This is a genomic window from Mesorhizobium sp. M1348 (assembly GCF_040317925.1).
Classification (GTDB): domain Bacteria; phylum Pseudomonadota; class Alphaproteobacteria; order Rhizobiales; family Rhizobiaceae; genus Mesorhizobium.
In genome coordinates, this window is the sequence record NZ_JAMYLH010000004.1 from 281,763 (window position 1) to 339,216 (window position 57,454).

51 protein-coding genes and 1 pseudogene (2 of these 52 only partly in view) are annotated in these 57,454 nt (G+C 63.1%); 14 read left to right on the top strand and 38 right to left on the bottom strand.

The genetic code is table 11. The annotated features are described in order from the left end of the window. The 5 genes from NKH13_RS10285 to bglB all read right to left on the bottom strand — a co-directional run. Positions 1-963, bottom strand: partial view of a carbohydrate ABC transporter permease gene (locus NKH13_RS10285; protein ID WP_352716504.1) — the 5' portion only. 60 nt of this gene lie to the left of the window's left edge; 963 of the gene's 1,023 nt are visible here — the first part of the coding sequence; the start codon lies at positions 961-963; the stop codon falls past the left edge of the window. Continuing rightward, entirely contained in the window at positions 960-2,228 is a 1,269-nt protein-coding gene (locus NKH13_RS10290) for an ABC transporter substrate-binding protein (protein WP_352912443.1), read from the bottom strand. The genes NKH13_RS10285 and NKH13_RS10290 overlap by 4 nt, the downstream gene beginning before the upstream one ends. A gap of 88 nt (positions 2,229-2,316) precedes the next feature. Further along, positions 2,317-4,836, bottom strand: a complete 2,520-nt coding sequence (locus tag NKH13_RS10295; protein ID WP_502908381.1) for a hypothetical protein — start codon at positions 4,834-4,836, stop codon at positions 2,317-2,319. Then, entirely contained in the window at positions 4,833-5,666 is an 834-nt protein-coding gene (gene kduI / locus NKH13_RS10300; protein WP_352716500.1) for a 5-dehydro-4-deoxy-D-glucuronate isomerase, read from the bottom strand. The genes NKH13_RS10295 and kduI overlap by 4 nt, the downstream gene beginning before the upstream one ends. Then, positions 5,663-6,763 (bottom strand): beta-galactosidase BglB, encoded by a 1,101-nt coding sequence (gene bglB, locus NKH13_RS10305; RefSeq protein WP_352716498.1) that lies wholly within the window; start codon positions 6,761-6,763, stop codon positions 5,663-5,665. Before bglB ends, kduI begins: the two co-directional genes overlap by 4 nt. Positions 6,764-6,874: 111 nt before the next feature. On the opposite strand from bglB, the gene NKH13_RS10310 reads away from it, so the two are divergent. After that, complete coding sequence (locus tag NKH13_RS10310) at positions 6,875-7,942, top strand: LacI family DNA-binding transcriptional regulator (protein WP_352516539.1); 1,068 nt, start codon at positions 6,875-6,877, stop codon at positions 7,940-7,942. Here the strand turns inward: NKH13_RS10310 and NKH13_RS10315 are convergent. Beyond that, positions 7,927-8,397, bottom strand: coding sequence for a flavin reductase family protein (locus NKH13_RS10315; RefSeq protein ID WP_352716497.1), 471 nt, complete (start codon positions 8,395-8,397; stop codon positions 7,927-7,929). The two genes, NKH13_RS10310 and NKH13_RS10315, sit on opposite strands and share 16 nt — an antisense overlap. Before the next feature lie 11 nt (positions 8,398-8,408). Continuing rightward, on the bottom strand, positions 8,409-9,566 hold the full coding sequence (locus NKH13_RS10320; protein ID WP_352716495.1) for an LLM class flavin-dependent oxidoreductase: 1,158 nt from the start codon (positions 9,564-9,566) through the stop codon (positions 8,409-8,411). Positions 9,567-9,796: 230 nt separating this feature from the next. Between NKH13_RS10320 and NKH13_RS10325 the strand changes: the two genes are divergently transcribed. Both NKH13_RS10325 and NKH13_RS10330 read left to right on the top strand, forming a co-directional pair. After that, positions 9,797-10,453 (top strand): GntR family transcriptional regulator, encoded by a 657-nt coding sequence (locus NKH13_RS10325; RefSeq protein ID WP_352716494.1) that lies wholly within the window; start codon positions 9,797-9,799, stop codon positions 10,451-10,453. Between the two features lie 60 nt (positions 10,454-10,513). Continuing rightward, complete coding sequence (locus tag NKH13_RS10330) at positions 10,514-11,587, top strand: Gfo/Idh/MocA family protein (protein ID WP_502908387.1); 1,074 nt, start codon at positions 10,514-10,516, stop codon at positions 11,585-11,587. A 29-nt stretch (positions 11,588-11,616) separates the two neighbouring features. Here NKH13_RS10330 and NKH13_RS10335 read toward each other — a convergent pair whose 3' ends face one another. From NKH13_RS10335 to NKH13_RS10395, 13 genes and pseudogenes are all read right to left on the bottom strand, one after another. Continuing rightward, on the bottom strand, positions 11,617-12,675 hold the full coding sequence (locus NKH13_RS10335) for an ABC transporter ATP-binding protein (RefSeq protein ID WP_352716491.1): 1,059 nt from the start codon (positions 12,673-12,675) through the stop codon (positions 11,617-11,619). A gap of 40 nt (positions 12,676-12,715) precedes the next feature. Next, on the bottom strand, positions 12,716-13,537 hold the full coding sequence (locus NKH13_RS10340; protein ID WP_023674179.1) for a carbohydrate ABC transporter permease: 822 nt from the start codon (positions 13,535-13,537) through the stop codon (positions 12,716-12,718). Continuing rightward, positions 13,538-14,440, bottom strand: coding sequence for a carbohydrate ABC transporter permease (locus NKH13_RS10345; RefSeq protein ID WP_352912467.1), 903 nt, complete (start codon positions 14,438-14,440; stop codon positions 13,538-13,540). It abuts the gene before it with no gap. A 35-nt stretch (positions 14,441-14,475) separates the two neighbouring features. Beyond that, entirely contained in the window at positions 14,476-15,813 is a 1,338-nt protein-coding gene (locus tag NKH13_RS10350) for an extracellular solute-binding protein (protein WP_352912444.1), read from the bottom strand. Between the two features lie 61 nt (positions 15,814-15,874). Then, on the bottom strand, positions 15,875-16,534 hold the full coding sequence (locus tag NKH13_RS10355; protein WP_023674176.1) for a GntR family transcriptional regulator: 660 nt from the start codon (positions 16,532-16,534) through the stop codon (positions 15,875-15,877). 39 nt (positions 16,535-16,573) lie between these two features. Continuing rightward, entirely contained in the window at positions 16,574-17,458 is an 885-nt protein-coding gene (locus NKH13_RS10360) for a dihydrodipicolinate synthase family protein (RefSeq protein ID WP_352716487.1), read from the bottom strand. Positions 17,459-17,652: 194 nt separating this feature from the next. After that, the gene (locus NKH13_RS10365; RefSeq protein WP_352716485.1) at positions 17,653-19,458 is read right to left on the bottom strand and encodes an ABC transporter ATP-binding protein; all 1,806 of its coding nucleotides are present in this window, start codon (positions 19,456-19,458) and stop codon (positions 17,653-17,655) included. Further along, the gene (locus NKH13_RS10370; RefSeq protein WP_352716483.1) at positions 19,455-20,399 is read right to left on the bottom strand and encodes an acetamidase/formamidase family protein; all 945 of its coding nucleotides are present in this window, start codon (positions 20,397-20,399) and stop codon (positions 19,455-19,457) included. The genes NKH13_RS10365 and NKH13_RS10370 overlap by 4 nt, the downstream gene beginning before the upstream one ends. Further along, positions 20,389-22,030: pseudogene (locus NKH13_RS10375) on the bottom strand (ABC transporter substrate-binding protein). The gene NKH13_RS10370 and the pseudogene NKH13_RS10375 overlap by 11 nt, the downstream one beginning before the upstream one ends. Before the next feature lie 32 nt (positions 22,031-22,062). Continuing rightward, on the bottom strand, positions 22,063-22,983 hold the full coding sequence (locus NKH13_RS10380) for an ABC transporter permease (protein WP_352716479.1): 921 nt from the start codon (positions 22,981-22,983) through the stop codon (positions 22,063-22,065). Next, the gene (locus NKH13_RS10385) at positions 22,980-23,846 is read right to left on the bottom strand and encodes an ABC transporter permease (RefSeq protein WP_352716749.1); all 867 of its coding nucleotides are present in this window, start codon (positions 23,844-23,846) and stop codon (positions 22,980-22,982) included. Before NKH13_RS10385 ends, NKH13_RS10380 begins: the two co-directional genes overlap by 4 nt. A 19-nt stretch (positions 23,847-23,865) precedes the next feature. Continuing rightward, positions 23,866-24,468 carry an ANTAR domain-containing response regulator gene (locus tag NKH13_RS10390; protein ID WP_352716477.1) on the bottom strand — a complete coding sequence of 201 codons (603 nt, stop codon included), beginning with the start codon at positions 24,466-24,468 and terminating at the stop codon, positions 23,866-23,868. Next, complete coding sequence (locus NKH13_RS10395; protein WP_352912445.1) at positions 24,465-25,592, bottom strand: transporter substrate-binding protein; 1,128 nt, start codon at positions 25,590-25,592, stop codon at positions 24,465-24,467. The genes NKH13_RS10390 and NKH13_RS10395 overlap by 4 nt, the downstream gene beginning before the upstream one ends. Positions 25,593-26,110: 518 nt before the next feature. On the opposite strand from NKH13_RS10395, the gene NKH13_RS10400 reads away from it, so the two are divergent. Next, a complete protein-coding gene (locus NKH13_RS10400; RefSeq protein WP_352716473.1) occupies positions 26,111-27,226 on the top strand; it encodes a hypothetical protein in 1,116 nt (371 codons plus the stop codon). A 48-nt stretch (positions 27,227-27,274) separates the two neighbouring features. Here NKH13_RS10400 and nadE read toward each other — a convergent pair whose 3' ends face one another. The 8 genes from nadE to NKH13_RS10440 form a co-directional block, all read right to left on the bottom strand. Then, the gene (gene nadE, locus NKH13_RS10405) at positions 27,275-28,282 is read right to left on the bottom strand and encodes an NAD(+) synthase (protein WP_352463914.1); all 1,008 of its coding nucleotides are present in this window, start codon (positions 28,280-28,282) and stop codon (positions 27,275-27,277) included. Further along, a complete protein-coding gene (locus NKH13_RS10410) occupies positions 28,279-29,841 on the bottom strand; it encodes a class I adenylate-forming enzyme family protein (RefSeq protein ID WP_352716471.1) in 1,563 nt (520 codons plus the stop codon). The genes nadE and NKH13_RS10410 overlap by 4 nt, the downstream gene beginning before the upstream one ends. A 22-nt stretch (positions 29,842-29,863) precedes the next feature. Continuing rightward, a complete protein-coding gene (locus tag NKH13_RS10415) occupies positions 29,864-30,127 on the bottom strand; it encodes an acyl carrier protein (RefSeq protein WP_352716748.1) in 264 nt (87 codons plus the stop codon). 19 nt (positions 30,128-30,146) lie between these two features. After that, the gene (gene asnB, locus NKH13_RS10420) at positions 30,147-32,084 is read right to left on the bottom strand and encodes an asparagine synthase (glutamine-hydrolyzing) (RefSeq protein WP_352716469.1); all 1,938 of its coding nucleotides are present in this window, start codon (positions 32,082-32,084) and stop codon (positions 30,147-30,149) included. Positions 32,085-32,380: 296 nt separating this feature from the next. Further along, positions 32,381-33,352, bottom strand: a complete 972-nt coding sequence (locus NKH13_RS10425; RefSeq protein ID WP_352716467.1) for an NAD-dependent epimerase/dehydratase family protein — start codon at positions 33,350-33,352, stop codon at positions 32,381-32,383. 108 nt (positions 33,353-33,460) lie between these two features. Next, positions 33,461-36,919, bottom strand: a complete 3,459-nt coding sequence (gene smc, locus NKH13_RS10430) for a chromosome segregation protein SMC (RefSeq protein ID WP_352716466.1) — start codon at positions 36,917-36,919, stop codon at positions 33,461-33,463. Between the two features lie 117 nt (positions 36,920-37,036). Further along, the gene (locus NKH13_RS10435; protein WP_352716464.1) at positions 37,037-37,765 is read right to left on the bottom strand and encodes a DsbA family protein; all 729 of its coding nucleotides are present in this window, start codon (positions 37,763-37,765) and stop codon (positions 37,037-37,039) included. A gap of 129 nt (positions 37,766-37,894) precedes the next feature. Continuing rightward, positions 37,895-38,395 (bottom strand): DUF721 domain-containing protein, encoded by a 501-nt coding sequence (locus NKH13_RS10440; RefSeq protein ID WP_023674157.1) that lies wholly within the window; start codon positions 38,393-38,395, stop codon positions 37,895-37,897. Positions 38,396-38,451: 56 nt separating this feature from the next. On the opposite strand from NKH13_RS10440, the gene mutY reads away from it, so the two are divergent. Then, positions 38,452-39,564: an A/G-specific adenine glycosylase gene (gene mutY, locus NKH13_RS10445; protein ID WP_352716462.1), complete on the top strand. Its 1,113-nt coding sequence runs from the start codon at positions 38,452-38,454 to the stop codon at positions 39,562-39,564. A gap of 11 nt (positions 39,565-39,575) precedes the next feature. Then, positions 39,576-40,187, top strand: coding sequence for an HAD family hydrolase (locus tag NKH13_RS10450; RefSeq protein ID WP_352716460.1), 612 nt, complete (start codon positions 39,576-39,578; stop codon positions 40,185-40,187). A 65-nt stretch (positions 40,188-40,252) separates the two neighbouring features. On the opposite strand, the gene NKH13_RS10455 is transcribed toward NKH13_RS10450, so the two are convergent. Then, positions 40,253-41,386 (bottom strand): site-specific DNA-methyltransferase, encoded by a 1,134-nt coding sequence (locus tag NKH13_RS10455; protein WP_352716458.1) that lies wholly within the window; start codon positions 41,384-41,386, stop codon positions 40,253-40,255. Between the two features lie 180 nt (positions 41,387-41,566). On the opposite strand from NKH13_RS10455, the gene NKH13_RS10460 reads away from it, so the two are divergent. Next, entirely contained in the window at positions 41,567-42,256 is a 690-nt protein-coding gene (locus NKH13_RS10460) for an HAD family hydrolase (protein WP_352716457.1), read from the top strand. Positions 42,257-42,294: 38 nt separating this feature from the next. Here NKH13_RS10460 and NKH13_RS10465 read toward each other — a convergent pair whose 3' ends face one another. After that, positions 42,295-42,993 (bottom strand): hypothetical protein, encoded by a 699-nt coding sequence (locus tag NKH13_RS10465; protein WP_352716455.1) that lies wholly within the window; start codon positions 42,991-42,993, stop codon positions 42,295-42,297. 128 nt (positions 42,994-43,121) lie between these two features. Here NKH13_RS10465 and thrC point away from each other — a divergent pair, with 128 nt between their 5' ends. From thrC to NKH13_RS10485, 4 genes are read left to right on the top strand one after another with little or no spacing between them, the layout of a single operon-like run. Further along, the gene (gene thrC, locus NKH13_RS10470) at positions 43,122-44,519 is read left to right on the top strand and encodes a threonine synthase (protein ID WP_352716453.1); all 1,398 of its coding nucleotides are present in this window, start codon (positions 43,122-43,124) and stop codon (positions 44,517-44,519) included. A gap of 14 nt (positions 44,520-44,533) precedes the next feature. Further along, entirely contained in the window at positions 44,534-45,826 is a 1,293-nt protein-coding gene (locus NKH13_RS10475; protein ID WP_352716451.1) for a M16 family metallopeptidase, read from the top strand. Between the two features lie 15 nt (positions 45,827-45,841). After that, a complete protein-coding gene (locus NKH13_RS10480; RefSeq protein ID WP_352716449.1) occupies positions 45,842-46,438 on the top strand; it encodes a GNAT family N-acetyltransferase in 597 nt (198 codons plus the stop codon). 3 nt (positions 46,439-46,441) lie between these two features. After that, entirely contained in the window at positions 46,442-49,330 is a 2,889-nt protein-coding gene (locus tag NKH13_RS10485) for an EAL domain-containing protein (RefSeq protein ID WP_292657502.1), read from the top strand. A 23-nt stretch (positions 49,331-49,353) separates the two neighbouring features. Here NKH13_RS10485 and NKH13_RS10490 read toward each other — a convergent pair whose 3' ends face one another. Beyond that, the gene (locus tag NKH13_RS10490; protein WP_292657500.1) at positions 49,354-49,962 is read right to left on the bottom strand and encodes a YqgE/AlgH family protein; all 609 of its coding nucleotides are present in this window, start codon (positions 49,960-49,962) and stop codon (positions 49,354-49,356) included. Positions 49,963-50,109: 147 nt separating this feature from the next. Here NKH13_RS10490 and NKH13_RS10495 point away from each other — a divergent pair, with 147 nt between their 5' ends. The 3 genes from NKH13_RS10495 (at position 50,110) to NKH13_RS10505 (ending at position 52,128) form a co-directional block, all read left to right on the top strand. After that, on the top strand, positions 50,110-50,916 hold the full coding sequence (locus NKH13_RS10495; RefSeq protein ID WP_352716447.1) for a protein-disulfide reductase DsbD domain-containing protein: 807 nt from the start codon (positions 50,110-50,112) through the stop codon (positions 50,914-50,916). A gap of 83 nt (positions 50,917-50,999) precedes the next feature. After that, positions 51,000-51,500 (top strand): peroxiredoxin, encoded by a 501-nt coding sequence (locus tag NKH13_RS10500; RefSeq protein ID WP_292657494.1) that lies wholly within the window; start codon positions 51,000-51,002, stop codon positions 51,498-51,500. Between the two features lie 148 nt (positions 51,501-51,648). Next, on the top strand, positions 51,649-52,128 hold the full coding sequence (locus NKH13_RS10505; RefSeq protein WP_352716445.1) for a DUF2938 domain-containing protein: 480 nt from the start codon (positions 51,649-51,651) through the stop codon (positions 52,126-52,128). An 18-nt stretch (positions 52,129-52,146) separates the two neighbouring features. On the opposite strand, the gene rnhA is transcribed toward NKH13_RS10505, so the two are convergent. The 7 genes from rnhA to NKH13_RS10540 all read right to left on the bottom strand — a co-directional run. Next, positions 52,147-52,686, bottom strand: a complete 540-nt coding sequence (rnhA, locus tag NKH13_RS10510) for a ribonuclease HI (RefSeq protein WP_352912446.1) — start codon at positions 52,684-52,686, stop codon at positions 52,147-52,149. Then, positions 52,683-53,645 carry a homoserine kinase gene (locus NKH13_RS10515; RefSeq protein ID WP_292657487.1) on the bottom strand — a complete coding sequence of 321 codons (963 nt, stop codon included), beginning with the start codon at positions 53,643-53,645 and terminating at the stop codon, positions 52,683-52,685. Before NKH13_RS10515 ends, rnhA begins: the two co-directional genes overlap by 4 nt. A 5-nt stretch (positions 53,646-53,650) precedes the next feature. Beyond that, on the bottom strand, positions 53,651-54,655 hold the full coding sequence (ispH, locus tag NKH13_RS10520) for a 4-hydroxy-3-methylbut-2-enyl diphosphate reductase (protein WP_292657484.1): 1,005 nt from the start codon (positions 54,653-54,655) through the stop codon (positions 53,651-53,653). Between the two features lie 107 nt (positions 54,656-54,762). Next, complete coding sequence (locus NKH13_RS10525) at positions 54,763-55,518, bottom strand: SURF1 family protein (RefSeq protein ID WP_352912447.1); 756 nt, start codon at positions 55,516-55,518, stop codon at positions 54,763-54,765. Next, a complete protein-coding gene (locus NKH13_RS10530; protein ID WP_352463894.1) occupies positions 55,515-55,901 on the bottom strand; it encodes a DUF983 domain-containing protein in 387 nt (128 codons plus the stop codon). Before NKH13_RS10530 ends, NKH13_RS10525 begins: the two co-directional genes overlap by 4 nt. An 82-nt stretch (positions 55,902-55,983) precedes the next feature. Beyond that, complete coding sequence (locus tag NKH13_RS10535) at positions 55,984-56,865, bottom strand: cytochrome c oxidase subunit 3 (RefSeq protein WP_292657474.1); 882 nt, start codon at positions 56,863-56,865, stop codon at positions 55,984-55,986. A gap of 1 nt (position 56,866) precedes the next feature. Next, on the bottom strand, positions 56,867-57,454 hold the 3' portion of the coding sequence (locus tag NKH13_RS10540) for a cytochrome c oxidase assembly protein (RefSeq protein ID WP_352489616.1). 45 nt of this gene lie beyond the right edge of the window; 588 of the gene's 633 nt are visible here — the last part of the coding sequence; its start codon lies beyond the right edge, outside the window — the gene reads right to left on this strand; its stop codon occupies positions 56,867-56,869.

Below are 57,454 nucleotides of genomic sequence, written 5' to 3' on the forward strand. Positions count from 1 at the left end.
CACGACCAGCACCAACCCCATCAGAATCGAAGCCGCCGAAGCCAGCCCCGGATTGCGCAGCAGGGAGGCGAAGCCGATCTCATAGATGTACTGCGTGATATAGAGGGTCGAGGTTCCCGGCCCTCCACCCGTCAGCACATAGACTTCGTCGAAGATCTGCACGGCGCGGATCAGCGTCAGTACGATGACGACAAGCAGATTCGGCATCAGCAGCGGCAGCGTGATGCGCCAGAACACCCGCGCCGGCTTCGTGCCGTCCATCTCGGCCGCTTCGTAAAGGTCGCGCGGGATCGCCTGCAATCCGGCAAGCAGGATCAGCGTATAGAAGCCCATATGTGCCCAGACCGAAACGCTGACGGCGGCGGTGAAAGCCCAGAAACGGTCGGTCAGCCAGTTGTGCGGCTCGCCGCCCATATCATGGACGATCAGGTTGAGCAGGCCCTGGCGCTGCAGGATCCAACGCCAGATCAGGCCGGTGACGACGGGCGACAGCAGCACCGGAAAGAAGAACACCGCGCGCCAGAAGCTGCGCCCGACGATCTCGCGGTTGAGGATCAGCGCTGTCGCCATCGACACGACCGTCATCAGCGCCACCTGCACGACGACGAACAGACCGGTATTGTGCACGGCCTTCCAGAAGAGATCCTCGTGGCAAGTGGCAGTGTCCAGATAGTTGCCGCAATCGAGCAGGCGCTGGTATTGCTCGAGCCCCACATAGGTTCGGTCCTGCAGGAAGTAGGCCGTTCCCGACGTGGCCGAATAGAAGAAGTTGATGATCATCGGCACCAGGACGAAAATGCCGAAGATCGCCATGTTTGGGGCGAGGAAGAACGCGGCCATGCCGCCGGTGCCCGTCGCGCGCTGCCAGAACTTCAGCGGCACGTTGACGATCGATGCCAGCCACACGACCGGCGCCGCGAGGGCGGCGCCAATCCATGTCTTCAGTGTCGCGGCGGCGGTCACTTCGCCTCGGCAACCTTGTCGGCGATATCCTGGTCGATCCTGCCCCAGGCATCGTCGAGGCTGAGCTCGCCGGCCATCACCTGGCTGACGCGCGTCACCAGCGCGGCAAAGTAAGCGTTGGCCCACTTCCACGGCGGCATTGCATCGGCCGCCGGCAGGGTTTCGCCCGCCGCCTTGACGAACTTGTCGAGCGCGGGACCGACGTTCTTGTCGGCCGAGACCCATTTCAGCCCGCCCTTGTCTACGACGCCCTTGTGCGCGGGCAGAAACAGCGTGCGCTCGCTGAACTCTTTCACCACGTCTTCACGGGCCAGATAATCCATGACCTTGGCGACGTCCTTGGGATTCTTCGTATATTTGATGGCGACCAGCGCCGCGCCGCCCTTCACGCCCGAACAGCCTGCGGTACCGCAGGGCGAGCCGGTCGCCACCCAGTCGAAACTGTCGCCGATCTTGGTCGACAGATTGGCGACCTGCCAGCTGCCCGAATAGTAGAACGGGATCTGGGCGTTGATGAAGTCGTCGGCGGCCGCGCGATAGGTCGAGCCTGCCGCCGACACCCAGGTATCCTTCAGCATCAGGCCCTTGGCGGTCCAGTCGACGAGCTTGCCGACGAACGCCTTGGTGCCGTCGTCCACTTTCGCCGGCATACCATCGGGGCCGATATAGTTCGCTCCAAAGGAGACATTCGGACCCGAAATGCGGTGACCGGAACGGTCGATGGCGAAGGCAGCCGGAAGCTGCTGGCTCTTCGCCACTTCGGCGGCGGCGTTGATCCAGTCGTCCCAGGTCGCCTTGTCGCCGGGCAGCGGCACGCCGGCCTGTTCGAACAGCGTCTTGTTGGCGAAGCCGCCGGTGAGTGTGAGCTGGGTCATGAAACCCGGGATGGCGTTGGAGCCGTCGGGGCGCATCCAGTCCAGCGTGTCAGCGAAATTGTCCTCCCAATATTTCGGGTCAGCCACCAGTGGCCTGAGATCGAGCCAGTGCTGGGCAAGCTCCTTGATGTTGGTGACGCGGGCGATGTCCGGGCCCTGGCCGGCTTCGAGCTGGATGGGCAGCTGCTCCTGGATCACCTTGTAGGCGACGTTGTCGAGCGTGACGTGGATGTCGGGATTGTCCTTCATGAAGCGGTTCAGAATGTCCTGGATGACATCGCCTTCGACACCGTCCGAATACCACATGATGCGCATGTCGCCGGCAAACGCGCTGGTCGATGCGAGCAGACTGACCGATAGCGCGGCCAGCAAAGTGCGGGACTTATTCATGCTTTCGTCTCCTCCTTTAGCGGGGCGGCGCCCCGATAGTTCAAGCCGCTACGCCCTCTCCTCTTGAGCGTCGCAGCCGATTTCCTCCCTACTCTGTGTGCTTCATGCGCATCGCCTCACCGCGCACGGTCCAGTTGGTCGGATCGAGTGTACGTCCCTCAGCCACGATCCTTGCGTCGGCGAGGAAATGCACCGTGCCGTACTCCGGATCCTCGACGATCAACTCGCCGTCGGGACCCGACCGCACCGACAGGCCGGCAAAGGCGTCCGCCCAGGCGTCGAGCGCCGGCAGATTGGCATTCCGGTCACCGAGGCGAATGATCCACGTCGTCCTGCGTCCCGCCGCCCGCAGCTCGTTGCCGGCGGTCGGGCCGGCCACGACCTGCGTGAGAGGCACATCCGTCTTCAGCATGACGAAGGCGTCGCCGGATTGCGCGAACGCCCGATCGCCACCCACTTGCACGGCATCGAAGGCACGTGCGGGGAACCAGGCGTGCGTGAAGTCGGGCTGTTCATCCGAGCAGGAGAAGCTGACGATGGCGAGGTCGCGATATTGGTGAAGCCGGGGCAAAGTGCCTGAGCCGCCCCAATATGATGGTCTGCCATATCCCGACTGCAGCACTTCGCCGGGGTGGTTGATCCAGATCTGCGCATCCGGATTCTTGCCCAGCCGGGCGTGAATGACGGTCTCCTGATAACCCCATTGATTCCAGCGATAGCCAGCGGCGCTGCCCATCGCATGGTTGCGCGTCTTGTAGTGGTAGAGCCGCGCGAAGCGGTCTTGTCCCTGCGCGAAAGTCCATTCCCACGCCGTATCGTCGGTGAGGGAAGCAATTGGTGCCAACCCGTCCGGAACGCTCAAATCGTGATCCCGCAGGCACAGTGCCAGCTGTGGCAGCGCATGAAAGCGCATGCCGTAATTGCCCTTGCCCCAAAGCATGCGGCAGATGCCGGATAATTCCAGCGAACGCGCGGCGCGCAGCGTGTGCTCGTAGGAGCGGCCCTGCGCCCCGGTGAGGATGCCGCGATGCGCCGAGCGGGCGACGATTTCAAGCAGGCGTATGATTGCCTTGCCGGCACGTTCGGCGATGTCCTTGTCCGGGGCCAGCGCGTAGAGCGCGCACAGGCCCTTGAGGTCGATGGGAAAATAAGGCGCCGAGTTGAACTCGGCCATCTCCCATGCCTCGAAATGGTCGAGCCAGGCCCGCACCCGCGCGGCTCCCACCGCGGACTGTTCGCGGCCAAGGCGGCCCGACCGCACGAACCGCACATCAGGCAACAGGCCCCCAGCAATATAAGCGGCGGTGTGGAAGAGCAACGCGTGGTTCTCGGAGAAGTACCACTGCACATCATTGCCGGGCTCGTCCATCCAGTAGCGATAGCCGAGGATGGCGTTGTCGACGCGCGCGCGCAGGCTCACTTCCAGCCGATCGCCATAGGCCTTGCGGCACCACAGCAGCGGCACCAGGATGAAGTCGGCGCAATCGTGACAATCCTCGATCGCCGGCAGCGTACCGGAGATCATGGCGTCGGTCTCGGCGCCCTGCTGGCCGATCGCCAGGCGCGCCAGTGCGCGCACGGTGTCGGCCTCGGCGTGACCGGCGACCTCACGCAAGGCCTCATTAATACGCGCGGTAAGCGTTTCCGGCGCATCGCCCTGACGGCGCGCGTGGCATATCTCGACGCCGAAGACACGCGATACGGCATGGTCTGCGACCGTCAGCGCCACCTTGAAATGGCGAAAGTCGGCCGGCAGCTGCTCGGTATCGGCGATCGGCAGCCGCGTCTGGCCCGCCGGCAGATCGAAGGCGAAGCGCACCGGCGTCTCGATCGACATGAAATCGCCCTCGATCTCGACCTCGACTTGCGCGTCGCGCGGCAGGGCCACGCCGGTGACAAGCGCCACCTCGCCGCCGTCATAGGCGGGACGCTCGAAATGCATGTCGTCGAGGGCTGCTTCCATCGCATCGGCAACGCCGCTCTCGACTTCGATCGGCAGTGCGACCGAAGCAGCCGGACCGGATAGATAGTCGAGCTGGAAATAGTAGCGGGCGTCGCGCTCTGCGAGATCGTCGAACCATATGCGAATGTCGTTGCGGCCGGCCCTCAGCGCGATCTTGAAGTGCTCGGCACTTTCCAGATTGCGGCCGTAGGGCGCCATCCAGCCGGCTTCCTCACCATTGGCAAAGAGTATGGCGCCGCCGCATGTGCGCAGCCGCACCATCACCTCGCCAGTCGAGGCCGCCTCGATGGTGGTCTCGGCCCAGGTTCCAAGCACCGTCGGCCGGAACCAGAAGCCCGATAGGTCGATGCGCGGCGAGGCGAAGGGCAGCCAAATGCGCTCGGCGCCGAATTCGGCGCTGACCTGTGGTCGCTTGCCGCGTCGTTCCGCTGCGAACTGCGTGCGGCACGGATATTCATGGGGAATGAAATTCTTGTGCTTGGTCAGGAAGAAGAAGGGATCCATCTCGCCTTGCATGGGCTGGTCGGCCACATCGTAGCGTTGCTCGGCGATAGACCCGAGCCGCCAATAGACGATTGGCTGCCCCGCCATGAGCGGCCGGCGCAGCGTAAAGTCCGTCCGAACGCTTTGCGCGGCCTCGCTCATCGCAAATCCTTCACGGCAACTGGATCGACATCGGTGTAGGCCTGGTTCTCGCCGGTCATGCCCCAGACGAAAGCATAGGGGCCGGTGCCGGCACCCATATGGATAGACCAGGCGGGCGACAGGACAACGTCACCGTCGGCGACCATCAGGTGGCGCGTCTTGTCTGGCCGGCCCATCAGATGGATTACACGGTCGGCCTCGGCGAGGTCGAAGTAGCAATAAGCTTCCATGCGCCGCTCGTGCAGATGCGGCGGCATGGTGTTCCACACACTGCCCGGCGCGAGGTCGGTGATCCCCATCAGCAAGAGGCAGGACGGGGCCACTTCGGGATGGATGTACATGCGCAGCGTGCGCCTGTTCGCGCGGGCCTCCTCGCCGAGCACAAGCGGCTTGGCTTCGCTGTTGACGATGAGACGGTGCGCAATATCGGCGCCGGCCGGCACCGAGTTCATGTAGAAGCGTGCCGGCCTCTCCGGATCGTCGCTCTCCAGCGTCACCTCACGCGCTCCGCGTCCGACATAGACGATGTCGCGGTTAGCCGCGGGAAAGCGCCGGCCGTCCACCGCGACCGCACCATTGCCGCCGAGATTGGCGATGCCCATCTCGCGCGCGTCAAAGAAGAGCGGCGTGCCGACTTCGGCCCCGTTGCCGAATGCCAGCGGGTTGGCCAGCGGCACCGCGCCACCGACGATCATGCGGTCGACATGGGTGTAGACGAATTCGATCGCGCCAGGCCGGAACAAGCCGTCGACCAAGAACTCGGCCCTCAGCCGGTCCGTGTCCATACCGGCAATATCGCCCGGCGACGCGCCATAGAGCGTCCGCATCATGCCGCCTCCACCTTCGACTGCAGATGCCGCGCCCCTTCGGTCAGGCACAGAATGGCCAGCGCCTGCCCGTAGCCCGTCGGATGGATCGGTATATCGCGATAGAACTGCAGGTCGGCGCCCATGCGTGTGCCATAGGACACGTTCGCCACCACGCCTTTGTCATCGATGTTCGCCACCACGGCTGCCAACGCGCGGAGGCCGGCGGCACGGCACTCTGTCGAGCCGATTCCGAGCCGCACGGCCTTCATCAACCCGTAGCCGAAGCCGGCCGTGGCGGAAATCTCCTCGTAAGACGTCGGGTCGTCGAGCAGAGTGTGCCATGCGCCCGAACCTGCCTGCACCTCGAGCAGGGCGTTGATCTGCGTCTCCAGCACGCCGAGCAGATAGGCCCGGACCGAGGGGGCAATTTCGGCGAACTCCACCAGTTCGAGGATACCGACGGTAATCCAGGCATTGCCTCTCGCCCAACGCGCACGGGCGAAATTGTGCCGTCCCGCGAAGGTCCAGCCGTGAAACCACAGCCCTGATGCCGGGTCGGCGAGATAACGGGCGTGGACCAGGAATTGCCTTTCTGCTTCTTCGACGAAGCGACGCTGACCGGCAGCCTGGCCGTAGGATGCGAGGAACAGCGCCACCATGAACAGCGTGTCGTCCCACAATTCGTCGTCGTTGACCCGATCCGAAACATCGTGCTGGAAACCGCCCTCCGGCGTCCGCGGCAAGGCGGTGACTACCTGCTCGGCCCATTCGCGCAGGACCGGCTCGAAGCGCGGCTGGCGCCGGCGCCGCCACAATTCACTTAGCGCCAACAGAGGCGCGGTGGTGTTGACGTTCATCGCCGGAAGACCGGCAGCGATGCGTCGGTCGTACCAAGCCTCGATCGTCTGCAGCAGCCGATCGTCACCGGTCTGCGCCCACAGCCGAACCAGCCCGTAGAGCCCGACGCCCTGCGGCCATTCCCAGCTGTCGAAGCTGACATAGTCGCCCGGCGTGCCGTCGAGATTCGGCTCATGGAACCGCCCGTCATGACGCAAGCCGGTCATGCCGGCCACGAGGCTGGCAAGCGCGGAATTCAGGCGTTCGGCCGATAGCGGCATAACTCCTCCCGTTTCTCCCGCTTCATCAGAACTGTTTCACAGCCATTTTTCTTGCGCAATCTGAAAATTTTTTGCATTAATCGGATGACTTTGGCGGAGGTGACGGAGCGCATGAGTATCCAGGGCAAGCGCGGCCGCCCCAGCCGCCGCATTCGACTTGAGGAGATCGCGGCGCGTTGCGGCGTGTCGGTCAGCACCGCCTCTCGTGCGCTGAGCGGAGTCGGCGGCGTGAGGAACGAGCTTCGCACCAGGATCATCGAAACGGCGAAGTCGATGAACTATGCCATTCCCGCCTCGGTTGCCGGCCGCAAGGTCATCCTGGCCGCAAGCAGCGTGGCAATGGTGGACAGTGCCCGCAATCAGTTCACCTACCATGTCCTTGATGGGCTCAACGAGCGCGCCCGGTTGCTGGGCGTCGAACTCGTGACCCGGCCGGTTTCGGCGCCCGAGGACGAAATCGCGCTGCTGCGTGAATCCGAGCGCGATGACAGCGTCGCCGGCTGTCTGTTTCTGACGCTGGACGATGACGATGTGCTGACGCTGACAGCCGGATTCGCCAAGCCGATCGTGCTCGTCAACGGCGACGATCCCTCGATGCGCCATTCGAGCGTGACGCCCTGCAATCGCTCTGCCGCCATGCTTGCCGCGCAGCATCTGATCGGCCTCGGCCACCGCCGCATCCTGTTCCTGATGCGGCGTGGCCGGCGCACGATCGAGCGGCGCTACGAAGGTTGGCGCGACGCGCTGATCACGGCCGGCATTGCCGGCTTCGACGACTTCGTGGTCGAGGTGCAGGACTGGTTGCCGGAACTTGCAAGCAGGGCCGTGACCGAGCGCATCGCGGCCCGCGGCCTCGATTTCACCGCCGTGCTGACGGCTGGCGACAGCTTGGCGTTTGGTGCCATCGCCGGCGTCCAGGAGGCCGGATATTCGGTGCCTGGCGATGTGTCCGTGGTCGGTATGGACGACTTGCCGCTCGCTGCCTTCTGCAACCCGCCGCTGACGGCGATGCACATTCCTATGCGCGAGATCGGATCGGCTGCGCTTAGCCTGCTGCTCGACGACATGGCCCATTCGGGGTCGCCGCCACGTCGCGTCGAACTTGCCTGCAATCTCGTGGTGCGCCAATCGACGGCACCAGCCCGGAGCGGCGCCGGCGGTCATCAACTGGCCTCTTGAGCGCGCGACTTGCCGCCAGCAAAGAGCAGCGGCAAACCCTCTTGCGTCTGCAGTTCAAGGACACGTCCAAGCAGGATCATATGGTCGCCAGCCGGGAAGCGGTCGGCGACGCTGCATTCGAACCGCGCCAATGCGCGCGGCAGCAATGGCACGCCGTGCTCGCTCCACGACAGGTCAAGATCGGCAAAGTCCGTCCCCGACTTCGAAAAACGCCAGCACAGATCGATTTGATCTTCCGCCAGCACGTGAATGGCGTAGTGCGCGGAATTGGCGAAGGCTTCGAACCGGCGCGAGTGGCGGCCGATAGACCACAGCACCAGCGGCGGATTGAGCGACACGGATGAGAAGCTGTTGGCAGTGATTGCGACCGGGCCGTCGGCCGTGCCGGTGGTGACGACCGTGACGCCGGTGGCGAAACGCCCAAAGGCGTTGCGCAAAAGGCGGGGATCACACACAACATGCTCCATCAGCGGCGCTCTCCCGTTCCCAGTGGTGTCGCCGGGATCCGTTCCGGCACACGGCCATAGGCGTGCGGGAGCGAGCATGTCTTGAGCTGAGGCAACACCTTGGTGCCGAAATGACGCGCCTCGTCGAGATGCGGGTAGCCGGAAAAGATGAAGGCGCGGATCCCCATCTTCATATACGCCTCGATTTCCGACAGAACCTGATCGGTCGAGCCCACCAGCGCCGCGCCACAGCCAGAGCGCGCCCGCCCGACGCCCGTCCACAGATGCGGCTCGACATAACCTTCGGCATCGGCGATCTGGCGGTTCCTGGCCTGGTGCGATACGCCGAGCGATCGGGCGTCGAGCGCGCGCTCGCGGATCGCCCTGCCCTGCTCGTCGTCCAGCCTCGAAACCAGCTCCCGGGCATATTCCTTTGCCTCGGCCTCGGTATCGCGCACGATCATGTGGACGCGCAGGCCGTAATCGAGCGTCCGCCCATGACGCTCGGCGCGCTGGTGGACGGCTCTCATGCGGCCGGCGAGCTCCTCCCTGGTTTCCGGCCACATCAGGTAGACGTCGCACTGTTCGGCGCAAAGCTCGAGCGCGTCGGGCGAATAACCGCCGAAATAGAGCAGCGGGCCGCCATTCTGCTGATAAGGCTTCGCCGGCGCCGTCGAGAGCCCTTTATAGCGATAGACCTCGCCCTCGAAATCGATGCTGTCGCTGGTCCAGGCCTGGCGCAGTATCTGCACCACCTCGCGCGAACGCTGATAGCGGTAGGCGCTGTCGGCTGTCTCGCCCGGAAAGTCCGACGAAATAATGTTCACCGTCAGCCGGCCTTCCAGCATGTGGTCCAGCGTGGCAATCGTGCGCGCCAGCATGATCGGCTGCATCTCGCCGCAGCGCACAGCGGCAAGCAGATTGATCTTCGACGTGATCGGCGCGCAGCCGGCAACGAAGCTCAGCGTGTCCTGGCCGACCTGATAGGACGACGGACACAAGATGTTGCGGAAACCGAGTTCCTCGGACGTTTTCACGATCTCGGAGCAATGCGCCCAGCTTGAGCGCAGCGCGCCGTGCGGCACGCCGAGATACCGATAGTCATCCGAGCAGAGTGCGGCGAACCACGAGACTTCGGCTGCGTCGAGGTCCGGCGAAGTGATTGGGACGATGCTCATTGCCACTCTTCAGAAAAGACGTCCGGGCCACTCTTCAATGACGTCCGGAGCTGCGAATAGGGCTTGCGTAGCATTCGTTTTTGTGTAGATCAATACTGTATCAATTTTTTGCGGCCAAACCCGAAACCGGGATGCGATTGGAGCACCGGATGCATTTGACAAGGGCGGACCCCGGCCACCGGTCCAGCCAGATGCGCGGCCCCTTGCCTGTGCACCTGCAGACCAGCGAAATGCTGATCCGCGAAATCGCGGCCGGACGGCTGGCCGACGGGGCGCGGCTGCCGCCCGAGCGAGAGATGGCCGCGAGCCTGGGGATTGCCGTCGGCACGCTCAGGCGCGCGCTTGCCGATTTGACGGAAAAGGGGCTTCTCGATCGCATCCAGGGCTCGGGCAATTATGTGCGGGCGCGCGGCGAGTTGCTCGGGATCTATGCCTTCTTTCGCCTGGAGCGCATCGGCGGTGGCGGCCTGCCGAGCGCCGACGTGCTATCCATCGAGCGGCTGCCCAAGCCCGCCGACCTGCCGCAATTCGGCAGCGCCGGCGAAGCCCACCGTATACGCCGGCTGCGGCGGCTCGACGGCGAGCCGGCCGCGGTCGAAGAGATCTGGCTCGACGCCAGCCGCGCCGAGCGGCTCAAGCGCGAGGACTTGTCGGAATCCCTCTATCTCCACTACCGGCTCGCGCTCGGCTTTTCGATCGTTCGCGCCGAAGACCATGTCGCCGTCGCGCCCGCGCCGGACTGGGCCCCCCTCGAGTTCAGGCCACCGCCGGGGACGGTTGTGGGTTTCATTGAACGTATCGCCTGGGCTGGCGACGGCGCCAGCGCGGAATATTCCCGCAGCTGGTTCGATCCGGGCGCGGCGCGGTACGTCACGCGTTTCAGATAGGCCGGAGGAAGTCGCAGCGTGACCAGATCATCGATCGGCTACGGCATCATCGGCTGCGGCATGATGGGCCGCGAGCACATCCGCAACATCGCCCTGTTGCCCGACGCGCATGTGGCAGCGATCTTCGAGCCGGACCCCGGCATGTTGGCAGCATCGCTGGCGACGGCGTCGGGCGCGCGATCGGCGGCGTCGATCGCCGAACTGCTGGCCATGGACGAGGTGGACTGCGTCTTGATTGCCAGCCCCAACCACCATCACCTCAGTCAGATGGAGGAGATCGCCGCACTTCGACCGCTGCCGGTGCTGGTGGAAAAACCGCCCTTCACCGAGGCCGCCGACGAGGGGCGGATCGCGGCGTTGAAAGCTCGGCTTCCGCTCGTCTGGGTGGCCATGGAATATCGCTATATGCCTCCCGTCGCCGCATTCGTCGAGCAGGCCCGCCACGCCACCGGCGGCATCCGCATGCTGACGGTCCGCGAGCACCGCTTCCCGTTTCTGACGAAGGTCGGCGACTGGAACCGGTTCAACCGCAACACCGGCGGCACGTTCGTCGAGAAGTGCTGCCACTTCTTCGATCTGATGCGGTTGATACTCGGATCCGACCCCGTCCGCGTGATGGCGAGCGCTGGACAGGCCGTAAACCATCTCGACGAACGCTATGGCGGTGAGAGGCCGGATATCGTTGACCATGGCTATGTGCTGGCTGATTTCGCGAGCGGCGCGCGCGCCATGCTGGAACTGTGCATGTTTGCCCAGGGCAGCCGCTACCAGGAGGAACTCTGCGCTGTCGGCGGCGACGGAAAGATCGAATGTCTGGTGCCCGGACCAGGCCGTTTCTGGCCGACCCACCTTGGCCCTGCGCCAGTGCCCCAGTTGATCGTCAGCCCGCGCAATCCGCCTGGACCACGCCTGCTGGAGATTCCCGTCGACCCCCGGCTGCTCGAGGCAGGCGACCATAATGGTTCGACCTATTTCGAGCACGCCCGCTTCACCGCTGCGGTGCGCGGGCAAGGCAAAGTGGAAGTGACCTTGCAAGACGGCTGGTGGGCCGTCGTCATGGGCCTCGCCGCCGAGAGATCGGCCCGCGAAGGCCGCGCCATCGAACTCGCCGGTGAATTCGCTTTGCCGACCTAGGCCGACCACGCATTCACCGGACCACCGAGTCAGATGCGCCGACCAGTTTCGGCGTCGAACAGATGCGCACATGCGCGGTCGATCTCGATCCGCACCCCTTCGCCTTGCTTCAGCGCAAGCCTTTCTCGGAAAAGGCAGGAGATTTCTTCACCGGAGCAGTCGACCCTGGCGAAGATTTCCGAGCCTGTCGCCTCGAGAAGCGTGACCGTGCCCGGCATACCTTGTCCCGTCGCCCGGATATGTTCCGGGCGAATGCCGTAGACGAGTTCGCGTCCTGCGGCATCCGCCGGCTGGGCGCCTTCCGGCAACGGCAGGACCAACCCGCCGGCGCTGCGAAACACGCCCTCCTCGATGCGGCCGGCAATGAAGTTCATGGCGGGCGAGCCGATAAACCCGGCAACGAAGAGATTGGCCGGATGGTCATAGAGGTCCAGCGGCGCGCCGATCTGCTCGACCAGGCCGTCATGCAGCACGACGATCTTGTCGGCCATCGTCATCGCCTCGATCTGGTCGTGCGTGACATAGATCGTCGTGGTACCCAGCCGCTGGTGCAGGGCCTTGATCTCACCGCGCATCTGGACGCGCAACTTGGCGTCGAGGTTGGAGAGCGGCTCGTCGAACAGGAAAACCTGCGGGTCGCGTACGATCGCGCGACCCATGGCGACGCGCTGGCGCTGGCCGCCCGAAAGCTGGCGCGGATAGCGGTCAAGCAGCTTTTCCAGGCCGAGGATGCCGGCTGCCTTCCTGACCCGGCCAGCGGTATCGGTCGGGTCGGCTTTCTTGATCTTCAGGGCAAAGCCCATATTGTCGGCCACAGTCATGTGCGGATAGAGCGCATAATTCTGGAACACCATGGCGATGTTCCGGTCCCGTGCCCGCAGATTGTTGACCATACGCTCGCCGATGGCGATCTTCCCGCCGGAGATCGTCTCAAGGCCTGCGATCATGCGCAGCAGCGTCGATTTTCCGCATCCCGACGGACCGACCAGGATGACGAACTCGCCGTCGGCGATATCGACGCTGACGTCGTGAATGATCTTGGTGGCCCCGAAGGCCTTCTGCACGTTGTTGATCGTTACCGATGCCATTGGATCTTTCCTGGAAAAGAGTGATGTCAGGGCGCGCCCCTCAGCCGCCCTTGACGGCGCCGGCGGTCAGCCCCGCGACGATCTGCCTTTGCGCGAACATGGTCAGGATCAGCACCGGCAGGGTCACCACCAGCGCCGCCGCGGCGAGCGGCCCCCAGCTCACCTGCTCGTAGGACAGCATGTTGTAGACGGCGACCGGCAGGGTGCGCGTCTCACGGCTGGCGAGCACCACGCCGAAGACGAAATTGTTCCACGAGAAGATCACGGACAGGATGAACGCGACGACGATGCCCGGCTTGGCGATGGGCAGGGCAACCAGCCGGAAAACCTGCCAGGAGCTGGCGCCGTCGATGTTGGCCGCCTCTTCCAGTTCCATCGGCGTGGTCTCGAAATAGCCGATCATCACCCACACCACGATCGGCACCGTCACCACCAGATGGATGATGATCTGCGGCCACAGCGTGCCGAGTATCCCGATCCATTGGAACAGCAGAAACAGCGGGATGAGATAGGATAGCCCAGGCGTCATGCGGGCGATCATGATGACGACCGCCGATCGTTCAGCCTTGAGCCGTGCGATGCCATAGCCGGCCGGTACGCCGATCAGCAGCGCCAGCAAGGTCGCCGTGCCGGTCACCAGAACCGAATTCCAGAGATAGAGCAGGAAATTGTTCTCCTCGAACACCTTTACATAGTTCGACCAGGCGAAACGTTCCGGGATCAGGATCGGCGGATAGGCACCGTTGTCGATCTCGAATTTCAGCGACAGCGAGATCATCCAGAGGAAGAACAGGATCGCCGGCGAGACGAAAACCAGGGCAGCGAAAAACAGACCGATCTGGTTGAGTAGCCGTGAACTCATCTATTTGCCCTCCGTATCGATCCACTGCGAGCGTTGGCGCAGCATCAGCAGCACGAAGGACAGGGCCACGATGACAATGAAGAACACCACGGCCATGGCCGAGCCGTAGCCGATATCGTAGTAGGAGAAGGCGGTGTTGTAGAGATAGATGTTGATGGTCTCCGACGCCGTGCCCGGGCCGCCCTGGGTCATCGCGTAGATGATGTCGAAACTCTTCAAGGCATCGATGGTGCGGATGATGACCGCGATCATCAGGAACGGTGCGATCATCGGCAGAGTGAGATAGCGGAATTGCTGCCAGGCATTGGCGCCGTCGATCTCGGCGCTTTCGAAGGGCTCGCGCGGCACCGAGGCCAGCCCGCCAAGCACGATCAGCATGACCAGCGGCGTCCACTGCCAGGTCTCGACCGCAACAAGCGACGGGATGACCGTGTTGGCGTTGAATATCCATTCCTGAGCCGGGATGCCGACCAGCGACAGCAGGTAGTTGAGCACGCCGAGCTGAGGATGGAACATCATGGTCCAGACCAGTGCCACGGCAACGGGCGTTGCCATCATCGGCATGACGAAGACGCCGCGCAGCAAGCCGCGCAGCGGAAACCTGGCATCGAAGATCACGGCGGCCAGAGTGCCCAGGAGCATCGGCGCTGCAACCGAGAGGAAGGTGTAGGTCAATGTATGAACAAGGGATTCCCAGAACCGTGGGTCGCTGGCCAGGCGGAGATAGTTTTCCATCCCGGCAAAGCTCCGCGACTGGCCGAGCGTCCAGCGATTGACGCTCATCCACAGGGTGAAAGCCCAGGGGAAAACGATGACGGCGCCGACGACGACGAGTGCGGGGACAACGAAGGGCCAGTAGTTGGGAGCCAGCCGGATCGTCTGGCTCCCGTCGATAACCGGCATCGTCACCCCGGTCTGTTCTGGGGTGGTGGCTGACATCAGCCCTGCTCGCTCCTGTCGAGAACCGGCTGGAACTGCTCAGTGGCCTTCTTCAGCTCCGCGGCGGGATCGGCGCCGGCAATCATGTTGGTCAGCGCCACGCCATAGATGTCGCGGAATTCGGTGACGGGGATGATGACCGGCAGCGCCAGCCGGCTGATATTGCCCGAGCCGACCACGGCATCGAGCCAGCTTGCCGGCATGGTGACGCCTTCGCGCACCTTGGGATCCTCCAGCACGGATTTGCGGAATGGAACGCCGGCGCCGGCCTGCAACAGCCGCGCGCCCAGGGCTGGCGATACCGCCCACTGGCAGAACAGATAGGCGGCCTCCTTCTTCTCGCTGGCGGCGGTAACGCCAATCCCGTCGCCGAAGGTACCCGAGGCATGCGCCTTGGGACCCTTGGGCATGACGCCGTAACCGACCTTGCCGACCACTCTCGATTTTTCCGGATTTTCCATCGGCGGGGCAAAGCCCACGCCGTCGAGCCACATGCCGATTTTGCCTTGCAGGAAGGCAGACTGTGCTTCGGCCCAATTGAACCCGGTGACGCCCGGAGGGGCGGACTTGGTCATCAATCTTTGATAGAGCGCGGCAGCCTCGATCGCCTCGGGAGCCTCGGTGCGCAGCTTGCCCTTGTCATCGAGCGGCGTCATGTCGTAGCCGAGCATCAGCGACGTCCACACTGGCGTGTTTGCGTTCTTGAGCCCGCGGGCGACGAAGCCGTATGTATTGGTCGACGGGTCGGTCAGCGCTTCGGCGGCGGCCACCAGTTGCTCGAAGGTCTCGGGGTATTTGAGGCCCTTGGCCTCGAACAGCTCCTTATTCCAATAGAGGATCCAGTAGTCCACCGAGAAGGGTAGTGAGCGCAGCACGCCCTGGCCGTCCTTGGCAAACAGCATGCCGGCTTCGGCGAAGTCGCTTTCGATCAGCGCCGGGTCGGTGAGCGACGGATCGGCGAGATAGCCGGCGATGTCGGCCAGCCAGCCACCCTTCTCGAACTGGCGCTTCTGCACGTGGTAGCTCAGATGCACGACATCGAAGCTCGGCTTGCCCGAGCTCAGCTCGATCACCGTCTTCTGGCGCTGCTGCTGCTCGGGCGTGGCCTCGGCATTGACCTTGATGCCGGTCAGTTCCTCGAACTCGGCGAGATATTTCAGGATGGTGTCGCTGCGCGGGCTTTTCACCAGATTGACGTCAAGCGTCGTCCCGGCAAAGCGTTTCCAGTCGAGGCCTGCGGCAAGGCCGGGGCGAAGCCCCACAAGGCCGGCAGCGGTGAGCGCCGCGGTTCCGGCAAGGAATTGCCTCCTGGTTGGGTTGAACAGATTGGACGACATTTCTTCCTCCCGGTTGCTGTCGTTGTGGATGCGTCGCGAACCGCGGCGCGGCTATATTTCCTCAGATCTGGAGCGCCAGCCGGCGCGCATTGTCGATATGCAGACTGATCGCTTCAACCGCTTTTTGCGGATTGCGGCTCTCCATGGCTTCGATGACCGCCAAATGTTCGCGCATCACCGGCACCACACGTCCGTCGATGCGGAAACGCTCCTGGTGGATCAGCCGGATTTTCACCGAGTTGACCAGATAGGCCTTGGCGATAATCTCGTTGCCGAGCGCATTGATGAAGGTATCGTGCATCGCCCAGTCGATGTTCTGGGCCTTGGCTTCCATTTCCGGCGTCGGCGCCTGTCCCAGAGCTTGCGCCAGCATCTCCTCATGTTCGCGCCGCATGCGGGCAAGTTCGGCGTCAGAAGCGCTGGTCGTGAATAGCGCCACTGCCTCGCGTTCCATGAACAACCGAAACTGAAACGCCTCGCGTATCAGATTGATATCGATATGCGCGATCTGCATGCCGCGCTGCGGGATGGTGGTCAGCAGTCCCTCGGCCTCGAGACGCGGGACGATCTCGCGAATGGCACCCAGCGGCAGTCCGGTGAAAGCGACCAGTTCGCGCTGTGACACGAACTGCCCCGGCCGCAGATCGCGGGCCAGCAAATGCCGCGTGAAGCTAGCATAGGCTTTCTCCCGGAGAGTGATCGGTTCGCTGCCGTCTTCCACTTCAGCTCGCTTCCTTGTCGGTCAGCCCGGCCTTGTCGGTCAGGCCGCCTCTGTCGCAAACAGCCTGTTGTAGGCAGCAGCAAGCTGCCGCTGTCCTTGCGGGCCGATCGCCTCCAGGGGCGGGCGGACCGCCAGCCAGCGCTCGTCGCCGGTCTTGCGCGCGACCATGACCTTCACCGCCGGCGTGACCGGGTATTTGAGCAATTCGAGCACGAAGTCCTCGACGCGTGGGTCGTCGCGGCCGTCTTCGACCATTGCGCCGATTTCGCCGGTAACAAAATTAGCCATGCCGGAAATCGCACCCTGTCCGCCGCGGCGTACGCTTCTCGCCAGATGCCGTTCGTCGCCGATGAGGATCACCAGATCGCCGTGCGCTTCAAGCAGCGCCTCACTGTAGCTCCAGTCCCCGCCGGAATCCTTCACCCCGGCCACTACAGCGGGAAAGGCGGTGCGCAGCCGGCCAATCAGCCCAAGCGGGAGCGGCACCATGGTGACTGAGGGGATGTTATAGAGCAGCACGTCGCGCGCCAGCGGACCGAGTGCGGCGAAAACGGCGGAAAACCATCCGAACAGCCCGTCCTCGCCGACATTCTTGAAGTAGCTCGGCGGAGCGAGCAGAATGTTGCGAACGCCGCGCTGCAAAGCGTGCCGGGCCTGATCGGCGGCATCTTCGGCTGCATCGACCAGCACTGCGGCGACGAGCTGATGTGCCGGAATACCGGCCGCCAGCATGGCCTCGGTGACGATCCGCCGCTCGTCGGTGCCGACCGAGGCTCCTTCGCCGGTGGTGCCGAACAGCGTCGCGCTGCTGCAGCCGGCGCCAAGGCAGGTTCGGGCATGCGCGATCATCGGCGCGAGTGCTATCTGCCCCGACGGATCGAAGGGTGTGGTTAGGGCAACCGAAAGACCAAAGCGGGAAGCCAATGCGATCTCCGTTGAAATCAATGTGCACGTAGCGTTAGCACGCTAACATGTCAGATGTAAACTGGTGATCTTGCCAACTCGGCATCGCCGAACGGCGCTGCCGCGGGAGCGCCATCGCCGATCATTTTCCGCTGCTCGAACATCACGTATGCAGCTGTCCCCGAGCCTCTGCGGGATTGGCTGGACGAGGCAGCCTAAGCTCGATCAGTGGCGACGAGGTGGCCGTCGCCAACATCTTTGAGCTTGAGTTTCCGGGGCTCCTCACCGATGCGCCGCACAGCGCTTGGAATTTCGCTGTCCAAACGGGCGAACCGGGCGCGCCGGCGGCCTGGATCGGGAACCGGAACGGCTTCGATCAGCCGCTTTGTGTAAGGATGGCGCGGGTTGGAGAAGATCTGGTCGCGGGTGCCCATCTCGACGATCTGCCCCAGATACATTACCGCCACGCGATCGGAGATGTTCTCCACCACTGCCATGTCGTGCGAGATGAAGAGATATGCGACGCCGAATTCGCGCTGCAGCTCCTTCAGCAACCTTAACACGCGCGCCTGCACCGACACGTCGAGGGCAGAAACGCTTTCGTCGGCAATGATCAGCTTCGGTCGCAGCGCCAGCGCCCGTGCAATGCAGATTCGCTGGCGCTGCCCGCCGGAGAATTCGTGGGGATAGCGCTCCATCTGGTCAGCGGAGAGGCCGACACGTTCGAACAGTGCGGCGATCTGGGCGTGCCGCTGCTCTCTGTCGCCGATGCCGTGGATCAGCAGAGGCTCGGCGACGAGATCGCCTACTCGCATGCGCGGATCGAGGGACGCGAAGGGATCCTGAAAGATCATCTGCACATTGCGGCGTACAGCCTTGCGCTCCTTTCGACTGAGCGCCGACAGGTCGTGGCCGCCGATTGAAATGCTGCCGGTGTAGGGCACCAGCCCGGCGATCGCCTTGGCCGTCGTCGACTTGCCGCAGCCCGATTCGCCGACCAGCGACAGGGTTTCGTGCGGGGCGATCGAGAAACTGACGCCTTCGACCGCGTGCACCCTGCGGTCAACGCGGCCGAAGAAGCCGCCGTGCAGGTCGAAACGGACGTGAAGATCGCTGACAGATACAAGCTCGGCCGGCATGTTGGCGGCATCTTGTCGGTCTTCGGCCTTCCGTCCGCCGCCGATGCGCGGCACGGCGGCCAGAAGCTCGCGCGTATAGTCGGCCTGCGGGCGGGTGAAGATGTCGGTCGCCCTGCCCTGCTCGACCATCCGGCCATCGCGCATGATGATGACGCGGTCCGCCATTTCGGCGACGACGCCCATGTCGTGCGTGATCAGGATAACGCTGGTGCCGTGCCCGCGCTGCAGGTCGCGCAGCAGCTCCAGCACCTCGCCCTGAACCGTGACGTCGAGGGCGGTCGTCGGTTCATCGGCGATCAGCACATCCGGGTTCAGGGCCAGAGCCATGGCAATCATCACGCGCTGGCGCATGCCCCCTGAGAGTTCGTGCGGATAGTTCTCGAGCCGCCGTTCGGCATCCGGAATTCGTACTGCCTTCAGCGCCTCGAGCGCCCTCAGCCGCGAGTAGGAGCGCGACAGCGAGGTGTGTGCCTCGATCGCCTCCGTGAGCTGACGGCCGATGGAAAGAACCGGATTGAGCGATGTCATCGGTTCCTGAAAGATCATGGCAATGCGGTCGCCGCGGATGCGGCGCATACCGCTCTCGCTGAGAGCCGCGAGATCCTGATCGCCGAGCCGGATGGAGCCTGATCTGATGCGTGCCGCCGGCTGCGGCAGCAAGGCCATGATGGCCAGCGCCGTCATCGACTTGCCGGAACCGGACTCGCCGGCGATGCAAAGCGTTTCGCCGCGCATCAGGCCGAATGTGAGGTCGGAAACGACGTCGCGCTCGCCCTCCTCGCCGCGTACGGCGACGCTCAGACCTGAGACGCTGAGTACCGGCCTGACGGAGCCACTCTCCGCAGCGGCCTGCCCGGATCGTTTGATGTCCTCCACCTTCATTCAAAGACGCAGCGGGGGAAGTAGAAAGAAACCACCCAATTGGGCATGTCCACGATCTCGCTGATGCGCAGGTCGCCGCAAACCGACACGAGCATATAGGCGTCTACCGGATCCATGCGGTAGCGGCCGGAGAGCAGGTCGATCATCTGCGAGACGGCGCTCCTGGCGCCGTCCATGAGATCCGGCCCGATACCGGTTGTCACCTCATAGCCCTTGGCGTCGAGATGTCGCGACACCGGACCGGGCGTTGTGAAACGCGGCGTCCGCAGCCGGGCATCCTTGACCAGATCGAGCGTCAGCACGGCGTTCATGGGGCTCTCGATCGCCGTGCCGCAGACCTCGCCGTCTCCTTGCGCGGCGTGCGTGTCGCCGACCGAGAACAACGCTCCCGCGACTTCTACGGGAAGGTAGAGCACCGTGCCGGCAGCAAGATCGCGTATGTCCAGATTGCCGCCCACGCGCCGCGGCGGGACCACCGAATGCAGACCCGGCTCAGCCGGGGCATTGCCGATGGTGCCGGCGAAGGGCTTGAGCGGCACCCGGCCGCTCTTGCCGAACAGCGCCGGTTCGAGCGAGGCGGCGTCGTACTTCCAGATATTCAGTGCCGGTTGAGTGAAGTCATCCGCCAACAGACCGAATCCCGGGATATTCGCCGTCCAACCGAAGCCGGACGGCTTGAACGCCTCGATGGTGATTTTCAGGGCATCGCCCGGCTCTGCCCCGTCGACATAGATTGGCCCAGTAACCGGGTTCACCTTGGCGAAGTCGAGCAAAGCAACATCGTCGACGGTGCTCTCCATCGTCAGCTGCCCGCCGGACGAGTCCAGGCACTGGAACTCGATCGTCGACCCTGGCGCGACCCGTTCGGTCGGGACAAAGGAATTGTCCCAGCCGAAATGATGGTGGCGCCCGTGGATGGTGTAGTCGCAGTTATTGCACATCGGTCACATACACATTGTCGTAGTTGATCGGGATGTGGACCGGGTCGACATAGAGTTGTCGGCGCCACCCATGCGGGCCGATTTCATGGTGAAACGCTGCTCGTTGAACACCGGTGCCCAGGGCGCGTCTTCCATGATCTTGCCGTAGATCTCGCTCCACATCTTGGCGCGTTCGCCAGCCTTGGCCGGGTCGACGATGGAGTCGGCTTCGGCTGCCTTGGCGTCGAGCTCCTTGTTGCAATACCACGACCAATTCCAGCCGCCTGGGACGGCACCAGCGCAACCGAGGATCGGGCCGTAGAAGTTCGACGGATCGGGGAAGTCGGCGATCCAGGCCATGCCGCCGGACCAGATCATCGGCGCGCCGGACTTGTCGCCGCCGGCGGCGATGACGTTGGCCTGCGCGAGCGACTGGATGCTGGCCTTGATGCCGACCGCCGCCAGATCCTGCTGAATGGCCTGCGCGATGCGCGGGTTGGGATCGGTGTTCATGGCAAACAGCTGCGTGTCAAATCCGTCGAGATGCCCGGCCTCGGCAAGCAAGGCCTTGGCCTTGGCCACGTCATAGGGATAGCCCTTGAATTCCTTGTCATAGCCGGGCATCGACGGCGGCAACGGCTGATTGGCCGGCACCGCACGGTTGTTGATCAACTGGACGATGCGGTCCTTGTTGATCGCCATGTTGACCGCCTGCCGCACCTTCACATTGTCGAAGGGCGCCATGGTGGTATTCATGGTGATATAGCCGGTGTGCAACTGGCCGCCCTCGACGACACGGGCCTTCTGCTCGGGATCGGCCATCACCTCCTGGAATTTCGCTGGCGGAATGCCGTCGCCGGGAACGTCGATCTCGCCTTTCTGCAGCCGCAGCAGCGCCACTATCGGCTCCTGGCCGATCTCAAAGGTGATCTTGTCGAGATGCGGCAGGCCCTTGTGCCAGTAATCCGGGTTGCGCTCGAAAACTACGCGCTGGCCGAGCCTCCATTCGGCGAGCTTGAAGGCGCCGGTGCCGACCGGATGTTTGCCGAAGTCCGCGCCGTATTTTTCGACCTCTTCCTTCGGCACGACATGCGAGAAGTTGATCGCCATGACATGCAGGAAGGTGGCGTCGGCCGGGTCAGCTCGAACTTGATCGTGTAGGGATCGACGACGGTTATGCCCGCCAGGCTTTCCGCCTTGCCGGCAGCGACGTCGTCATAGCCTTTGATCGAGCCGAAGAAGCCGGCACCCGGGCTCTGTGTCTTTGGATTGGTGACCCGGTCGAGCGAATATTTCACATCGTCGGCGGTCATCTCGCGGCCATTGTGGAACTTCACTCCGTGGCGCAGCTTGAAGGTGAAGGTCTTGCCGTCGGGCGCAATCTCGTAGCTCTCGGCAAGGTCGGGCCGCAGGTTGGTGGTGCCCGGCTCGTAGTCCATCAGCCCGTCGAACAGGCTCTTGATCATCGACCAGTTCTGCCAGTCATAGCCGATGGCCGGATCGAGCGTGGCGACGTCGTCCTTATAGGTGATGGTGATCGCGCCGCCCTGCTTGGCATTCGGATCGACGGCGCCTTCGGCGCGTACGCTTGTCATGCCAAGCACCAGCGCAAGCGCCGATGCCGCCACGGTCGATATCAGATATTTTCCCATGTCATGTTCCCTTTCTCTGGTTTTCTTTGTTTTCATCTGAGCTTGATGCGTGGATCGATGAACGGTGCGACCGTGTCGGCCAGGAGATTGCCGAGCACGATGGCAAAGGCCGAAACCAGGGTGACCCCCATGATGATCGGAATATCGATGCGCTGAATGGCCTGCCAGGCTAGCTGGCCGATGCCTGGCCAGCCGAACACGCTTTCGACAACCACGATGCCGCCCATGAAGATGCCGATGTCGATGCCGATCATGGCGATGACCGGCAGGATGGCGTTGGGCAGCGCGTGACGGAAGATAATGGCGCTGCGTGCAAGACCCTTGGCACGCGCGGTACGCACGTAATCCTGGCGCAGCACGTCGATCATCGACGTGCGCATCATGCGGGCGTACCAGCCGGCGCCGAGAATTCCCATGGTCAGCGATGGCAGCACCAGATGACGCCAGGTGCCATAACCGCCGATCGGGAACCAGCCGAGCCGCACCGCGAACACGTAAAGCAGCAGCAGGCCGACGACGAATTGCGGCGCCGAGACGCCGACGAAGGAGGCGACCATCAGCGACTGGTCGGTTGCGGTGCCACGCTTGACGGCGGCGATGAGGCCCATCGTCAGCCCGATCACGACTTCGCAAGCAATGGCGCCGACCATCAGCAGCAGGCTTGCCGGCAGCCGCGAGACGATCAGCTCCGTGACCTCCGAGCGCTGAATGTAGGAGCGACCCAGATCGCCGCTGAGCAGGCTGGTCAGGTAGTGCCAGTACTGGACGACAAAGGGCTGGTCGAGGCCGAGCTGCCGGCGGATGTTCTCGACTGTCTCGGGCGTGGCGCTGCGGCCGGCGATCTGGCGGACAGGATCGGCGGGCAGCAGATAGAGCAACGCAAAGGTGATCAGAGAGACGCCGAGCAAGATGAGCACGGACTGGACAACGCGACGGCCGAGATAGGCGATCATGCCCGCCCCCTTTGCGTCGGATCGAGAATGTCGCGCAACGCATCGCCGACCAGGTTAAAGGCTAGCGCCAGCGCCAGGATCGCCGCACCCGGAAAGAAAACCAGCCAGGGCGCTGCCTGGAAATAGGTTTGGTTTTCGAAGATGATGTTGCCCCAGGAAGCAGTCGGCGGTTGCACGCCGATACCGAGATAGCTGAGCGTCGCTTCCAGAAGCACAGTGGTCGAGATGCCGAGCGTGCCCCAGACGATGATCGTCGGCAAAAGGTGCGGCAGGATATGACGAAACAGGATGCGTGGGGCGCTTGCGCCGATAGTGCGCTCGGCATCGATGAACTCGCGCTCGGCGAGCGAACTTGTCTCGGTGTAGATGACGCGGGCGGTCTGCACCCAGTTCACCAATGCGATCACCATGGCGACGATCCACAGGCTCGGCTGGAGCACCGCCGCCAGGCAGATGGCGAGCAGCAGCGCCGGGAAGGCCATCATCAAATCGGTGAAGCGCATAAGCGCGCTGCCGATCCAGCCGCGGAAATAGCCGGCGGTGATGCCGACCAGCGTGCCGATTAGAAGCGCCACGCCATTGGCGACGATGCCGATGATCAGCGACGTGCGCGCACCGAAGAGGAGACGGGTCAGCAGGTCGCGGCCAAGCAGGTCGGTGCCCAGCCAGAACTGGGCTCCCGGCGGCAGTGGCGCGCCTTCAAGCGTGAGCCCGTCGAACATCTGCTCGTTCGGATCGTAGCCTGTCAGCCACGGTGCAAGAATGGCGCCGGCCAAGACAAGGGCAATAATCCCGAGGCCGAGCAAAGCGAGAGGCCGTTTTAGCAGACGTCGCCAGACGCCGGCGCGAGGCTTGGCTGGCATGCGCCCGGCGGCTGAGAGCTCAGGCGCGATCGGATTGGTCATCGTCGCCTTCTTTTTGTGTCATCGCCACGATCCTGCGCGCGGCGTCCTCGACGCTGATTTGCCAGCTCATCGCCAGCGAGCGGAGCTGCGCATAGGCGCGGCCGTCCTCGGCGCCCTTCGACAAGACCTCCACGGCGCGTACGATGGTCTGGCGCTCCGCGACGCGCTGACGAAGCGAGGCGATCTCGCTGGCCAGAAGCTTGCGCGCCTCGAAACTCTGCCTTGCGATCAAAAGCGCGCTATAGACGCCGGCATTGCCGACCGGTTTCAGCAATTGGGCATCGGCCTTGTGCGACAGTGCCCATTCGACACGCCCCGGCGCCTCGGAGCCGATCAGCGCTATCAGCGGCATCGGTGCCTCGCCCGGCTTCCACGGAAATTGCTCGTCAAAGCCGAGGTCGACGTCGAAGAAAACGAAGTCCGCCGCCAAGGCTTCGGCCGGCAGTTCCGGCCAGAAGCCAATCGCCTCAAGGCCGATGGCCGACAATTGCCTTGTGATCGCCTGCACGGTCGGATGTGGACGATGCAGGACAAAAGCCCTGGCGCCTCCAAGGTTCGGGATACGCGCCATCTTGCTCACGACACCACCCGCAGGCGTGGCCGCCCGAACGTCTCCGTCCGGTCATAGCGGGAAAGGTAGGGATCGGGTGCCACGCCCTTCGTCAGCGTGACCGTTTTGAACGATGTTCCATCGATACGTCCGATCTGCACCGGCAAGGTAGCGTGCTGCGTTTGCGGGTCGATGGCGATGTCGCCCAGCGGTGTTCGAAATGATGTTCCGGCAAAGACCTTGGGAAGGTCCGTCCATTGCGCACCGGGGTTGCGGGTGAGGATCTCGGCGAGCGTGCGCACCGAGGCATAAGCCGCCGCCTCGAAGGATGAGGCAGGCATGACGGAAGACACTGAAGCCGCTCCGCGATCCGCCCCCGAGGTGTCGTGAAAATAGGGCCCAACGGAAAGATGACCATCGCCTGCCCCGTCGAGCGCCGGCAATTCGCATTCCGTGAGATTGCAGGACAGGATCGGGCAACGCTCCGGCCTGAAATGCGGGTCGCTCCGGCCAAGCTCGGCATAGGCGGCGATAAACGCATAGGAAGACGGGCCGATGAGATTGTTCAGAATGAAATCAGGTCTCGTCGCCTGTATCTCCGCGATCAGCCGCGCAACATCGACCTCGCCGAGCGGCAGATAGCGTTCGCCCAGCACCTTGCCGCCAGCGTCCGCAATCAGGTCGCGCGCCACGCGGTTGGTCTCCCAACCCCAGATGTAGTTGGAACCGAGCAGGAAGCCGTCGGCGCCGAAACGAGGCACGACATAGGCAAGCAGCGGTACGAGATGCTGATTGGGGCAGGCGTGCGTGTAGACGACATGCTCGTTGGCTTCGAAGCCCTCGTACGGGCAGGCGTACCACAGCGTGCCGCCTGCCCTTTCCAGGATTGGAATGACCTCCTTGCGGCTCCACGAGGTGACGCAGCCAATGATGTGACGCGCGCCGCTGTTGGCGAGAATGTCCGCGCAGCCGCTTGCATACCGATCGATGTTGCCCTGCGGGTCGCGCTCGACCGGGATAAATTCGAATGGGATAGCGGGATCGGCGTTGACGTCGGCGATGGCGTTCACCGCACCCGCACGGCAGGATTCGGACACCAGCCGGTAGTTGCCGGACCGCGAATAGAGAATGCCGATCTCGATATGCCGTTTCAAGCAAAGCCTCAAAATGACAATGCCCCGCAGCCACCGCCGCAAGGCGAGGCATACGAGGCATTCTTGCCGCCCGGCGGCCAGAGCCGGTATTTGTCCTCACCGTATTACGCCCGCGCCCCCAGTCAAGAGCCGCCACACGAAACTTTGGCCAGCCGAAACGGTTCGACGTGGAGCACGCAACTCATGCCGCTGGTCGTGTAGAGTCCGCCCGGAACCAAAATTGCTGATGTCCAGGTATGAGGCCGGACAACCTGGTTCGCTACCATTCAAAGCAACGACTTTAATATCGGTTTACCTGAATCTGCTAGCAGCAATGACGCCGGTTTTCGACGGTCAAGCAAAGGGTCCACCTTGCCGCAGCAATTCAGCACTCCGTTCAGTCACCGGGGCGATCGCAACTGGTCGAGGTTGCACGGCTTCATGGGCGTCGAGTTGGAACTCGCGTCCGATGTTCTCGTGCCTCGCGTCGCCTTGGCCCGGAAGCTCGGTGGACGGGACTTTGGTGGCGGGAGCCGGGTTTGAGCGTCATTCGCGCCTTGCAAGGCGCCGACCTCCCGGCAGTCGCGAACATGTTTCAGCGCGTGCTGTTGAAGGAAAGGACCGAAGCGCCGGCCTCTCTCGTGGAATACATGAAACGGTTTTATCTGGATGCGCCCGGTTGCGGAGACGACCTCCGGTCGCTTGTCCACGTCAACAACGCCGGTCGCGTCTCCGGATTTGTTGGTGTCCACGTGCTGCCGATGACGTTCAACGGCCGACAACTACGCGCCGCCATCTGTAGCTCGCTCATGGTCGAAGACCATGAGCACGATCCGCTGGCCGGCGCCCGCTTGCTGAAAGCTTACCTGGATGGTCCGCAGGACATCTCCTTCAGCGAGACGGCCAACGATATCTCCGTGAAATTGTGGACGCGGCTGCGCGGCGTGGTCCTGCCGCAATACAGCCTTGACTGGGTCCGCGTGATGCGCCCCGCGGCCTTCATGCTCAGCCTTTCCGCCAATCGCATGGCGCTTGCCCGAATGCTCAATCCGTTGGCGCGTGCAGTCGACCGATTTTATTGCAGGAGGATGACGTCCAGCGAACGACGCTGGTCGGGTGTGGCGGTGGATGGGGCAGGCCACGGAGCATTTCGTACATCCGAAATCGACGGCCACGCATTCGCCAAGCTCATCGAGCCGTTTACCGCTCAATTCGCCCTGCGGCCGGACTGGACGGAAGACCAACTCGACCACATCCTGACCGATGCGGCACAAAAGCCGGATCTGGGCGAGCTTGTCTACGTTTGTGTGACGTCGCCAGTCGGCACCAATGTCGGCGCTTTCGCCTATTACGCACGGAAGTATGAAATCGGTCGCGTGCTGCAGATCCTCGCCCTCCCCGGCCAGGCGGGCTCCGTGATAGATTGCCTGATCGATCATGCCGCCGCGCGCGGCGTCAGCGGCCTGCGCGGACGCATTCAACCTGCACTTCTGGAGGCGATGCTTGGACGACGCATCGCTTTCCTGACCGTTGCCTCAACGGTGGTGCATTCACGCGATCCAGAGCTTTTGGACGCCATGAAGAACTCGCACGTCTTCCTGAATGGGCTTGCGGGCGAGCAGTGGAGCCGGCTGATCGGCAGCCGTTTCAGCTAAAACGGGACGCGTTCAAATCGGACCGTGCCACACCGCCCTACCTGTTTGTCAGGTGCCGATTTCCTCGACGTCATCAACGAGTTGCGGACGCTGGTGCAGATAACGCGTCGCCTTGCGTTTGGCGATGATATCGGCCCAGACGCGTTCCACTTGTGTGGCGGCCAACCCCGCCGCCTGCCCCACCACCTCAGCCGCCACGCCGTTGTTGAGACCGTAAAGGCAAAGATCCATACGGTCATAAGGAAGCGAGAAGTAGAACTCCTCCTGGGTCTGCGCCAGCGAGTAGGTATCGGTTGTCGGAGGCCGGTTCAGGATTTCCTCCGGAACGCCGAGATGGGCCGCCAGCGCATAGACCTGCGTTTTGTAGAGGTGGGCAATCGGCTTGACGTCCGCGGCGCCGTCACCGTTCTTCACGAAGAAACCCTGATCGTATTCCAGCCGGTTCGGCGTTCCAAGAACGGCGAAGTTCAAGCGATCGGCATGATAGTATTCAATCTGCTTGCGGGTGCGCTGTTTCATATTGGTAGCGGCGACGACGCCGAGATAGACAGGCAGCGGCATTCTCAGTTTCGTCTGCTTGCCTTCCGGATCCTGCACCACCAGGGATGAGATATTGTAATCCCCGCCCTCAAGGACGTTCGCGATCACGATCTTCGAGGCCCAGCCTTCGCCGTATTCCGGGACCAATTCGCGGATGAAGGCGTCGCGACGCTTGTAGCACCCCATTGCGCGCAGGATCGGCCCGATATCCTCCGTCACAGCCTCGACACCAAAAGTTTCGGCGACGAGGCGGCCGAGCCGCAGACTTTCAGGATCGGAATCGCTTTCCGGCATGAACAGGCAAAGCACATTCTTGGGGCCGACGGCTCGTGCCGCCAACGCGACCGAGACGCTCGAATCGATCCCGCCCGAAAGACCGAGCACAAGGCCCCGCTTGCGAAGCCCGCGCAACTGCTGGCGCAAGGCCGTTACGATACGGTCCGTTTCGGTGGCCAGGTCGATCGCCAGAGCCTGCGCCAGAAAGGTCCGCGCATCCTCGGTCGGGCGAACATTCATTGCGCGGCCTCCATTGTTTCTGCCGCAAGCCGACGGCTGACCTTGCCGGTATCGGTCTTCGGCAGCTCGCGGCGGAACTCGATGACCTTGGGGACCATGAAGTCCTCAAGGTGGCGTGCGCAGTGACGTATGATATCCTTTTCGCTCAGCGCCGGGTCGGACCGTACGATAACTGCGCCGATCGCATGCCCGAGCACGGGATCCGGCACACCGACAACCACCGCTTCCGCGATGCCCGGATGAGCATGAAGCACGGCTTCCACTTCCTTGGGCGCCACCTTCTCTCCCCGCGACTTTATGATGTCGTCCTTGCGGCCGACGAAATAAAGAAAGCCTTCTTCATCGGCCCTGAATAGATCGCCGGTGTAGAGAACCTTCTCCCAAGGGTTCGGACCCGGGCGCAGGGCTCGTGCCGTCGCAGTTTCGTTTCGCCAATAACCCTGCATGACGTGCGGCCCGCGAATGACCAACTCACCTGCTACGCCCGACGGCACCCGTTGCCCGTGGTCGTCGACGACAAAGGCTTCGGTGTTCGGAATGGCTATTCCGACCGAACCCGGCCGGCGGTCGAGCTCCTCGGGCGGCAGATAGGTGCAGCGCTTGCATTCCGTCAGGCCATACATCGAATAGAGCCTGACACCGGGGAAAAGGAACCGAAGGCGTTCTATGTGAGGCGGCGGCAAGGCAGCCGCCGTGTTGGAAATATAGCGAAGGCTGGGCAGGAAGCCCGGCGCCAGGTCCCTCATCTGCAGGATCATCGCTGCCATCGTGGGCACGAGCGGAAGCCCGGTGACGCCTTCCTGGCGGATGCGTTCAAATATCGCTTGGGGAAAAGCGAAGGACTTCTCGAGCACGAGCGTGGCGCCGAGCCTGACAGCCATCAGCAGCTGATAGAGGCCGTAGTCGAAGGCGAGGGGCAGAACATTCAAGATGATGTCGTCTGGCGAGTTGCGCAGATAAGTGGTGATGGAGTTGGCCGCCGCGTCGCAATTGCGGTGCGTCATCATCACGCCCTTGGGCCGGCCGGTCGAGCCCGAGGTGTAGATCAACATCGCAAGATCGACGTCAATGCCGCGATGGTCAATCTCCCTGGCTTGGAACGTCAAGCAATCCGCCAGCGATGTGGCACCTGCCGGGCATTGATTATCGGCAGCAACGGTGGAAGCCACGAAGATGCCGGTCTTGCCGGAGGACGTCTTGCCGGAGGATCCAGACGCCTCGGCGACCACGGGCATCAGTTTTGCTTGCGTGAGGATCGCGGCCGCATCGCAATCGGCGATGATGTAGGCCAGCTTTTCGGCCTTGGTGGATGCGTTGATCGGACTGAACGTCGCGCCTGCTTTAAGAACCGCGAAAATCGAAACCGCAGCCTCCCAGCAATTGTCCATGAAGATCAGCACCCGGTCGTCGCGCCTGACGCCATTCATGAAAAGGGCGGCGGCCAGGCGGCTCGAGAGATCGTCCAGCTCTTCGTAGCACAGCCTTTTGTGCTCGGTGATCAATGCCGTTTTGGCTGGATGGGCAGCGGCCTTCGCCGTCAGAAAATGTTCGATCCGCACGGACGCTCCTCGCCGATGGCGCCTACGCTGCCAACGCTTCTGCTTTTGCCTCGATGAAGGCTGAGATGCGGTCAATCGAATCCAGATTGGCCGGTACGATGTCGGCATCGACCATCGCGATGCCGAAATCATCCTCTATGAATGCCACGAGCTCCAACACGGCCGTCGAGTCGATGATGCCGTTCTCGATCAGTGATGCGGTGTCTGCAAGCTCGTAGGACGTGTCGCCGAACAGGAAGTTGTCGACGATAAAGGTTTTGACCTTGTCCTTGATTGTTACCATGATGTTTCCTTCCCTCGATTTCTCAGGCCGCTCGTGCTGCACCGACCTTTTGGCCGGTGAAAATCTTCTGCCACAGTTGCGTCGATAAGATGCCGACGAAGGCCGCATTGTCGCGGAATCCGGACGCTGGCTGCAAGCGGCATTTCTCGTGCAGGTTCGCCACCGCCTTGGCGTTGAATAGTCCTCCGGCGGCGATGCTCGCCTCGCTGAGCGAGTCGCGCACGTAGTCCAGTTCTCCGGCTCCAACGAAGGAGCGGGCTTCCGGCGCTCGGTAAGGCTGTTTGGTGCGCTCCCGGATGGCCGTCGGAAGCAGGTGCTTGGCAACTTTGCGCAGTATGTGTTTTTCCACCAATCCCTTCAGCTTCATTTCCGGCGGAAGTCTCGCCGCAAACTCCACCAAGCGATGGTCAAGGAAGGGGAAACGCCCTTCGATACCGTGCGCCATGGCCATGCGATCGCCCTGGCTGGAGAGGATGTAGCCCGGCAGGAGAAAGCGGGTTTCGAGATATTGCGCCTGATGCAGCGGATGCCACCGGGAAAACGCCTCAGGCAACCGGCTGGCCAGGTCCTCGGCCGCGTCATACCCCCTCAATGTCGCGCGCAGGTCACCGGAAAAGAACATCTTCGCCGCTGATGTGGTCTTGAAACGCGGCCGATGGGAGAACAGCGGATCGTCCAGGGCAGCGCTGCCGGTGCCGAAAAACGCGGCCAGGTACTCTACGGACTGCTGTTGCAGACCCGGCAGATAGGGATAAAGCTTGCGGAAAAGCTGTGGCCTTATGCGCGATGCTGGCTGTCGTGCGCAGAAACGGCGAACCCGCGCTTCCTTGAAGACATCATAGCCGGCAAAGACCTCGTCGGCGCCTTCGCCTGTCAGCACTACTTTCAAACCGGCCTGGCGAACGAGGCCGGACAATTGATAAAGGGGCGCCGGGGCGGTGCGGATGATCGGCCGCTCGGTAAAGCGGATGACTTCGGGAAACACACCGGCGATATCGCCGGCACGGCAGGCTATGGTTCGATGGCGCGTGCCAAGTGCTGACGCCATTTCGGTCTGGAAGGCGCTTTCGTCATGCTCAGCACTGTCGAACGTCACGGAAAATGTCTGCAGCTTAAGAGGAGTCATGCCGGCCGCGAGTGCCGAAACGAGGGATGAATCGAGCCCGCCCGAAAGGTAAGAACCGACCGGCACGTCGGCGCGCATGCGAAGCCTCACCGCGTCGGTCAAAAGGGCCTGCAGTTCTTCGGCCGCGTCATCCTCATTGGTGATCTTCGATGGCGCATCTCGATGAGGATAGTCCAGATGCCAGTATGGTTTGACCGTCACTTGCCCCTGTGTCGCGATCATCACGCTTGCCGGCTCCAGCTCGTGGATATTGCGGAAAGCCGTGCGTGGAGCGATCGGCGCCCACAGCGTAAAGATCTGGTCGAGTGCAATCGGATCGATTTCGGCCGAGATGCCGGGTACCTTCAGCAGGGCTTTTATCTCCGACGCAAAGTAGAGCACTCCGTCGCTGCTGGTGTAGAACAGCGGCCTAACACCCATGCGGTCTCTTGCAAGCACCATCCGCCGCCGCCGGTTATCCCAAATCGCGAAGGCGAAATCACCCTTCAGGAGAGACAGGCAGTCTTCGCCCATCTCGTCATACAGCTGCAGGAGAACTTCTGTATCGCTCGACGTGCGGAAGCGTCGGCCCTTGGCCAGCAGCCCTTCGCGCAATTCCACGTAGTTGAAGATCTCGCCGTTGAACGCAATCGTCAAATTGCCGGTTTCGTCGGACATCGGCTGCTGGCCATCACCAATTCCAATCACCGACAGCCGCGCATGCCCAAGTCCTGCCTCGGGCGCTACGAATTTCCCTTGTTCATCCGGCCCGCGATGGGCGATCGCGGACGTCATGCGCGCAAGCAAAGCTTCCGCATCCCGGACTGAACCGAAATAGCCCCCGAATCCGCACATCTACACAGCTCATACTGAACAGCAAGCCACGAAACATAGCGGTCATAAGCGCCTCAAAGGTTAATCGGATACTTTTCAGCGAGCATGTGGTTAACAGGGTGTTAGGACAAAATGATGCTTTTGCGGACCGACTTGTGCCCCACTCCAGATGTCACGCTTGATGGCGAGCTACTGTTGCACGAGCACCATGGGCCAGGTTCTTCAAAGCTTCGCGCCGGATCAGTTGCGGATTTAGGCCGAATGCCAGTGACATCGGTTCGCATCGAGATGGAAGACGTCACGGCGAGCGGTGCAAATTACTGTTTCGAGTACGGCCGGTACCAATCGACAAACTTCTTCAGCCCGTCCTCTATCGAAACGCTAGGCCTGAAGCCGAAATCCCGCTCCAGCGCGGTCATGTCGGCGTAAGTCTTCTCGACGTCGCTCGTCTGCATCGGCTCGTTGTGGCGGATTGCCTTGACCTCGAGCAGCCTTTCCAGAATGTCGATGAAGTCGCCCAGGCGCACCGGCCGGTTGTTGCCGACATTGTAAAGCCTGTTCGGCGGAACGTCAGCCGCCGGCGGCTTGTCGAGCACGGCGACAACCGCCTTCACAACATCGTCTATGTAGGTGAAATCGCGCCACATTTCGCCATTGTTGAAGACCCGGATCGGCTTGCCCTCGAGCATCGCCCGGGTGAACATCCAATAGGCCATGTCGGGACGGCCCCAGGGGCCGTAGACCGTGAAAAACCGCAGGCCGGTCTGCGGTATGCCGAACAGATGGGCGTAGGTGTGGCTCATCAACTCATCGGTTTTCTTGGTGGCAGCGTAAAGCGAAACGGGCTTGTCGACCTGGTCGGCTTCGCTGAACGGCACGCTGCGGTTGCCGCCATACACCGAGCTCGACGAGGCATAGACCAGATGCTCGAATGCCGGTTCTGTGCGACAGAATTCGAGCACTTCAAGGTGGCCCATGACATTGGAGCGGATATAGAGCCGCGGATTGTCGAGTGAGTGGCGCACGCCCGCCTGCGCGGCGAGATGGACGATCCTGACGATGCCTTGCCCGGCCAAAGCGGCCGCAAGCGCGCCCTGTTCGGCAATATCGATCTGGTGGAACGAAAAATCCTTATGGGGCAGAAGCCCGGCAAGCCGCCCCTTTTTGAGCGCCAGGTCGTAATAGTCGTTCATGTTGTCGACGCCGACGACCGCTTCTCCCCGGTCGAGCAGATGGTGGCAAACGTGACTGCCAATGAACCCCGCGGCTCCGGTGACAAGTATAGGCAACAAGCTTCTCCACGCGCATAGCCGGACCGGTATCTGGAGCGGCAGATCCGGCCATTTCGTCGTGCTATAGTCGAAAGCCGAGGTGGAGACCACCATTAACCTGATGCGTCAGCTTGCCTCGCGCATGGCTTCGGCCGCCTGCAGGTCGACCGACACCAGCTGGCTGACGCCTTGCTCGGCCATGGTCACCCCGAACAGCCGGTCCATGCGCGCCATGGTGATCGGGTTGTGGGTGATGATGACGAAGCGTGTCTCGGTGGTTGCGGCCATTTCGTCCATCAAATTGCAGAAACGCTCGACGTTGTGATCGTCGAGCGGCGCGTCGACTTCGTCGAGCACGCAGATCGGCGCCGGGTTGGTCAGGAACACGGCGAAAATCAGCGACATCGCCGTCAACGCCTGCTCGCCGCCGGACAGCAGCGTCATCGTCTGCGGCTTCTTGCCGGGCGGTCGCGCCAGGATCTCGAGCCCGGCTTCGAGCGGATCGTCGGACTCGATCAGTTGCAGCTCGGCGGTGCCGCCGCCGAACAGATGCGAAAACAGCCGTTGAAAATGGCCGTTGACCACCTCGAAGGCGGCGAGCAGCCGCTCGCGGCCTTCGCGGTTCAGGCTGTGGATCGCCTGCCGCAGCTTGCGGATCGCCTCGATGATGTCGTCGCGCTCGGAAACGATGGTCTCCAGCCGGTCCGACAGTTCCTTCTGCTCTTCCTCGGCGCGCAAATTGACGGCGCCCAGCCGTTCGCGTTCGACCTTCAGCCGGTCGAGCTGACGCTCGATCTCGGCCATTTCGGGCATCGGGCTGTCGGGTTCGAGGCCGGTGTGGCGGATCACAAGATGCGGCGGCGTGTTCAGCGTTTCCTGGATGCGCGCTTCGACTTCCAGCCGCCGCTCGTCGGCGGCGGTCAGCCGCTCTTCGGCGCGAACACGCGTTTCGCGAGCTTCGGCGAGCGACTGGATGGCAGCGGTCGCAGCCTTGTCCATCTCGGACTGCCGGTTCTCCGCTTCCTGCAAGCGGTCGCCCGCAGCTTTTCGCAGGCTTTCGGCCTCGGCGAGCTGCGACAGCAAGGCGCGCCGCTTGGCGTCGATCTCGTCGGGTGCGTCGGCCAGTTGCTCGCGCTCGGCCTCCGCCTCGGCCTTACGTTCGCCGAGTGCCGCAATCTGCGTCGAGGCGTTTTCGGCGCGCTCTACCCAGTTGCGCCGTTCAGAGCCGATGGCATCGAGCCGGCGCGCACGTGCCTCGGCTTCCCGCCTCAGGCCCTCGTGAACGGCACGCGCATCGGCAAGGGCGGCGCGATCGCGGGCGACGTTGGCGGCCGACTGCTCGAGCTGCAACTGCAGATCGCCGAGATCGGGCGCGTCTTGCAGCAGCATTTCCGCCTCGATGAATGCCGCCGCCGTTTCCTCATGGCTGTCGACAATGCGTGCGCGCGCCTCGTCAAGTGCGGCACGCCGGCTCGACAGTTCGCCGCCGGCTTTTTCGGCCTCGGCCAGCGTGTTGCGGGCAGCGTCGAGCCCGTGCTGGGCGTCGCGCCCGGCCTGTCGGGCATTGCGTTCGGCCTCGCTCGCCTGGGCAAGCGCCTGTTCGGCCTGCGCAAGGGCCTGTTCAGCTTCGCGCAGGGTGCGCGTCGCTTGGACTGCTTCGGCATCGAGTTCGGCCAGCCGGTTTTTTTGCGCCAGCCGCTGCGCGGCGGCGGTCGGCGCATCGGCGCTCGCGGTGAAGCCGTCCCAACGCCACAGCGCGCCTTCGCGGCTGACCAGCCGTTGACCGGGAGCAAGCAGCGTCTGCAGCCTTCTTCCGGCGGCGGCCTCGACAATGCCGATCTGGGCCAGCCGGCGGGCCAGCTGCGCCGGCGCGCGCACAACGCTGGCGAGGCTCCTTATGCCTTCGGGCAATGCGGCGTCGGCGGGCTGGATTTCGCTCTGGCCCCAATGCACCGGCGCACTGCGGTCGAGCGGCACGTCGAGATCTTCGCCAAGCGCGGCACCCAGCGCCGTTTCGTAGCCGCGCTCGACGCTGATCTGCTCCAGCACCGAGGGAAATAGATCGCCGCTGGCGGCGTTGAGGATCTTGGCCAACGTGCGGGCCTCGGTTTCGATCCGCGCCAGCTCGGCCTTTGCGTCCTGAACCGGTGGGCGGGCAGCACTTTCGCCCGCGCGTGTCTCGGCGACCGCCTGTTCGGCGGTAATGGCGGCTGCCTCGGCCTCTTCGAGCAGCGCCAGCGCCTGATCGACCAGCAGCCGCTTCTCGGCGGGATCGGGCAGGCCGGCGACCCTGGAGACGATCTCCGACAATTCGCGGTCGACATCGGCAAGCTGGCGGGCAAAGCGGTCGCGGCGCTCAGCGGTGTCGCGCAGCGTCCGTTCGATCTGGTTGCGCGAGGCGGCGGCCTCCGCCCGTTCGGCGGTCAGCGCGGCGAGCCTGGCCTCGCTCAAGGCAAGCGTCGATGCCGCCTGCTCGAAGGCCGCGCGGGTGCTGGCCTCGCGCTCGGCGGCGCCGGCGTTTTCGGCGTTGAGCGCGGCTTCTTCGGCGGCGAGACGTTCGAGGATATCCGCATTGTCGCGGACCATGCGCTCCTCGCGGGCAAGGTCGCCATCAAGCTGTTGCAGTCGGCGGTCGAGCTCAGCCTGGCGGGCGCGGATGCGGCCTGCCTCTTCCTCGATCTGCGCCTTGGCGATCGACAGACGTTGGAAGGCTGCGGCGGCGGCGGCTTCCGCATCGCGCAGGTCCGGCAGCCGGTGGGCGTTGATACCTTGTTCCCTGGCGGCAGCCATCTGGGCGGCGGCACGGTCGCCGACCAGCGCGGTGGCAATCGCCAGCGCCGAACGCGCTTCGCCTTCCTGCGTCTTGGCCAGCGTCCAGCGCAGATGCAGCAGCGTCGCTTCGGCCTTGCGGATGTCGGCCGACAGGTTCTTGAAGCGCGAGGCCTGGCGGGCCTGGCGTTTCAGGCTTTCGATCTGGCTTTCCAGCTCGCCGACGACGTCGTCCAGCCGTTCGAGGTTCTGTTCGGCTGCCTTCAGCCGCAGCTCGGCTTCATGGCGCCGTGTGTGCAAGCCGGAAATGCCGGCGGCCTCTTCCAGCAGTGCGCGGCGCGCCTGCGGCTTTGCCTGGATCAGCTCGCCGATGCGGCCCTGGCCGACCATCGAGGGCGAGCGGGCGCCGGTCGACTGATCGGCGAACAGCAGCTGAACGTCCTTGGCGCGAGCCTCCTTGCCGTTGATGCGGTAGAGCGAGCCCGCCTCACGCTCGATGCGACGCGAGACCTGCAACTCATCGGCGTCGTTGAAGGCGGACGGCGCGGTGCGGTCGCTATTGTCGAGGAACAGCGTGACTTCGGCGGTGTTGCGGGCCGGACGCGTTCCCGAGCCGGAAAAGATGACGTCGTCCATGCCGGACGCACGCATGTTCTTGTAGGAGCTTTCGCCCATAACCCAGCGCAGCGCCTCGACCAGGTTCGACTTGCCGCAGCCATTCGGCCCGACGATGCCGGTCAGGCCGCGTTCGATGACGAACTCGCCGGGTTCTACGAAGGATTTGAAGCCGAGCAGGCGAAGGCGCGAGAACTTCATTCGCGCCTGCCCATCGCCAAGTTTCGCAAAACTGTTCCGCGGTTTTGCGAGGAGAACCCGCGGCAAGACAAAGAAGTGCGCACGCCGAAGCGACGCCGCTTCGGCGCTGCCGAAACGTCAGAGCAGAGGGTCGATGATGGCCGACATTTCCGCAATCGACATCGCCCCTTTGTAGGTCTTTCCGTTGATGAAAAAGGTCGGTGTGGAATCGACCTTGAATTCGTCGGCGCCGCGCTTCTGGACGGATCTCACATCGTCCAGAAGTTTCTGGTCCGTCAAGCAGGCCTCGAAGGACTCCTGTGTAAAACCGGCAAGCTTGGCGATTTGCAGCAGTGCGTCCTTGGTATTGTTCACACCAACCCAGTTTGCCTGCTGCCTGAACAGCACGTCGACCATCGGGAAATAATTGTCCTTTGAGCAGCGCGCCAGCATGAAACCGGCCTCGGCGCTGGGATCGAACGGAAATTCGCGCAGGATATAGCGGGCCTTGCCGGTATCGATATATTTCGTCTTCAGCTCCGGGAATGTGGTTTCGGCGAAATGCGCGCAGTGCGGGCAGGTCATCGAAGCATATTCGACGATGGTGACCTTTGCGTCGTCCTTGCCGAGTTGCATGTCGGGCAGCGCGCCGGGCTTCAACAAGGCTGCCATATCCACCGTGCCCTGAGCTTCAGGCGCTTTGGCGGCGGCCGGAGCGGCCGGCTTCGGAGGTTCCGCCGGAGCCGCAGGCTTCACATCCTGCGCCTCGGCTTTCTCGCCCGAGTCGCTGCAGGCGGCAAGCAGCGCCGCTGCTGGTATTGCGGCCAGCGAAGTCAAAAGGTTTCTGCGGGACAAGGAACGGATCATACGAATCACCTGGCAATAGTTGGATTTTGCAATGCAAAGGCTACAAAAAGCGAGAGTTGGCGCGAATTAAGGCATTACCGCGCCTATTCCAATCGCCAAATCCGGGCATGCCATCACGATAGCGCGAGATCACGGCTTCTTTTGCCCGAGAATGGTGGCGCCAAGCCGCTCCAACGAGGCGCGCAGCCCGCCGTCCTCGATCAAACCGACGGTGCCGGACAGCTTCGCTTTCTCGGCCGCAGTCAATGGCCGCAAACTGGGTTTCGGCTTGTCCTTGCCCGCCATTACAGGCTTCTGCACGATCCTGATCCGGCCGATCGCATTGAAACCGAGGAAGGCATTGACCCGGTTGATGATCTCGCCGGTCTCGTGCTGCAGATGCAGTGCCGCGACACCCTCGCAGGCAATCACCAGCACCGCCGGTTCGAACGGATCGTCCTCGTGCATGCGGCGCGGCCACTGGATCTTTTCCGGGCGCGAGCGGCCCGCAAGCCGCGGCCCGGCAATTTCTTCCCATGACTGGACCAGCCCGATCGACATGCCGGCCCGCTTGCGCAGCACCGGGTCGAGGATCTCGGTTGCGAGATCGCTCACCGGAACGGGATTGCCGAAGGGCCTTTTCCCTGCCATGTGCGTTCTCCAGTCACCAGCTTCAGCACCAATGGATTAGGGCCGACCCTCGATCAATGGCACTGCACGACCAGACCCGCAAGGCCGTATCCGGAGACAATGGCGAGATCGCATCCCGGCTGCTTGGCTGGTACGACGCGCATCACCGCGACCTGCCCTGGCGCGTTCCGCCGCGCGCGCTGGCGGGCGGGGCGCGGCCCGATCCCTATCTGGTCTGGCTTTCCGAGGTCATGCTGCAGCAAACCACGGTCGAGGCGGTAAAATCCTATTTTCGGGCTTTCGTGCAGAAATGGCCAACTGTCCAGGCACTGGCGGCGGCACCGACCGAAGACGTCATGAAGGCCTGGGCCGGGCTCGGCTATTATTCCCGCGCCCGTAACCTCAAAGCCTGTGCCGATCTCGTGGCGCGGCAAGGCGGTCGCTTTCCGGACAGCGAGTCCGGCTTGAGGGAACTGCCCGGCATCGGCGCCTATACGGCGGCGGCGATCGCAGCGATCGCTTTCGACCGACCAGCCGCGGTCGTCGACGGCAATGTCGAACGGGTGGTCTCACGGCTGTTTTCGATCGCCACGCCGCTGGGCGAAGCCAAGGGCGAGATACGCGGCCAGGTCGAACGCATGGTTCCCCGGACAAGGCCCGGCGACTTCGCGCAGGCGATGATGGACCTGGGCGCGACGATCTGCACGCCGCGCCGGCCCCGCTGCATGCTCTGCCCTGTTCGCGAGGATTGCAGCGCCACAATCTCGGGCGACCCCGAACGCTTTCCGGTCCGCCTACCGAAGGGCGAGAAACCATTGCGGCGCGGCGCCGCCTTCGTCGCGGTCAGGGCTGACGGCGCCATTCTTTTGCGAAAGCGTTCGGAAAAGGGCCTGCTCGGCGGCATGACCGAGGTGCCGACGACCGGCTGGACGGCGCGCATCGACGGCGCCACCACGGAAGCGGCAGCCCCGTTCCCCGGCAATTGGCGGCAGGCCGGACGAATCGGCCATGTCTTTACCCATTTTGCGCTTGAACTCGACGTGTTCAAGGCGGAGACCGACAGTGCCGCCCCGGCCGGGCATTTCTGGTCGCTGGTCCATGAAATTTCCGGGGAAGCGCTGCCGACTGTCATGAAAAAGGTAATCGAAGCGGCGATACCGGGCGCGACGAAGAAGCAGCACCCGCATTGAACGAGAGAAGAATGACTGAAATCCGCCACATCGTTTTCGACATCGGCAAAGTGCTGATCCACTATGATCCGGACCTGCCCTTCAGCCGCTTGATCCCCGATCCCGACGAACGGAAATGGTTCTTCGACAATGTCTGCACGCATGATTGGAACATCGAACAGGACCGCGGCCGCAGCTGGGAAGAGGCCGAAGCACTGGCGATCGCGCAATATCCCGAGCACGCCGAAAACATCCGTAATTTCCGCCGGCACTGGCACGAGATGGTGCCTCATGCCTATGAGGACAGCGTTGCCATCATGATCGGCCTGATCGAGAGCGGCCACGACGTGACGATGCTGACCAATTTCGCCGCGGATACGCTTGCCGAGGCCCGCGAGCGCTTCGATTTCCTCAATCGGCCGCGCGGCGTGACCGTGTCCGGCGACATCCGCCAGATCAAGCCGGATCGCGCCATCTATGATCACCACGTCGCCGCATTCGGCCTCGAACCGTCAGCCACGCTGTTCATCGACGACAGCCAGAAGAACGTCGACGGCGCCAAGGCGGCCGGCTGGCAGTCGGTGCTGTTCACCGATGCACAGACGCTCAGGGCGGACCTTGAGCGTCTTGGGATCAAAGTGTGACTTGAATCGCTTCCAGAGGTTGGTTGAGCCTTCGCATTTACCGATCTGTGGCAACTCGGAAGCCGTCAGGCCCCTGCCCGTTCGATGCCCAGGCGTGCAATGCGGCGAAGCTCGTCGATCGGGGTCAGGCCGCCGCTGCGCTCATAATGCCAGAAGGTCCAGCCGTTGCAGGCGTCCAGCCCCTGCACTTGTGCGCCGATCTTGTGGATCGACCCGGCGCTGTCGCCGATTGCCAGCGTGCCGTCGGCACGCACCTTTGCCGCCCAGCGCTTCTTGGCATCGTAGAGCGTGGCGCCGGGCGCCACCAGGCCATTGTCGAGAAGCGTGACGAAGGCGACGCGCGGCTCAGCCCGCTTGCCGGTTAGTACCGTCAAATTGGCGCCTTCCAGCGGCCGGACCGCATCGATACGTTCCATGGCGGCATCGATATAGGCCTGCTCACGCTCGATGCCGACGAAGTGACGGCCAAGCCGCTTGGCCACCGCACCGGTGGTACCTGAACCGAAGAAGGGGTCGAGCACGATGTCGCCCGGCCTGGTCGATGCCGTCACGACGCGGGCAAGCAACGCTTCCGGCTTCTGCGTCGGATGCAGTTTGTCACCATTGTCGTTCTTCAGGCGCTCGCCGCCGGTGCAGATCGGAAATAGCCAGTCTGAACGCATCTGAATATCATCATTAGACGCCTTCAGCGCCTCGTAGTTGAATGTGTAACCCTTACCCTTTTGGTCGCGCGATGCCCAGATCATCGTCTCATGCGCGTTCTGGAAACGGCGGCCACGGAAATTGGGCATTGGATTGGTCTTGCGCCAGACGACGTCGTTGAGGATCCAGAAGCCCAGGTCCTGCATCTTGGCGCCGACCCTGAAAATATTGTGGTAGGAGCCGATGACCCAGATCGTGCCGTTGGGCTTCAACACGCGGCGTGCCGCCAGCAGCCAGGCGCGGGTGAAGGCGTCGTAGGCCTCAAAACTGTCGAACTGGTCCCAATGGTCGTCGACGGCATCGACCTTGGATTGGTCGGGCCGGTGCAGATCGCCATCGAGCTGCAGATTGTAGGGCGGATCGGCGAAGATCACGTCGATCGACTTTTCCGGCAGCCGTTCGAGCGCGGCGACGCAGTCGCCCTTCAGGATCGTATCCAGCCACTCGGATTGCTGGGGAGCATCGGAAAGCTCGTCGAGAAGACGCACGGCAGACATTGTGACACCCAAGGCACGCGTTACTGTTTACTGTCCGTTATGGTTACCGATCAGCGTAAATATTCAGTGAAGCAGACTGCCGAATTTGCGAAGCCCGGCCTGTTGGTGTATGCCGCGCCGCCTGAGCCGTTTGGACCAAAGGGCCCTCGGCATTCCCTTCATCCCGCTTTCCGGACCACCATGCCCCAGCCAGATCTTGTCATCTTCGATTGCGACGGCGTGCTCGTCGATTCCGAAATCATCGCCGCGCGTATCGATGCCGAGCTTTTGACCTCGGCCGGCTACGAGATATCGGCCGAGGAGATTTCCGAGGTCTATGCCGGGCTGACTTTCAAGGACATCATGATGCGGGTCGAGGAAAAGTCCCGGATCCCGTTCCAGGCCTCCCTGATCGACAAGGAGGAACAGCTCGTCGATCGCCGGCTGCGCAGCGACGTGCGTGCTATCGACGGGGCGCACGAGGCTGTCGCCGCGGTAGCAGTGGCGCGCTGCGTCTGTTCGAATTCGCGTTCGGAGCGGATCGAATTCATGCTGGAGAAGGTGCAGCTTTTGCCGTTCTTTGCCGACCGTATCTTTTCCTCGCTGGAAACACCGACCGGGAAAACCAAGCCGGCGCCGGACGTGTTTCGGTTCGCCGCGGAAAAGCTCAAGGCGAACCCCGCGAACACCTTCGTCATCGAGGATTCCGTGCATGGCGTCACCGGCGCTAAGACGGCGGGAATGCGCGTCATCGGCTTCACCGGCGCGGCGCACAGCTATCCCGGCCACGCCGATGCGCTGACCGAGGCCGGTGCGGAAACGGTCATCCGCCGCTGGGCGGAACTGAAAAGCGTGATCGCCGCGCTGTCGGAATGGTCGGCGGACGCCTGAGAGGCCGCCTCCAACCGCCGTGGCGCGAATGCACAGGCTCAGTTGGTCGCGGCGGCTTTCTTCTTCTTCGGCTTGTCTGTCGCTACTTTCGGAGCGCCCTCGTCATACCCGGCATATGCCTGGTAGTCCCGCGCCGTCGGCTCCGGAACGACGACGTTGGAATCGGTGTAGACGAACTGCGTGGCACTCGAAGGATCGGTGACCTGGACTTGATAGGAGTGAAGCTGCGAATAGAGAACTTCGGTGCCGTGCATCACCGCGATGCGGATCGGCATGGTGATGGTCCCGGGGGTGAACATCGGGCCAGGCACGACCTTGCCGGCGACGGCTATCTTCATCGACAAGGAGCCGTTGGCGCGGCTGCAGTCGCGGGTCACATCGGTGATCGAAGCCTGATAGATGATCTTGGCGGAATCGTCCGGCTGATCGACGCCTGCCGCGTCCGCTGCCGGCTGGGCGGCTTCCTCGGCGGCAACATCGGTTTTTTTCTTCGGCTTCGGACCGCTCTTGGCGTAGGTATTGAAGAAGGCGGTGCCGTCACGCAACGTCACTTTCGGGCAATAGGCCTGCAGCTGGCTGGAAAGCACCTTGGGATCGGGTGGCGGTGGCGGCGTCGTATCCTTCTTGCCGAAGCCGAGAATGCCATTGTCGCTCGATTGGCAGCCTGCGGCGGCAAGCATAAAGCCGGTGAGCGCCAGACCCGCGACAAAACGACCGTTGAATGAATGAAACGCCATGAACTGCACTTCCCTCTCGCAAAGCCGGTGACGTATATCAACCGCGCGGCAAAAATGCGACTGAGCCTGCGCAGAAATCCACCACCTCGCGGCGGGCGAAAATTCCCGGCAACAATGGAAACGTGACGATGCAATATGTGAGTACCCGCGGGGAAGCGCCCGCGCTTGGATTTTCCGACGCGGTGCTGGCCGGGCTGGCGCGCGACGGCGGGCTCTATCTGCCGAGCGCCTGGCCGCATTTTTCCGCAGCCGAGATCCGCGCCATGCGCGGTCTTGCCTATCCCGATCTTGCCATCCGCGTGCTGTCGCCGTTCCTCGGTGGCGAGATCGCGGCGCCGGTGTTCGAACGGCTGGTGCGCGAAGCCTATGCGACCTTCCGCCATGAGGCCGTCTGCCCGCTGGTGCAGACCGGGCCCAACAGCTTCGTGCTGGAGCTCTTCCACGGCCCGACGCTCGCGTTCAAGGACGTGGCGATGCAGCTTCTTGCACGGCTGATGGACCATGTGCTGGCCGAGCGTGACCAGCGCGCCACCATTGTCGGCGCCACCTCCGGCGACACCGGGGGGGCCGCCATCGATGCCTTTGCGGGGCGCAACCGCACCGACATCTTCGTGCTTTTCCCGCACGGCCGCGTCTCGCCGGTACAGCAGCGGCAGATGACGACCTCGATCGCGGCAAACGTCCATGCCTTGGCGATCGAAGGCAATTTCGACGACTGCCAGGGCCTGGTGAAGGACATGTTCAACGACCACGGTTTTCGCGACCGGGTATCGCTGTCCGGCGTCAACTCGATCAACTGGGCCCGCATCATGGCCCAGATCGTCTATTATTTCTCCTCCGCGCTGTCGCTCGGCGCGCCCGACAGGCCGGTTTCCTTCACCGTGCCGACCGGCAATTTCGGCGACATCTTCGCCGGCTATGCCGCCAAGAAGATGGGGCTGCCGATCGAACGGCTGATCATCGCCACCAACGACAACGATATTCTGGCGCGCACGCTGGCGACCGGCGAATACCGCATGAAGGGGGTCTTTTCGACCACGTCGCCCTCGATGGACATCCAGGTGTCTTCGAACTTCGAACGCTTGCTGTTCGAGGCAGCCGGCCGCGATGCCTCGACCGTGCGGCGCTACATGGACGGGCTCAAGCAGTCCGGCGCCTTCACCGTCGAGGCCGGCGAAATCGCCAGGATCCGCTCCGAATTCGACGCCGGCCGCGCCACCATGGACGAGGTCGCCGCCACCATCCGCACCACACTTGCGGCGAGCGGCTATCTGCTCGACCCGCATACGGCCGCAGCCGTGCATGTGGCCGCCGGCAAGGCTGCGGGTGAGGTGCCGATGGTGGTGCTGGGCACTGCGCACCCGGCAAAGTTTCCCGCCGCCGTCGAAGCCGCCAGCGGCGTGTCGCCTGCCCTGCCTGCATGGCTAGGCGGGTTGATGAGCGCCGAGGAAAAATACACGGTACTTCCATCCGACCTGAAAATGGTGGAAGATTATCTCGGCCGCCACACGCGGGCGGCGCGTTAGGGAGTAATTGCCATATGGGTGTTGAGGTAAGCCGTCTGTCGAACGGCCTGACAGTCGCCACCGAAACCCTTCCAAGCCTCGAATCTGTTGCCCTTGGCGCCTGGGTCAAGTCGGGCGCACGCAACGAGCGTGACGAAGAGCACGGAATGGCGCACTTGCTCGAGCACATGGCTTTCAAGGGCACCAGGCGGCGAAGCGCCTTCGAGATCGCCTCGGAGATCGAGGACGTCGGCGGCGAGATCAATGCCGCCACCAGCGTCGAGACGACCTCCTATTATGCAAGGGTTCTGAGCGACGACGTGCCGCTGGCGGTCGATATCCTTTCCGACATCCTGCAGGAATCCGAATTCGATCCGCAGGAGCTGGAGCGAGAGCAGCATGTGATTCTGCAGGAGATCGGCGCCGCGCACGATACGCCCGACGATGTCGTTTTCGATCACTTTACCGAGACCGCCTTTCGCCACCAGACTATCGGTCGCTCGATTCTCGGCACGCCGGAAACCGTCAAATCCTTCACTTCGAAGCAGTTGCACGACTTCATCGAACGGCAGTACGGCGCCGAGAACATGGTGATGGTGGCGGCCGGCGATATCAAGCACGATGATTTCGTGCGCGAGGTCGAAAAACGTCTCGGCGGCTTCCGCGGCAAGGCCGACGGCACCATTCCGCAATATGCGCAATATGTCGGCGGCGATTTTCGCGAAGACCGCGACCTGATGGACGCGCAGATCGTGCTGGGTTTCGAGGGCCGCGCCTATCACGTCCGCGATTTCTATGCCTCTCAGGTCCTGTCGATGATCCTTGGCGGCGGCATGTCGTCGCGACTTTTCCAGGAAGTCCGTGAAAAACGCGGCCTGTGCTATTCGGTCTATGCCTTCCATTGGGGTTTTTCCGACACCGGCGTCTTCGGGGTCCATGCGGCGACCGGACAAAGCGATATTGCCGAGCTGGTGCCTGTGATTATCGATGAGTTGCAAAAGGCCGGTGAAAACATCCTGCAGGAGGAGCTCGACCGGGCGCGTGCCCAATACCGCGCCGGGCTGATCATGTCGGCCGAGAGCCCGGCCAGCCGCGCCTCGCAGATCGCCAGGCAGTTACTTCTGTTCGGCAGGCCGATCGCCAAGGAAGAGCTGATGGAGCGGCTGTCGGCGTTGACTGTCGAGCGGCTGACGGATCTGTCGTCTCGGCTTTTTTCGACCAAGCCGACGCTTACAGCCGTCGGGCCGGTGGGTACGCTCGCGCCCTATGAAGCGATCCTCGATTCGCTTTCGGGCACGCAGATCACTGCCCGCAAGCTCGCCGTCTAAGCCTATTCGAGCGTCGTGTTCGCGCTCCCTTTCTTTCGCCGCGACCTGCCGGCGCTGAAGGGCGACCTTGTCACGCTGCGCGTACCGCTGACCAACGACTATCGCGAGTGGTCGGTGCTGCGCGGCGAAAGCCGCGCCTTTCTTGAGCCGTGGGAACCGCGATGGACCCCTGACGAGCTCGACCGCACGGCGTGGCGGCATCGTATCGGCCGCTACCGCGAGGACTACGCGCAGGGGACGGCGATCGCTTTCTTCATCTTCGAGAAAAGCAGCGGCAAGCTGGCCGGCGGTATCACCCTCGGCAATATCCGCCACGGGGTCGCCCAAAGCGGCCATATCGGCTACTGGATCGGCGAGCGCTTCAGCGGACGCGGCCTGATGACCGATTCCGTCAAGGTGGTGACGCGTTTCGCCTTCGAAACGCTGCGGTTGCACCGGATCGAAGCTGCCTGTATCCCCGATAACGCCCGGTCGATCCGCGTGCTTGAAAAAGCCGGATTCCGGCGCGAAGGACTGCTACGATCCTATCTGAGGATCAACGGCATCTGGCAGGACCATTACCTATACGCCCGAATCGCGGACGATCCGCCGGGCGTTGGAACAAAGGACTGATTTTTGACGAATTTTCTGCGCAACGGGTCGCTGCTTGCCTTTATGCTGGCGGCAATCGTCACGCTCTGCGCGGCATCCTCGGCGTTTGCGGTCGAACCGATCAAGATTGCCCGCGACGACGTGGCGCTCGACCTTTCGGGCGCCGTCGAAATCTACCGCAACCAGGGCGAGAATTTCCAGGTCTCGACGGCACCCGGCCCAGACGGCATCGTACGGCGCATCGAGGTCGAGGCCAATGACGCGCGCTCGACCGGCGACTGGGCGGTGTTCGCGCTCGCTAACACCACCGACCAGCAGCTCGACAGGCTGATTGTCGCACCGCATTTCCGGCTGGTGAATTCCGGCCTGTTCTGGCCGGACCTCGGCTCGACCCGTATCGCCGCGATCACGCCCAGCGAAGGCTTTGCGCTCGACCGCCAGACCAGCCCCGACGCCGACGTGTTCCGGGTGACGCTCAACCCCGGAACGGTGATTACCTTCATCGCCGAACTCGCCTCGCCCAAGCTGCCGCAGGTCTATCTGTGGGACCCTGAATCCTACAAGGACTCGGTCAATTCCTACACGCTGTTTCGTGGCATCGTCATCGGCATCGCCGGCCTGCTGGCGCTGTTCCTGACCATTCTTTTCGTCGTCAAGGGGACCTCGATGTTCCCGGCAACGGCGGCCCTGGCCTGGGCGGTGCTTGCCTATATCTGCGTCGATTTCGGCTTTCTCAACAAGATTATAGAAATCTCGCCGGGCAATGAGCAGATGTGGCGCGCCGGAACGGAGGTGGCGCTTGCGGCGACCTTCGTGGTGTTCCTGTTTGCCTATCTCAACCTCAACCGGTGGCACGGCCATTTCAGCTACGGCGCACTGGTCTGGATTCTCGGGCTGGTGCTGATCGCCGGCGTCGCCATCATCGATCCGGCGGTTGCCGCCGGCATTGCCAGGCTGTCCTTCGCCGCCACCGCGCTGACCGGGCTCGGCCTGATCATCTTCCTCGGCATCCGCGGTTACGACCGCGCCATCATGCTGGTGCCCAGTTGGGTGATGGTTCTGCTATGGCTATGCGGATCGTGGATGGCGATCACAGGCATGCTCGACAACGATATCGCCCAGCCGGCGCTGGGCGGTGGGCTGATCCTCATCATCCTGCTAATCGGCTTCACCGTGATGCAGCACGCTTTTGCCGGCGGCGCCCTGCATCAGGGCCTGTTCTCCGATCTCGAGCGCCAGGCGCTGGCGGTTGCCGGATCGGGCGATACTGTGTGGGACTGGGACGTGCTGCGCGACCGCGTCGTCACTCGTCCCGACGTAAGCATCCAGCTCGGCCTTGCGCCCAACAGCCTCGGCGGCCCAGCCCGCAACTGGCTGCCGGTGCTGCATGCCGACGACCGCGACACGTTTCGTACGACGCTCGACGTCGTGCTCGAGCACCGGCGCGGCCGGGTGTCGCAAAACTTCCGCCTGCGCGGCGCCGACGGGCATTATCACTGGTTTGCGCTGCGCGCCCGGCCGGTGATCGGCTCGGACGGCGAGGTCATCCGCTGCGTCGGCACCATGGTCGACGTGACGGAGCAGAAGAAGTCCGAGGAACGGCTGCTGCATGACGCCGTACATGACAATCTGACCGGCCTGCCTAACCGCGAGCTGTTCATGAACCGGCTGGAGGCGATCATTTCGATCGCCCGCACCGAAGAGAAGGTGCGCCCGACCGTCTTCGTCATCGACATCGACCGCTTCAAGCAGGTCAATGACGGGCTCGGCATCTCGGCCGGCGACACCATCCTTTTGACCATCGCGCGGCGGCTGCACCGGCTGCTCAAGCCGAAGGATTCGCTGTCGCGCTTTGCCGGCGACCAGTTCGCGCTGATGCTTTTGTCGGAGCAGGATCCGGCTCGCATCGCGGCCATTGCCGATGCCATCAAGCACGCCATCAACAACCCGATCACCTTCGCCAAGCGCGAGATCGTGCTGACCGCCTCGATCGGGCTGATCACCTGGACCTCAACCCAGACTTCGGCCGAGGACATGGTCAAGGATGCTGAGCTCGCCATGCATCAAGCCAAGCGCTTCGGCGGCGACAGGATCGAGCCTTTCCGGCCTGCCTTCCGCACGGTCGGCACCGACCGGCTGCAGTTCGAGTCCGACCTGCGGCGCGCCATCGAGCGACGCGAATTCACGCTTGCCTATCAGCCGATCGTACGGCTGGAGGACGGCAGCGTTGCCGGCTTTGAAGCCTTGCTGCGCTGGGACCATCCGCGACGCGGCATGATCCCGCCGGCGGATTTCATCCCGGTCGCCGAAAACTGCGGCCTGATCGTGCAGCTTGGGCTATTCGCCATGCAGCAGGCTGCCGAAGACCTGGCGGGATGGCAAAAGCAGATCGGCGATGCGCCGCTGTCGGTCTCGGTCAATCTGTCCAGCCGTCAGCTCATCCGCCGCGACCTGGTCAGCGACGTCCGCTCGGTGATCGCGCGGGCCAATCTGAAACCGCGCTGCTTCCGGCTCGAACTCACGGAATCGCTGGTGATGGACAATCCCGAGCAGACCGCTCATGTGCTGACCAAGCTAAAGCAGCTTGGCATCGGCCTGTCGCTGGACGATTTCGGCACCGGCTATTCATCGCTGGCCTATCTGACGCGCTTTCCGTTCGACACCATCAAGATCGACAAGAGCTTCGTCGACGACGCGACGCCGAAACGCGCGGTGCTGCTCAAATCCATGGTCAACATGGCGCATGAACTCGGCCTGTCGGTTGTCGCCGAAGGCATTTCGGACGAGAGCGATGCGCTGGAGTTGCGGCAGATGGGCTGCGAATACGTGCAGAGCTTCATGTTCGGCGCGCCGATGCCGGGCGACCAGGTGCTGAAGACGCTGAAGGAACAGTACCCGCTCACTCAAGCGTGACAAGTTTCGGGACGTGATGAGGCTCAGGCGTGACCGGCAGCCAGGCTGAGATGCGCGAGATCGATGCCGATCGAGGCAAGGATCCGGTCGTATTTGCGGTCGATGTCGGCGTCGAACAGAAGCTCGGCACTTGCCGGGCAAGTCAGCCAGCCATTCTCGACGATCTCGTTTTCAAGCTGGCCCGCACCCCAGCCGGCATAACCGAGCGCCATCAGCGCCCGCCGGGGTCCGCGGCCGGAGGAGATGGCGCGCAATATGTCGACGGTCGCGGTCAGGCAGACGTCGTCGGACACGGCGAGCGAGGATTCCACCCGGTAGTCGCCCGAATGCAGGACGAAGCCGCGGCTGCGATCCACCGGTCCGCCATTGCGCACGACGAAGTCGCGCGCCGGCGGTGGCAGGCGGATCGCCTCCATCTCATTCATGATGCCAAGTTGTACGAGCAGGTCCGGAAACAGCATCTGCTGCGTCTGGTTGATGATCAGCCCCATCGCGCCTTCGTCGCTGTGCGCGCAAATGTAGATGACAGAGCGCGTGAAGCGGTCGTCCTTCATGCCGGGCATGGCAATCAGGAACTGGTCGTCGAGAAAGCCGGGTCCTGCGGCCGTCCTTTTATGGCGCAACAAATCCATGGCCACAGCGTAGCGCGTTTCCGAAGCGTCGAAAAGATGGGCGGCGCCCGATTTGATCAGGCTCGTAAATCGAAGGTCACGCAAATATGATGCCGGCCGCGTCATGAAATCATTGTGCGGCCATCAACGGACGATCAAATCACCGTCATGCAAAGCTTGAAAATCCTGCTGCTTAGTGTGGCCATTGGATCGGCGACCGGCCTCCCAGCCTCAGCCTCCTCGTCGGCCTGGTACAACAGCGAAGGCGGCAGGGTGCGACTGGTAACGAGCGGCAAAGCCGACGAGGCCGGACGTCTCCAGGGCGTCCTCGACATTGCGCTGAAGCCCGGCTGGAAAACCTATTGGCGCGATCCGGGCGATGCAGGCGTGCCGCCACAGATCGACGTCTCGGCCAGCACCAACATTGCCGACGCGACGCTTTCGTTTCCGCCGCCGCAGCGCCATGACGACGGCTATGGCAAATGGGCCGGCTACGACCACCCGGTTTCGTTGCCGGTGACGTTCACGCTTGCCGCGCCCGGCCAGCCGGCCGTCATCGATGCGGATATCTTCCTCGGCATTTGCGAAACCATCTGCATCCCGGTGCAGACGAGGCTGACCGTCGATCCCGGCGCCGATCCGGACAACGCCGAGGACGCGGCACTGGTCAAGGCAGGCCTTGCCACCCTGCCCGCCACGGCAACGCCCGATTTCGGCATAAACGTACTGCCGGGCGACCACGAAACGCTGATTGTCGAAGCGAGCTTTCCGGGCAGTCCCGAGGCCGCCGACTTCTTCGTTGCCGGCGAACGCGACTACATGTTCGGTGCCCCCGCGCGCAGCGAAAAGGATGGCAAGCTGATCTTTACTGTGCCGATCCTCGACAGGCCGTCGACAACGCCAACCGACGGCGGCCTGCACTACACACTGACAAGTGCCGCTGGCGCGGTCGAAGGCCTGCTGCCTTTTCCGTGATGCCAACGTCTGGACGGTTGCCGGGCGCGCCTTAGTTCGCTATCGCAAGGACACTCCCTTTCCATTCTCAAGCGAGGACCATCATGACGATCTCCGTTGGCGACAAACTGCCCGATGCGACCTTCAAGACAATGACCGCCGACGGTGCAAAGCCGATCACGACGGGCGAGATATTCTCAGGAAAGACGGTCGTGCTGTTTGGGGTTCCAGGCGCTTTCACGCCAACCTGCAGCAACAATCATCTGCCCGGCTACCTGGACAATTACGACGCCATCCTGGCGCGCGGCGTCGACACTATCGCCGTCGTCTCGGTCAACGATGTTCACGTCATGGGGGCTTGGGCCCGCTTCAGCGGCGGTGAAGGCAAAATCCTTTATCTTGCCGATGGCAATGGCGATTTCGCCAAATCGGTCGGCCTCGACGCCGACCTCTCCAGCGGCGGCATGGGGCTGCGCTCGAAGCGTTTTTCGATGATCGTCGACGACGGCAAGGTCACCGCGCTCAATGTCGAGACAAAGCCCGGCGTCGACGAATCCGGTGCGGCTCACATTCTCGGACAGCTTTCCGTCTTGGCGACAGCATAGGCCAGGGACGGCGGCGGGCGCCTTCGAGCGCTCAGCGTCCAAAGGACGCTGACTTTTTGCATTGGCGCATGATCCCTCCGAAAGCCGACCCGGTTTTCGGGGCCATGCGTCGGCGCTTCGGAACTGCTTGCTTTTGGGGACCTCGATTATGTCTGACATCGTCTGGCGCAGCGTCGCGATCGGCATCGGCGCAACCGCGCTTATGGATGTCTGGGCGATTTTCCTGAACAAGGCGTTTGCTCAACCGCGGCCGAACTGGGGGCTGGTCGGCCGCTGGGTCTGGCATCTCAGGGAAGGCAAGGTCTTCCATGACGACATTGGCGAGGCCTCGCCCTACGCGCATGAATCAGTACTTGGCTGGGCCTTTCATTATGCTGTCGGCATCGTCTACGGCATCATACTGGTCGTGCTGGCCGGAACGGCCTGGCTCACCGCGCCGACCTTCCTGCCGGCCTTTATCCTCAGCATGGTCACCGTCGGCGCCGGGTGGTTTCTGCTGGCGCCCGGCATGGGCGCCGGCTGGGCCGCTTCGAAGCGGCCCAATCCGATGCAGGTCCGCGCCCTGAATCTTGTGTCGCATACGGTGTTTGCAATCGGACTGTTCGGCACCGCCCTTCTAATCCGCTGACACGCCAGTTCAACCGGATCAATAACTCTGGGTCGAGCGCCGAACCTTCTTGGCCGCCGATTGCTTGGACTGGGTGCCTTCCTTCGGCGTTACGGACGCGAGCGCGGGTTTCGCCGACTTCGTCTTGAATGGCGCCATGCCGAGCCGCGCCAATTCGTCGGCACGCTCGTTCTCGGGATGGCCGGCATGGCCCTTGACCCAATGCCAGGTGACCTGATGGCGGTTACGCGCTGCGTCGAGCTGCTGCCACAGCTCGGCATTCTTCACCGGCTGCCTGGCGGCCGTCTTCCAGCCGTTGCGCTTCCAGCCGTCGATCCAGCTGAAAATACCGTCCTTGACATAGTTGCTGTCGGTATAAAGGTCGACGACGCAAGGTTCCTTGAGCGCATTGAGAGCCGAGATGGCGGCCAACAGCTCCATGCGGTTGTTGGTGGTCAGAGCCTCGCCACCGTGGAGTTCCTTGATGGCGCCGTTGAAGCGCAGGATTGCGCCCCAGCCGCCAGGCCCGGGATTGCCCGAACAGGCACCATCGGTGGAGATTTCAACGCGCTTGGTCATGTCAGTCCATATTCGGAAGGAGAGTTGATCGCCCGGTGGAAGCGCATCCGGCGAATATACTCGGTCGGGTCGCGTTTCATCACCAGCCCGCCGTCCGGAACCGTCAGCCAGTCGTAGAGCCGGGTCAGCATGAAGCGCAGCGCCGAGCCGCGCGCCAGCATCGGCAGCGCAGCTTTCTCGTCACCGCTCAACGGCCGCACGCCTTGGTAGCCGGCAAGCAGCGCCGTGCCCTTGGTCAGATTGAAGGAAAAATCCTTCTCGAAGCACCAGGCGTTCAGGCACGTGGCAACGTCATAAGCGTAGAGGTCGTTGCAGGCGAAATAGAAGTCGATCAGCCCGGACAGTTTCTCGCCGAGGAAGAACACATTGTCCGGGAAAAGATCGGCATGGATGATGCCCTGCGGCAGACCGTTCGGCCAGTTTCGCTCGAAATCGGCGAAATCGGCATCGACCTCGGCCGCCAGTCCCGGCTCGACCTCGTCGGCGCGGGCGCGGGCGGCATTCCACAGCTTGCGCCAGCCATCGATGGCAAGGGCGTTGGGGCGGGTCATCGGAAAATCCGCGCCGGCGAGATGCAGTGCCGCCAGCGCCTTGCCGACCTCGCCGCAATGCGCAGCCGTCGGCCGCCGCAGCGACAGGCCTTCGAGAAAGGTGATAATGACCGCCGGCCGGCCGGCAAGTGTTCCGATCACACCGCCATCATGTGCGGTGACCGGGAGCGGGCACGAAATGCCCTTTCTGGCGAGGTGGGCCATGAGGCCGAGAAAGAACGGCAGGTCAGCCTTGTCGACGCGCTTCTCGTAAAGCGTCAGGATGTAGGAGCCGCTGCTGGTGTGCAGTAAAAAATTCGAGTTTTCGGTGCCTTCGGCGATGCCCTTGTAGGACAAGAGATCGCCGACCGGATAGTTGCTGAGGAACGCGCCGAGCTCGCCCTCATTGACGTCGGTGTAGACCGCCATCGTGGCTACGCAGCCCCGTTGACGAAGGCCATGTCGGCAGCCGTCAGTTCGACATCGCGCAACACCCGCATCACCGGAAAATCCTCCGTCTCCGTCGCCGTCACGGCCAGCTCGATGGTCACGTCGAAGCGCTGCCTGAACGCATCGACGATCTCGTCGACGATGATCTCCGGCGCCGAAGCGCCCGCCGACAGGCCGAGCGTCGAGATGCCGACAATGTCATTCCACGGAATTTCGGAGGCGCGCTGCACGAGAAGCGACATCGAGGCGCCGGCGCGCTCGGCCACTTCGACCAGGCGCCGCGAGTTGGAGGAGTTAGGTGCGCCGACAACCAGGAAGAGATCGGCGCCGGCCGCTGTCTCCTTGACCGCTTCCTGGCGATTGGTGGTGGCATAACAGATCGATTCCGCCGCCGGCGCGTGCAGCTCGGGAAAACGTTGCTGCAGCGCGCGGATGATACCGGCGGTGTCCTCGACTGACAGCGTCGTCTGGGTCACGAAGCCGAGCGCTTGCGGGTCTGCAGGCACGAAGCTTGCGGCGTCGGCTTCGGTCTCGATCAGAGTGACCGCGCCGTCCGGCAACTGGCCCATTGTGCCGATCACCTCCGGATGCCCGGCATGGCCGATCAAAAGCACGTGGCGGCCCAGCCGCTGATGGCGCATTGCCTGCTTGTGGACTTTCGAGACCAGCGGGCAAGTCGCGTCGAGATAGAATAGGTTGCGGGACCGGGCGTCGGCCGGCACCGATTTCGGCACGCCATGCGCCGAAAAGACGACCGGGCTCTGGCGATGCTCGGGCGGGATCTCGGAGAGCTCCTCGATGAACACCGCGCCGAGGCTTTGCAGCCCTTCGACGACGTAGCGGTTGTGCACGATCTCGTGGCGGACATAAACCGGCGCGCCGTATTTCTTCAGCGCCAGCACGACGATCTGGATCGCACGGTCAACGCCCGCACAGAAACCGCGCGGCTGGCAGAGCCGGATGGTCAGCGGTGGCTTTGTGTGAAGCATGATTGCATCTTACGCTGATTGTAGGCCGGTTGATCGGACTATGACTTCTGAGCTCAAGGCGCGAAATGAGGTGTGCGGCCCTGCCCTGTCAAGGGTAGTGGCGGCGATCATTGGTCTTTCGCCGGGCGGCGGAGCCAGGAGATCAGGACGCCGGCAAGGGCGGCGGCAAGGCCGTACCAGGTTATCGCATATTGCAGATGGCTGTTCGGCAGGTCGATGACGGTGACACCGCCAACCGGCAGCCCGCCGGGGTTGGCCGTGGCGTTCGCATCGATGAAGATCGGCACCAGCGCCGCTCCTGCTGGCAAGCCGGCGCTCGAGGCCATCGCGTCACGATCTTTCCAGTAGAAGATGTTCTTCTGCGGATCATTGTCGGGAAGCATCATCGAGGGCTTGGCCGGCAGTGGGTTGCGGGCGAGCCCCGTCACCGTCACTTCGCCCGTTACCTGCCCCTGCGGCCGCTTGGCTGGGTCCTTGAAATCGTAAGGCACGAAGCCGCGGTTGATCAGTACGAAACGGCCATCGTCGAGCTGCAGCGGCGTGAAGACATCGAAACCGGACTGGCCTTCCCAGGTGGCGAGGAAATGCCGCTCGCCTTGATGCAGGAAAGTGCCGGTCACCGTTGCCGGCGTGTAGTCCACGTCGCTAGTGGCAGCAAACCGCTTTTCGACCTCGGCCAATGGCACAGGCGCCGAATGCGTCCGCTGGTCTATCGTCTGGAGAAGGCCCTCTTTCCAGTGCAGGCGCTGAACCTGCCAGGTGCCGAGCGCCAGCAGTATCAAAAACGCGACGATACCCAGGCCGAGCGCCAATGCGCGCTTCGGCCGCGACCGGCCGGCCACCAAACCTGATGCCTCGCTCATTCGCCGCGGTCCAGCCGGCCCTCGGCCGCCTTGTTGCGGTATTGCAGCGTCAGCAGGACGCCCTTGATCAACCGGAGCGCCGCCAGGCAAAGCACCAGCGTCAGCGGAATCCACAGCAGCAGATGCAGCCAGAGCGGCGGATTGAGCGTCACCTCCATCCACAGCGCCAGACCGACGACGATGAAGCCGATGATCAGGATAACGAACACCGCCGGCCCGTCGCCGGCATCGGCGAAGGAATAATCGAGGCCGCAATTGGTGCAGCGATTGCCGACCGTGAGGAACCCAGAGAACAGTCTGCCCTCGCCGCAGCGGGGGCAGCGGCCATGCAGGCCGGCCGAGATCGGATCGATTGGTGGCCAGATCGCCTTGTCGTCGCTCATGAGGTCATCCTAGGAGCATTTGCCACAAAAGATAAGGCGGCCACGTCGCCGCAGCCGCCTTGTCGATTTCCTCAGCTCGATCTCAGTGTGGTTCGATCATCGCGCCGTTCGATGCCCAGACGTAGATCGAGGCAAACAGGAACAGCCACACCACGTCGACGAAGTGCCAGTACCAGGCGGCGGCCTCGAAGCCGAAATGCTGCTTGGGCGTGAAGTCGCCCTTCATGGCGCGGATCAGGCAGACCAGCAGGAAGATCGTGCCGATGATGACGTGGAAACCATGGAAGCCGGTCGCCATGAAGAAGGTGGCGCCGTAGATTGAATCCCTGAAGCCGAACGGCGCGTGCATGTACTCGTAGGCCTGCACCATGGTGAACAGCATGCCGAGGCCGACGGTCAGCACCAAGCCATTGATCAGACCTTTGCGGTCGCCGTGGATGAGCGAGTGGTGCGCCCAGGTCACCGTGGTGCCCGACAGAAGCAGGATGACGGTGTTGTAAAGCGGCAGATGGAAGGGGTCGAGAACTTCGAGGCCCTTGGGTGGCCAGACGCCGCCGGTGAAGGCGGTACGGGCGTATTGATGGACCTCGCCCGGAAACAGGCTGGCGTCGAAGAAGGCCCAGAACCAGGCGACGAAGAACATCACCTCGGAGGCGATGAACATGATCATGCCGTAGCGCAGATGCAGCGACACGACACGGGTGTGGTGTCCCTCATGCGCTTCCTTGATCGTATCCGACCACCAGGCGAACATCGTGTAGATGACGATCAGCAGGCCGATGAAGAACAGCCATGGGTTGGCGATGTTGAAACCGAAGATCGGGAAATCGCCGCCCTTGAGATATTGCATGTAACAGACACCGCCGAGCGCGGTCACCAGCGCCCCGACGGAGCCCAGGAAAGGCCACGGGCTCGGGTCGACGAGGTGGTAGTCATGTTGTGGTTTTGCGTGTGCGTCTGCCATATCAACCCCCGAGGCTTGCTTCGGTATCTGAAATCTTGTTGCGGCGGCCGTCGGCCGGCACCGATGATGCGACCGGCTTGGTCTTGTCGACCGGGAACATCGTGTAGGACAGGGTAATCGTCTTCAAATCCTTCAGTTCCGGCGCGTTGACGATGTCGGGATCGACATAGAACACGACCGGCATGTCCAGTGTCTCGCCCGGCTTCAGCGTCGTGTCGGTGAAGCAGAAACACTCGACCTTGTTGAAGTAAGGTCCGGCCAGTTCCGGCTGCACGTTGAAGGTGGCACGTCCGGTGATGGGCCGGCTGAATTTGTTGGTCGCGCTGAAATGCGCCTCGGCGGTCTCGCCGATCTTGATGGTGATCGAGCGGGCGACCGGCTGGAATTGCCAGGGAACGCCGACGGTGTTGGCATCGAAGCGGATGGTGATGTCGCGGTCGAGCACCCGATCGGCATATTGCTGGGTCGCCCGTTTGACGGTGCCGCCGTAGCCTGTCGCCTGGCAGAACATCGCATAAAGCGGCACCGCGGCGTAGGCCATGCCGATCATGCCACCGAAGAACGCGATGCAGACGCCGGCGACGACGCG

Excerpts from the sequence above, each read along its gene's own strand:
- NKH13_RS10450 (WP_352716460.1), top strand. The coding sequence starts at position 39,576 with ATGACTGAAATCCGCCACATCGTTTTCGACATCGGCAAAGTGCTGATC.
- NKH13_RS10475 (WP_352716451.1), top strand. The coding sequence starts at position 44,534 with ATGGGTGTTGAGGTAAGCCGTCTGTCGAACGGCCTGACAGTCGCCACC.
- NKH13_RS10465 (WP_352716455.1), bottom strand. The coding sequence starts at position 42,993 with ATGGCGTTTCATTCATTCAACGGTCGTTTTGTCGCGGGTCTGGCGCTC.
- bglB (WP_352716498.1), bottom strand. The coding sequence starts at position 6,763 with ATGCCGCTATCGGCCGAACGCCTGAATTCCGCGCTTGCCAGCCTCGTG.
- NKH13_RS10370 (WP_352716483.1), bottom strand. The coding sequence starts at position 20,399 with ATGTGCAATAACTGCGACTACACCATCCACGGGCGCCACCATCATTTC.
- NKH13_RS10505 (WP_352716445.1), top strand. The coding sequence starts at position 51,649 with ATGTCTGACATCGTCTGGCGCAGCGTCGCGATCGGCATCGGCGCAACC.
- NKH13_RS10530 (WP_352463894.1), bottom strand. The coding sequence starts at position 55,901 with ATGAGCGACGACAAGGCGATCTGGCCACCAATCGATCCGATCTCGGCC.
- NKH13_RS10380 (WP_352716479.1), bottom strand. The coding sequence starts at position 22,983 with ATGATCGCCTATCTCGGCCGTCGCGTTGTCCAGTCCGTGCTCATCTTG.
- NKH13_RS10515 (WP_292657487.1), bottom strand. The coding sequence starts at position 53,645 with ATGGCGGTCTACACCGACGTCAATGAGGGCGAGCTCGGCGCGTTCCTC.
- NKH13_RS10490 (WP_292657500.1), bottom strand. The coding sequence starts at position 49,962 with ATGGATTTGTTGCGCCATAAAAGGACGGCCGCAGGACCCGGCTTTCTC.
- NKH13_RS10455 (WP_352716458.1), bottom strand. The coding sequence starts at position 41,386 with ATGTCTGCCGTGCGTCTTCTCGACGAGCTTTCCGATGCTCCCCAGCAA.
- NKH13_RS10350 (WP_352912444.1), bottom strand. The coding sequence starts at position 15,813 with ATGTCGTCCAATCTGTTCAACCCAACCAGGAGGCAATTCCTTGCCGGA.
- NKH13_RS10330 (WP_502908387.1), top strand. The coding sequence starts at position 10,514 with ATGATGGGCCGCGAGCACATCCGCAACATCGCCCTGTTGCCCGACGCG.
- NKH13_RS10335 (WP_352716491.1), bottom strand. The coding sequence starts at position 12,675 with ATGGCATCGGTAACGATCAACAACGTGCAGAAGGCCTTCGGGGCCACC.
- NKH13_RS10440 (WP_023674157.1), bottom strand. The coding sequence starts at position 38,395 with ATGGCAGGGAAAAGGCCCTTCGGCAATCCCGTTCCGGTGAGCGATCTC.
- NKH13_RS10365 (WP_352716485.1), bottom strand. The coding sequence starts at position 19,458 with ATGAAGGTGGAGGACATCAAACGATCCGGGCAGGCCGCTGCGGAGAGT.
- NKH13_RS10495 (WP_352716447.1), top strand. The coding sequence starts at position 50,110 with ATGCAAAGCTTGAAAATCCTGCTGCTTAGTGTGGCCATTGGATCGGCG.
- NKH13_RS10500 (WP_292657494.1), top strand. The coding sequence starts at position 51,000 with ATGACGATCTCCGTTGGCGACAAACTGCCCGATGCGACCTTCAAGACA.
- NKH13_RS10385 (WP_352716749.1), bottom strand. The coding sequence starts at position 23,846 with ATGCCAGCCAAGCCTCGCGCCGGCGTCTGGCGACGTCTGCTAAAACGG.
- NKH13_RS10320 (WP_352716495.1), bottom strand. The coding sequence starts at position 9,566 with ATGAGCATCGTCCCAATCACTTCGCCGGACCTCGACGCAGCCGAAGTC.
- NKH13_RS10310 (WP_352516539.1), top strand. The coding sequence starts at position 6,875 with ATGAGTATCCAGGGCAAGCGCGGCCGCCCCAGCCGCCGCATTCGACTT.
- nadE (WP_352463914.1), bottom strand. The coding sequence starts at position 28,282 with ATGAATGTTCGCCCGACCGAGGATGCGCGGACCTTTCTGGCGCAGGCT.
- kduI (WP_352716500.1), bottom strand. The coding sequence starts at position 5,666 with ATGATGCGGACGCTCTATGGCGCGTCGCCGGGCGATATTGCCGGTATG.
- mutY (WP_352716462.1), top strand. The coding sequence starts at position 38,452 with ATGGCACTGCACGACCAGACCCGCAAGGCCGTATCCGGAGACAATGGC.
- NKH13_RS10345 (WP_352912467.1), bottom strand. The coding sequence starts at position 14,440 with ATGCCGGTTATCGACGGGAGCCAGACGATCCGGCTGGCTCCCAACTAC.
- rnhA (WP_352912446.1), bottom strand. The coding sequence starts at position 52,686 with ATGACCAAGCGCGTTGAAATCTCCACCGATGGTGCCTGTTCGGGCAAT.
- NKH13_RS10535 (WP_292657474.1), bottom strand. The coding sequence starts at position 56,865 with ATGGCAGACGCACACGCAAAACCACAACATGACTACCACCTCGTCGAC.
- NKH13_RS10325 (WP_352716494.1), top strand. The coding sequence starts at position 9,797 with ATGCTGATCCGCGAAATCGCGGCCGGACGGCTGGCCGACGGGGCGCGG.
- NKH13_RS10460 (WP_352716457.1), top strand. The coding sequence starts at position 41,567 with ATGCCCCAGCCAGATCTTGTCATCTTCGATTGCGACGGCGTGCTCGTC.
- ispH (WP_292657484.1), bottom strand. The coding sequence starts at position 54,655 with ATGCTTCACACAAAGCCACCGCTGACCATCCGGCTCTGCCAGCCGCGC.
- NKH13_RS10340 (WP_023674179.1), bottom strand. The coding sequence starts at position 13,537 with ATGAGTTCACGGCTACTCAACCAGATCGGTCTGTTTTTCGCTGCCCTG.
- thrC (WP_352716453.1), top strand. The coding sequence starts at position 43,122 with ATGCAATATGTGAGTACCCGCGGGGAAGCGCCCGCGCTTGGATTTTCC.
- NKH13_RS10525 (WP_352912447.1), bottom strand. The coding sequence starts at position 55,518 with ATGAGCGAGGCATCAGGTTTGGTGGCCGGCCGGTCGCGGCCGAAGCGC.
- asnB (WP_352716469.1), bottom strand. The coding sequence starts at position 32,084 with ATGTGCGGATTCGGGGGCTATTTCGGTTCAGTCCGGGATGCGGAAGCT.
- smc (WP_352716466.1), bottom strand. The coding sequence starts at position 36,919 with ATGAAGTTCTCGCGCCTTCGCCTGCTCGGCTTCAAATCCTTCGTAGAA.
- NKH13_RS10290 (WP_352912443.1), bottom strand. The coding sequence starts at position 2,228 with ATGAATAAGTCCCGCACTTTGCTGGCCGCGCTATCGGTCAGTCTGCTC.
- NKH13_RS10435 (WP_352716464.1), bottom strand. The coding sequence starts at position 37,765 with ATGATCCGTTCCTTGTCCCGCAGAAACCTTTTGACTTCGCTGGCCGCA.
- NKH13_RS10295 (WP_502908381.1), bottom strand. The coding sequence starts at position 4,836 with ATGAGCGAGGCCGCGCAAAGCGTTCGGACGGACTTTACGCTGCGCCGG.